The organism is Pseudobacteriovorax antillogorgiicola, from assembly GCF_900177345.1.
Classification (GTDB): domain Bacteria; phylum Bdellovibrionota_B; class Oligoflexia; order Oligoflexales; family Oligoflexaceae; genus Pseudobacteriovorax; species Pseudobacteriovorax antillogorgiicola.
The window spans coordinates 1-57671 of sequence record NZ_FWZT01000017.1 but is presented as its reverse complement, the minus strand read 5'-3'; the positions used below and the strand labels follow the sequence as shown (position 1 = coordinate 57671).

At 45.1% G+C, this 57671-nt stretch carries 53 protein-coding genes; 37 read left to right on the top strand and 16 right to left on the bottom strand.

Features of this window, described 5'->3' with window-relative positions; all coding sequences use genetic code 11:
* Positions 1–366 precede the first annotated feature (366 nt).
* Positions 367–1254 (top strand): MBL fold metallo-hydrolase, encoded by an 888-nt coding sequence (locus tag B9N89_RS20315; protein ID WP_200820752.1) that lies wholly within the window; start codon positions 367–369, stop codon positions 1252–1254.
* A 66-nt stretch (positions 1255–1320) separates the two neighbouring features.
* Complete coding sequence (locus B9N89_RS20310) at positions 1321–1575, top strand: helix-turn-helix transcriptional regulator (protein WP_132322120.1); 255 nt, start codon at positions 1321–1323, stop codon at positions 1573–1575.
* Between the two features lie 10 nt (positions 1576–1585).
* On the opposite strand, the gene B9N89_RS20305 is transcribed toward B9N89_RS20310, so the two are convergent.
* Both B9N89_RS20305 and B9N89_RS20300 read right to left on the bottom strand, forming a co-directional pair.
* The gene (locus B9N89_RS20305) at positions 1586–3565 is read right to left on the bottom strand and encodes a biosynthetic peptidoglycan transglycosylase (RefSeq protein WP_159455517.1); all 1980 of its coding nucleotides are present in this window, start codon (positions 3563–3565) and stop codon (positions 1586–1588) included.
* 284 nt (positions 3566–3849) lie between these two features.
* A complete protein-coding gene (locus B9N89_RS20300) occupies positions 3850–4644 on the bottom strand; it encodes an MlaE family ABC transporter permease (protein WP_159455516.1) in 795 nt (264 codons plus the stop codon).
* A gap of 130 nt (positions 4645–4774) precedes the next feature.
* Between B9N89_RS20300 and B9N89_RS20295 the strand changes: the two genes are divergently transcribed.
* Positions 4775–5776 carry a hypothetical protein gene (locus tag B9N89_RS20295; RefSeq protein ID WP_132322126.1) on the top strand — a complete coding sequence of 334 codons (1002 nt, stop codon included), beginning with the start codon at positions 4775–4777 and terminating at the stop codon, positions 5774–5776.
* Here the strand turns inward: B9N89_RS20295 and rdgB are convergent.
* Complete coding sequence (gene rdgB / locus B9N89_RS20290; protein WP_132322128.1) at positions 5760–6359, bottom strand: RdgB/HAM1 family non-canonical purine NTP pyrophosphatase; 600 nt, start codon at positions 6357–6359, stop codon at positions 5760–5762. The two genes, B9N89_RS20295 and rdgB, sit on opposite strands and share 17 nt — an antisense overlap.
* A gap of 134 nt (positions 6360–6493) precedes the next feature.
* Here rdgB and B9N89_RS20285 point away from each other — a divergent pair, with 134 nt between their 5' ends.
* A complete protein-coding gene (locus tag B9N89_RS20285) occupies positions 6494–6718 on the top strand; it encodes a BolA/IbaG family iron-sulfur metabolism protein (RefSeq protein WP_200820751.1) in 225 nt (74 codons plus the stop codon).
* Between the two features lie 181 nt (positions 6719–6899).
* Here B9N89_RS20285 and B9N89_RS20280 read toward each other — a convergent pair whose 3' ends face one another.
* A complete protein-coding gene (locus tag B9N89_RS20280; protein WP_132322130.1) occupies positions 6900–7403 on the bottom strand; it encodes a hypothetical protein in 504 nt (167 codons plus the stop codon).
* Between the two features lie 213 nt (positions 7404–7616).
* Positions 7617–8417 (bottom strand): hypothetical protein, encoded by an 801-nt coding sequence (locus tag B9N89_RS20275; protein WP_132322132.1) that lies wholly within the window; start codon positions 8415–8417, stop codon positions 7617–7619.
* Between the two features lie 101 nt (positions 8418–8518).
* Between B9N89_RS20275 and B9N89_RS20270 the strand changes: the two genes are divergently transcribed.
* Positions 8519–8758: a hypothetical protein gene (locus B9N89_RS20270; RefSeq protein WP_132322134.1), complete on the top strand. Its 240-nt coding sequence runs from the start codon at positions 8519–8521 to the stop codon at positions 8756–8758.
* Here B9N89_RS20270 and B9N89_RS20265 read toward each other — a convergent pair whose 3' ends face one another.
* Positions 8759–9133: a response regulator gene (locus B9N89_RS20265; protein ID WP_132322136.1), complete on the bottom strand. Its 375-nt coding sequence runs from the start codon at positions 9131–9133 to the stop codon at positions 8759–8761.
* A 230-nt stretch (positions 9134–9363) separates the two neighbouring features.
* Between B9N89_RS20265 and B9N89_RS20260 the strand changes: the two genes are divergently transcribed.
* Positions 9364–10551 carry a tetratricopeptide repeat protein gene (locus B9N89_RS20260; protein WP_159455515.1) on the top strand — a complete coding sequence of 396 codons (1188 nt, stop codon included), beginning with the start codon at positions 9364–9366 and terminating at the stop codon, positions 10549–10551.
* Between the two features lie 12 nt (positions 10552–10563).
* Positions 10564–11964, top strand: coding sequence for a response regulator (locus B9N89_RS20255; RefSeq protein WP_132322140.1), 1401 nt, complete (start codon positions 10564–10566; stop codon positions 11962–11964).
* 44 nt (positions 11965–12008) lie between these two features.
* Here the strand turns inward: B9N89_RS20255 and B9N89_RS20250 are convergent, their stop codons facing one another.
* Entirely contained in the window at positions 12009–13127 is a 1119-nt protein-coding gene (locus B9N89_RS20250; protein WP_132322142.1) for a bifunctional chorismate mutase/prephenate dehydrogenase, read from the bottom strand.
* 157 nt (positions 13128–13284) lie between these two features.
* Between B9N89_RS20250 and B9N89_RS20245 the strand changes: the two genes are divergently transcribed.
* Complete coding sequence (locus B9N89_RS20245; protein ID WP_132322144.1) at positions 13285–13860, top strand: hypothetical protein; 576 nt, start codon at positions 13285–13287, stop codon at positions 13858–13860.
* On the opposite strand, the gene B9N89_RS20240 is transcribed toward B9N89_RS20245, so the two are convergent.
* Positions 13834–15369 (bottom strand): YifB family Mg chelatase-like AAA ATPase, encoded by a 1536-nt coding sequence (locus B9N89_RS20240; protein ID WP_132322146.1) that lies wholly within the window; start codon positions 15367–15369, stop codon positions 13834–13836. The genes B9N89_RS20245 and B9N89_RS20240 overlap by 27 nt on opposite strands.
* A gap of 156 nt (positions 15370–15525) precedes the next feature.
* Here B9N89_RS20240 and argS point away from each other — a divergent pair, with 156 nt between their 5' ends.
* Genes argS through B9N89_RS20225 form a run of 3 tightly spaced genes read left to right on the top strand, consistent with a single transcriptional unit; the run spans position 15526 to position 20304 of the window.
* Positions 15526–17295, top strand: coding sequence for an arginine--tRNA ligase (gene argS, locus B9N89_RS20235; RefSeq protein ID WP_132322148.1), 1770 nt, complete (start codon positions 15526–15528; stop codon positions 17293–17295).
* Between the two features lies 1 nt (position 17296).
* Complete coding sequence (gene nadE / locus B9N89_RS20230) at positions 17297–19252, top strand: NAD(+) synthase (protein ID WP_132322150.1); 1956 nt, start codon at positions 17297–17299, stop codon at positions 19250–19252.
* A 29-nt stretch (positions 19253–19281) separates the two neighbouring features.
* A complete protein-coding gene (locus B9N89_RS20225) occupies positions 19282–20304 on the top strand; it encodes a threonine aldolase family protein (protein WP_132322152.1) in 1023 nt (340 codons plus the stop codon).
* 42 nt (positions 20305–20346) lie between these two features.
* Here the strand turns inward: B9N89_RS20225 and B9N89_RS20220 are convergent, their stop codons facing one another.
* Complete coding sequence (locus tag B9N89_RS20220) at positions 20347–21018, bottom strand: PAP/fibrillin family protein (protein WP_132322154.1); 672 nt, start codon at positions 21016–21018, stop codon at positions 20347–20349.
* Between the two features lie 388 nt (positions 21019–21406).
* Between B9N89_RS20220 and B9N89_RS20215 the strand changes: the two genes are divergently transcribed.
* The 3 genes from B9N89_RS20215 to B9N89_RS20205 all read left to right on the top strand — a co-directional run bounded on the left by B9N89_RS20215 (position 21407) and on the right by B9N89_RS20205 (position 23565).
* The gene (locus tag B9N89_RS20215; RefSeq protein WP_132322156.1) at positions 21407–21913 is read left to right on the top strand and encodes a type IV pilin protein; all 507 of its coding nucleotides are present in this window, start codon (positions 21407–21409) and stop codon (positions 21911–21913) included.
* A gap of 157 nt (positions 21914–22070) precedes the next feature.
* Positions 22071–23108, top strand: coding sequence for a class II fructose-bisphosphate aldolase (gene fba, locus B9N89_RS20210; protein WP_132322158.1), 1038 nt, complete (start codon positions 22071–22073; stop codon positions 23106–23108).
* A gap of 79 nt (positions 23109–23187) precedes the next feature.
* Entirely contained in the window at positions 23188–23565 is a 378-nt protein-coding gene (locus B9N89_RS20205) for a DUF423 domain-containing protein (protein ID WP_132322160.1), read from the top strand.
* 38 nt (positions 23566–23603) lie between these two features.
* On the opposite strand, the gene B9N89_RS20200 is transcribed toward B9N89_RS20205, so the two are convergent.
* Positions 23604–24533 (bottom strand): hypothetical protein, encoded by a 930-nt coding sequence (locus tag B9N89_RS20200; RefSeq protein WP_132322162.1) that lies wholly within the window; start codon positions 24531–24533, stop codon positions 23604–23606.
* Between the two features lie 541 nt (positions 24534–25074).
* Between B9N89_RS20200 and B9N89_RS20195 the strand changes: the two genes are divergently transcribed.
* The 19 genes from B9N89_RS20195 (at position 25075) to B9N89_RS20105 (ending at position 48127) form a co-directional block, all read left to right on the top strand.
* The gene (locus tag B9N89_RS20195; RefSeq protein WP_132322164.1) at positions 25075–26142 is read left to right on the top strand and encodes a hypothetical protein; all 1068 of its coding nucleotides are present in this window, start codon (positions 25075–25077) and stop codon (positions 26140–26142) included.
* Between the two features lie 2 nt (positions 26143–26144).
* On the top strand, positions 26145–27122 hold the full coding sequence (locus B9N89_RS20190; RefSeq protein WP_132322166.1) for a GSCFA domain-containing protein: 978 nt from the start codon (positions 26145–26147) through the stop codon (positions 27120–27122).
* A 98-nt stretch (positions 27123–27220) separates the two neighbouring features.
* Positions 27221–27775: a hypothetical protein gene (locus B9N89_RS20185; RefSeq protein ID WP_132322168.1), complete on the top strand. Its 555-nt coding sequence runs from the start codon at positions 27221–27223 to the stop codon at positions 27773–27775.
* Between the two features lie 536 nt (positions 27776–28311).
* Positions 28312–29586 carry a hypothetical protein gene (locus tag B9N89_RS20180; protein ID WP_132322170.1) on the top strand — a complete coding sequence of 425 codons (1275 nt, stop codon included), beginning with the start codon at positions 28312–28314 and terminating at the stop codon, positions 29584–29586.
* A 204-nt stretch (positions 29587–29790) separates the two neighbouring features.
* Positions 29791–30588 (top strand): ankyrin repeat domain-containing protein, encoded by a 798-nt coding sequence (locus B9N89_RS20175; RefSeq protein ID WP_132322172.1) that lies wholly within the window; start codon positions 29791–29793, stop codon positions 30586–30588.
* A gap of 60 nt (positions 30589–30648) precedes the next feature.
* Complete coding sequence (locus B9N89_RS20170; RefSeq protein WP_132322174.1) at positions 30649–31383, top strand: DUF3450 family protein; 735 nt, start codon at positions 30649–30651, stop codon at positions 31381–31383.
* A 12-nt stretch (positions 31384–31395) separates the two neighbouring features.
* Positions 31396–32745 carry a MotA/TolQ/ExbB proton channel family protein gene (locus B9N89_RS20165; protein WP_132322176.1) on the top strand — a complete coding sequence of 450 codons (1350 nt, stop codon included), beginning with the start codon at positions 31396–31398 and terminating at the stop codon, positions 32743–32745.
* An 18-nt stretch (positions 32746–32763) separates the two neighbouring features.
* Complete coding sequence (locus B9N89_RS20160; protein ID WP_132322178.1) at positions 32764–33348, top strand: MotA/TolQ/ExbB proton channel family protein; 585 nt, start codon at positions 32764–32766, stop codon at positions 33346–33348.
* A 9-nt stretch (positions 33349–33357) separates the two neighbouring features.
* Positions 33358–33765, top strand: a complete 408-nt coding sequence (locus B9N89_RS20155) for an ExbD/TolR family protein (protein WP_132322180.1) — start codon at positions 33358–33360, stop codon at positions 33763–33765.
* 1 nt (position 33766) lies between these two features.
* Positions 33767–34402 carry an energy transducer TonB gene (locus tag B9N89_RS20150; RefSeq protein ID WP_159455514.1) on the top strand — a complete coding sequence of 212 codons (636 nt, stop codon included), beginning with the start codon at positions 33767–33769 and terminating at the stop codon, positions 34400–34402.
* Positions 34403–34411: 9 nt separating this feature from the next.
* The gene (locus tag B9N89_RS20145; RefSeq protein ID WP_132322184.1) at positions 34412–35551 is read left to right on the top strand and encodes a tetratricopeptide repeat protein; all 1140 of its coding nucleotides are present in this window, start codon (positions 34412–34414) and stop codon (positions 35549–35551) included.
* A gap of 12 nt (positions 35552–35563) precedes the next feature.
* Positions 35564–38638 carry a TonB-dependent receptor domain-containing protein gene (locus B9N89_RS20140; protein ID WP_132322186.1) on the top strand — a complete coding sequence of 1025 codons (3075 nt, stop codon included), beginning with the start codon at positions 35564–35566 and terminating at the stop codon, positions 38636–38638.
* Between the two features lie 589 nt (positions 38639–39227).
* Positions 39228–39851 (top strand): hypothetical protein, encoded by a 624-nt coding sequence (locus B9N89_RS20135; RefSeq protein WP_132322188.1) that lies wholly within the window; start codon positions 39228–39230, stop codon positions 39849–39851.
* A 156-nt stretch (positions 39852–40007) separates the two neighbouring features.
* Positions 40008–41129, top strand: coding sequence for a hypothetical protein (locus B9N89_RS20130; RefSeq protein WP_132322190.1), 1122 nt, complete (start codon positions 40008–40010; stop codon positions 41127–41129).
* Positions 41116–41889: a substrate-binding periplasmic protein gene (locus tag B9N89_RS20125; RefSeq protein ID WP_132322192.1), complete on the top strand. Its 774-nt coding sequence runs from the start codon at positions 41116–41118 to the stop codon at positions 41887–41889. Before B9N89_RS20130 ends, B9N89_RS20125 begins: the two co-directional genes overlap by 14 nt.
* Positions 41890–42017: 128 nt before the next feature.
* The gene (locus tag B9N89_RS20120; protein WP_132322194.1) at positions 42018–43973 is read left to right on the top strand and encodes a SpoIIE family protein phosphatase; all 1956 of its coding nucleotides are present in this window, start codon (positions 42018–42020) and stop codon (positions 43971–43973) included.
* A gap of 140 nt (positions 43974–44113) precedes the next feature.
* Positions 44114–44800 carry a (2Fe-2S)-binding protein gene (locus tag B9N89_RS20115; RefSeq protein ID WP_132322196.1) on the top strand — a complete coding sequence of 229 codons (687 nt, stop codon included), beginning with the start codon at positions 44114–44116 and terminating at the stop codon, positions 44798–44800.
* A 4-nt stretch (positions 44801–44804) separates the two neighbouring features.
* The gene (locus tag B9N89_RS20110; RefSeq protein WP_132322198.1) at positions 44805–45884 is read left to right on the top strand and encodes an FAD binding domain-containing protein; all 1080 of its coding nucleotides are present in this window, start codon (positions 44805–44807) and stop codon (positions 45882–45884) included.
* Entirely contained in the window at positions 45881–48127 is a 2247-nt protein-coding gene (locus B9N89_RS20105) for a xanthine dehydrogenase family protein molybdopterin-binding subunit (RefSeq protein WP_132322200.1), read from the top strand. The genes B9N89_RS20110 and B9N89_RS20105 overlap by 4 nt, the downstream gene beginning before the upstream one ends.
* A gap of 108 nt (positions 48128–48235) precedes the next feature.
* Here the strand turns inward: B9N89_RS20105 and B9N89_RS20100 are convergent, their stop codons facing one another.
* The 4 genes from B9N89_RS20100 to B9N89_RS20085 all read right to left on the bottom strand — a co-directional run bounded on the left by B9N89_RS20100 (position 48236) and on the right by B9N89_RS20085 (position 51913).
* On the bottom strand, positions 48236–49534 hold the full coding sequence (locus tag B9N89_RS20100; protein ID WP_132322202.1) for a sensor histidine kinase: 1299 nt from the start codon (positions 49532–49534) through the stop codon (positions 48236–48238).
* Between the two features lie 147 nt (positions 49535–49681).
* Positions 49682–50167: a hypothetical protein gene (locus tag B9N89_RS20095; RefSeq protein ID WP_132322204.1), complete on the bottom strand. Its 486-nt coding sequence runs from the start codon at positions 50165–50167 to the stop codon at positions 49682–49684.
* Between the two features lie 343 nt (positions 50168–50510).
* The gene (locus B9N89_RS20090; protein WP_132322206.1) at positions 50511–51533 is read right to left on the bottom strand and encodes an SGNH/GDSL hydrolase family protein; all 1023 of its coding nucleotides are present in this window, start codon (positions 51531–51533) and stop codon (positions 50511–50513) included.
* 23 nt (positions 51534–51556) lie between these two features.
* Positions 51557–51913, bottom strand: a complete 357-nt coding sequence (locus B9N89_RS20085) for a response regulator (protein WP_132322208.1) — start codon at positions 51911–51913, stop codon at positions 51557–51559.
* Positions 51914–52286: 373 nt separating this feature from the next.
* Between B9N89_RS20085 and B9N89_RS20080 the strand changes: the two genes are divergently transcribed.
* The 3 genes from B9N89_RS20080 to B9N89_RS20070 are packed head-to-tail and all read left to right on the top strand — an operon-like array spanning position 52287 to position 54859.
* Positions 52287–52676, top strand: coding sequence for a response regulator (locus B9N89_RS20080; RefSeq protein WP_132322210.1), 390 nt, complete (start codon positions 52287–52289; stop codon positions 52674–52676).
* Complete coding sequence (locus B9N89_RS20075) at positions 52666–53277, top strand: hypothetical protein (protein ID WP_234996135.1); 612 nt, start codon at positions 52666–52668, stop codon at positions 53275–53277. The genes B9N89_RS20080 and B9N89_RS20075 overlap by 11 nt, the downstream gene beginning before the upstream one ends.
* The gene (locus tag B9N89_RS20070; RefSeq protein ID WP_132322214.1) at positions 53270–54859 is read left to right on the top strand and encodes an ATP-binding protein; all 1590 of its coding nucleotides are present in this window, start codon (positions 53270–53272) and stop codon (positions 54857–54859) included. The genes B9N89_RS20075 and B9N89_RS20070 overlap by 8 nt, the downstream gene beginning before the upstream one ends.
* A gap of 9 nt (positions 54860–54868) precedes the next feature.
* Here the strand turns inward: B9N89_RS20070 and B9N89_RS20065 are convergent, their stop codons facing one another.
* Both B9N89_RS20065 and B9N89_RS20060 read right to left on the bottom strand, forming a co-directional pair.
* On the bottom strand, positions 54869–55228 hold the full coding sequence (locus B9N89_RS20065; RefSeq protein ID WP_132322216.1) for a response regulator: 360 nt from the start codon (positions 55226–55228) through the stop codon (positions 54869–54871).
* Positions 55229–55322: 94 nt separating this feature from the next.
* A complete protein-coding gene (locus tag B9N89_RS20060; RefSeq protein ID WP_132322218.1) occupies positions 55323–56702 on the bottom strand; it encodes a hypothetical protein in 1380 nt (459 codons plus the stop codon).
* Between the two features lie 658 nt (positions 56703–57360).
* Between B9N89_RS20060 and B9N89_RS31465 the strand changes: the two genes are divergently transcribed.
* Complete coding sequence (locus B9N89_RS31465) at positions 57361–57534, top strand: hypothetical protein (RefSeq protein ID WP_159455513.1); 174 nt, start codon at positions 57361–57363, stop codon at positions 57532–57534.
* Positions 57535–57671 lie beyond the last annotated feature (137 nt).

The following is a 57671-nucleotide window of genomic DNA, read 5'->3' as shown; positions in this document are numbered from 1 at the left end:
TAGAGTAAGAATTAACGATCGAGTTGACAGCGGTTTCTTGGCTCTACCCATAATGATACAAGACAACGGGACTGTGCGACACAAGAGTTAGGGTAAATCTCCCAGAACTCACTGAAAATCAGGGGAAAATTTGACAAAATAACCTAGAAAAACCACCCAAGGATAAAACTTATCCACAAGATTTGTGAATAACTGAGGAAAAAGAAACACACGAGCCAAGAGCCGCGAGGCATTGCTGGTTTCGATTAAGAAATAGGCATACTAGAACTAATTGATTTTCATGGTCTTCGTCAATTATTTTGTGAAGATAAAAAATGTCGGACCCACCGCTACGAAGGTGGTCAACTAGATCTGGGAGGTATACCTATGACGAAAGGGAAGAAGATGCGCATGTGGTCAGTGGAAGGAAATGGACAATGGCTCGATGGTGGCTCGATGTTCGGGAATGCTCCAAAAGCACTTTGGAGCCGTTGGTGTGAGCCTGATGAGCAAGGGCGAATCCGCTTATCTTGTCGCTCGATGCTACTCGAAACAAGACATGGCACAATACTATGTGAAACTGGAATCGGCGATTATATGGAACCTAAAATGTCGGAACGATTCGGTGTTGAGCCAGGAGGCCATCGGCTTCTAGAAAATCTGTCTGCTTTAGGGAAATCCGAGGATGATATCGATTATGTAATTCTTTCTCATTTGCACTTCGATCATGCTGGAGGTCTTTTACCTTCTTACCAAGAGAGTCGCGGGGGGGATTACGATCTTCTGTTTAAAAACGCACGTTACATAGTTGGTGAAGAGGCCTTCGCGAGGGCGGAAACCCCTCACTTTCGAGATCGTGCTTCCTTCATTCCACACCTGACTGAGAAGCTTAAAGCATCAGGTAGACTCAAGATAGTCCCGAAGGGCAAAAACTTGCCTGAACTAGCTCCAGAAATTGATTTCATGGAATCCCATGGGCATACACCAGGCCAGCTACTTACCATTGTGCGAGGAGATTCGGAAACGGTGATATTCGCAGGTGATCTGATTCCTGGTGTGCCATGGGTCAATCTTCCTATAACCATGGGCTACGACCGATTTCCTGAACTCTTAATCAATGAAAAAGAGAGTCTCTACAAAACTCTGGTTCCAGAGCAGTGGAGAATTTTTTTCACACACGATTCTAATGTCGCTGTAGCCGGGGTTAGACTCAATGAAAAAGGCAAATACGAAGCCACTGATCCTAAAAAGAATGTTGCTGAGTTTGCCCTCTGAAAGCATGAAAATATGCTCCGGATTTGCGATAATAGTTCATACTGCAAATCGGGATGGGAGAAAGCTATGGATTGGGATATTGGCAGCTTTGTGCGGAATGAAAGAAAGCGTCGAGGGCTAACTCAAAAAGAGCTAGCAGATATGTCCGGAGTGGGGCTTAACTTTGTCTATCAACTCGAAAAGAACAAGCGGACGGTTCAGCTCGACTCTACGAACTTGGTTTTAAACGCCCTTGGTTATCGGGTGGGAGTGATCCGAGATTTTCAGCCCTGGGCAAGCTCCAGTACCCCAAAAATCAAGGCAGCCAATACTCAGGTATAGTGCCTTCAGCTTAGAGTTCTGCCTTTGATAGCACCATGGGGCAGTGCTCGGACATCACTTTTTGATCTCTATAGAAGTGGAGAGGTTGTCGCAATGCACCTTGGTATTGAATTGTTGTGATGTGACCACTGCTGTGCAGCCTCTCTAAGGTTCTGTAAAGGTTTTGACGAGTATCACCGTTGAGGGAGCCGTGGCAGTAATTGTCGAAATAGTGGCGCGGAGATGGTAGTATGGTGCCTAAGTATGCAGCTTCAATGATACTGAGATTATCTTCTTTCTTGCCAAACATGATGCGACTTGCTTCGTGAATGCCGTAGATATCAGGTCCGAATTCAATAATGTTTGCATAGATATCGATTATTTGAGTCTTAGACAGAATTTGCTCTAGGTATAAGCTAATGATAATCTCCTGGAGTTTTCGACTAATTGTCTTGTTCTGGTGAAAGTAGAGGTTCTTAACCATTTGCATTGTAATGGTTGAAGCTCCGAGACGAAAGTAGCCTTCTGCAAGATTCACCTTTATAGCTTCGATCAATGCTCGAAAATTTACTCCTTGATGCTGCCAAAAACTCGAATCTTCGTTGGCAACAAAGCTATGGATTAGAAATCTGCTATAAGTTTGGCTAAAATCGCTTCTGAAAAAAGCGTATTGTTGGGGGCTGAGAATGTAGTTGTGAAGCTGTGGAATGAACTTTCGTTCCTTTAAAAATTCAGTCTGAAACAAGGGGTCTTGACTTCGGAATTGACAATTACCCCAAACATCGGCGCTGTTAATATCCGTTTTAGATATTTCGTAAAGTGGAAGAGTCACATCTAGCGAGAAGCCCCAAGTTCCAGCAGCATCTAGGGATGCTAGCCGTGGCCCGAGACCATCGGGGAGTGAGGCTAGGCTACGGGAACAGGATTGCTGGGGATTTCTAATCGAAAAGCTCAGGACCGCCCGTTGTGAAAGTAGCTCAGAAATGCGACCTGCAAAATTGAATTGAAGGGATTGAGTCTTATCCTTAATATGAAAAATTTTAAATGATCCATTTGATATCTCAAGATCTCCAGATGCTAAATCAAAGCTTCCCATAGCCCGAACTTTACTAGGTATAGGGCCAATGACTTGATCAGCCAACTGAGGGTGTTGGAGTGATATATTGGTACTAGCCGCATGGTAGGAGAACAAGAGCTTTTCTTGAAAGTCTACCTTCAAACTCATGGCGTAGTTGATCGTTTCAGGGTTAGGAATAAGTCCGCCAACAAGGTCCCGAAGTTCTTGCGGAATGCCAGAGTTTTTCAGGTAGAGATAGGCTTTCGTAAGATCCTTCTTAATCTTACCTTTTGCTTGCCAGTTCTGCTGACTCAGATTCTTATTGGAAACTAGAAAGGGGTAGTAGGGTCCTTGAGAATCCAAGATCATGCGGCCCGATACAGACTTCAATATTGAGTTGCCCTGATAATTTAGTCGAGCTAAAGAAAACCATAAATGCCCTTCACTTCTGAGTAGCTTAAAATCGAGGTGGGCTTTTATTTTATAGGCATTTTCATCCCGAACTATGATTTGTGCGGCTTTGGCTAAAATATCTGTTTCTAATTGATTGAGTCTTTTGATGACAGATCGCTTGGGAGATCTGCTCTTCCTACGCTGATGCAGAGCGACTTTATGTTTGCGTTGGATAAGTATTTTGGGCCTAAATAGCTTGATTTTTTTGGGATAGATGATTGGGTCCTTACGAATATCAAATCCAAGATCGATCTCTATTCTAGGAATCGTGATATTGTAGCTACCACTGGCTTTGAAGTTAAAAACACGAATACTCTGCAGCCCAATATCAATTCTGTCATATTCGGCTCGATCAAACTTAAGCTTGGTGATCAAGGTACTAGTGATTTCTGCTTTTTGACTACTAATAAATAAGTGGAGACCGCTAGAAAAACCCAGGGCTAGCACAAGAAAAATTGATGTTAAGATAAGCAAAACTTTTTGCTTAACGAAGAAACTCAACCAAGACTCCTGATCCATATTGATTGGCCTTCCCTATGGATGACAGGATTAGGGCCAAAATGCTTGGGATTGCCTTATAAATGCAAGGATAGCAGCGACTAGGCTAATTATACCAGCTATTGGTAGTATGGATCTATAGTTTGGCCTCAGAGCAGTTTTTAAGTTTCAACCTCTGCGTTACGCCTTGATTAAAAAACCAAAGTTAAGGGATTAAGCTAAGATTTTTTGATCTGTGGCAATCCTTGACCTTGGCCCTATTAAAGCAGGTTCTCAGAACTTCAAATCTAGAAGAGGAAAATATCGAAACCCTTAAACTGAGAGTATGTGATAAAAAAGTCGAGAACTAAGATCGTAACATAGCTACTTACCACCGCGTTTGTTGTTGCTTTGCCAACCCCCTTGGCACCACCTCTGGTGATGAAGCCTTGGTAACAGCCGATTGTTGCAAAAACAAAGCCGAATAATGCCGATTTCTGCATTCCCATCCAGATATCACTCGCCTGCATCATCCATTCAATTTTTGAGAAGAAATCTGCAGTATCAACCTTATAAAATACGCTTCCAATAATGAAGGATGCAAAGACACCTGAAACCACAAAAATTACAGATAGAAGAGGCATCATTAGCACAGCACCAGTGATTCGAGGCGCGACTAAGTATGAGTAGGGGTTCACCGCCATCACTCGCATAGCATCGATCTGCTCATTAACCTTCATCGTTGCTAGTTCAGCAGACATGGCTGAACCAGCTCGGGCTGTAACCAAAAAGGAGCCAACGATTGGCGCAAGCTCTCGGGATAGGGCAAAGCCCGTGGAGGCTCCTATTAGGGATTCCGCTCCAAAGAGCCCGAAAATCTCACCTAGCTGAAAACCAAAGATCCCCCCGACCATGAAGCCAGCCATTATGATTATGCCTAGAGAGCGATTGCCTACGAACTCCATCTGTTGGATGACAAGGCGCAGGTTCATGAGCGGTAGGAAGCAGCGCCGTGTGCCCTCGAAGCAAAATATGGTGTATTTGCCAAGTCCCTCTAGATAGCTAATGATTCCACTACCTAACCAGGCTAGATTGAAACTCACTGAGATCTCCTATGTGCATCGAATCAAGACGAACTTCCGAGCAGCCCCCAGCATAGACTATAATATATGAGAAAGTGAACGCTTAACCCGGATTTTCCTCGTCTTGTGACAAGGTGGGAGCTGGAAGCCCATGAAAACACCGTGGCAATCTAATATACGAGCGACGTTAAAGTTTCTCCTGGTTGGGATCAGTGTATCATTGTTCTTAAATCAGGTTGCTTTTGGGTTATGCGCATCGTTGATAAAGGGAACCATGGCTTTCAATGTTACCAAGTGTGGTCGCTTATCTCCTGAGAAGACCTTCAACAATAGCCGTTTAGAGAAGCTCCAGTTTATCAAGGATCTCACCATGGAAGATCGCAAGACCTTCTTCGATAGCTATCGTGGTCTTGTGATTGAGGGTCTTGTGGTTCGATCTCTAGCCGTTAGAAGCGGGTTGACGCCAGAAAAAGGGGCTCTTAATGGGCAGAATATTACAGTCTACATTCCTCCCGGTCCCGTATCTTGCCAGCAGATTCTAAACAAGCGGATTAAAACCTTGCTTGATGAAGCTTGTTGCGAAGGTGGAGGGGAGGCCCCGTGCTTGCTTAATACGACTTATGTATTTAAGAATATTAGTGTCCTTGGCCCTGCTCAAGGGGGAGCCGGCAACGCTAAGAGAATGAAGCTGGCCGTAAACAAGACGTTTCTGAAAGCTAACAACCATCTTAAAAGAAAGCAGTTCAGCGAGGCTGTCACGCTTTATGAACAGCTTCGGAGTCAAAAGCTGCTCGACACCAGAGGCCACTACTTCCTCTCGTATTCCTACCGGATGCTTGATCAATGCCCGAAGGCGATTCCAGTATTAGAAATCGTTCACAAGAAATCAGAGGCGAATTCATATTGGGCAAATGAAGAGGGAGTCATAAAAAAAGCGATTCTACTCTACGCACGATGTCTATCAAAAACGGGGAGAAGCGGTGAGTCGGTTCTTGTTCTTCAAGGCTTCCTAGCAAACCCTAAACGTTTCAAAGAGGAGATTAAGGCTTCTTTGGTTCATGGCGATTTTGGGCGTAGTCGTACTACCAAAGAGTTTCAGCAGTATATGCAAGACGCCCAGAAAGCCTTGAGTCGTGCTATGAATCCCCAATAAATTCGATAAACTTGTGCAATGCCTGGGCGCGATGGCTTTTTTTATTTTTTTCCTCTGGAGAGTATTCCGCCAAACTGCGGGCGTCGTTGTCTGGAAAAAACAAGGGATCGTACCCAAAGCCGAACTCACCTTTTGGTGATTCGCCAATTCTACCTTCAAAAGTACCTCTGAAGAAATGGACTTGGCGAGTTTCATCTAGAAAGCACAGGCAGCATACAAATCGCGCGCTTCGTTGTGGCTCAGGTATGCCTTGAAGCTCTGTCAGAAGCTTAGTGTTGTTAGCAGCATCATTACCCTCCAGACCACTGTAGCGGCTTGAGTAGACTCCTGGAGCGCCATCCAAAGCATCAACTTCAAGGCCAGAGTCATCCGCCAGAATGCATGCATCCGTGTAGGGTTTGACGGCCTCAGCTTTAATTTGCGCGTTCGTCTCAAAGGTCGTGCCTGTCTCTTGCCAAGAAATTTCTTGATCTAAGCTAGCTAGGGATCGGACATCCCACATTGATCCAAGAACCGCTTGCAACTCAATAATCTTCTTAGGGTTCTGTGTGGCAAGGTAAATTACTCTCTTTTCCGACCGCATGTCTTGATCCTTTGTTGGTTGGTGTGCCTGTCCACAAGGGCTAAGATCTTGGAAAACAAATCTTACCGATGTAAACTCCTGAGCCGAACTTAATCTGGTTGTTTTTCAAAGTCACTATAACAAAAGAGATCATTATGACAGCAGAAGATATCGTAGCAAGAATCCAAGAGCAACTGCCTGGGGCCGTTGTCAAAGCACAAGACCTGACAGGTGGTGGGGATCACTGGCGGTTGGAAGTAGTCGCAACCGAATTTTCGGGGCTTAACATGGTGGAACAACATCAACTGGTTTACAAGGCCTTGGGCGAATGGATGAGTGGTCCTATTCACGCACTTAGTTTGGATACCAAAGCGCCTTAGTTTTTTGTGCTTGTTTTTTTTAGGCATGGATGGTTTTTTGATGACCTAGCTTTTATGCCTAAAAATTAAGCATATATGTCTTTTCGAGTGCGTTTATTTGGTATGGGTTTATCATACCACGTCTATACATCTTGCTTCTTGACTTGGGAAGTCCTCAAGCGTTCGTTGGGAAAAGGTTGACTTAGTGTGACAAAGAAATCAAGTTTGAGTTGGTTGCGAGCAGCATTCCATGCAGGCTGTTGCGATCACGAAATGGAGCTTCTTCAATAAGCTCTTGATATCGTTTTCGTAGAAGCTGCTCAAGGTTCTCGCACAGCTTGAGAGCCGTGGCACAGCCGATCGTGTGTCCAAGCTGTGATCCGAGGCGTTGGGCTAAGATGCAAAGCTCAGTTGGAATGGAAGAGGTTTCGCAATCTGGGATACCACGATTGGCGATGATGAGGAGCCGCAACTGCTGGCCGTTATCCCTGTGATTTTCTAGGCATTTTGTGATTTTTTGCCGTTCGGGCAGGTGAAGACACCTTTGGTATAGATCGAGGGTACCAAGTTCCAACGATAAGAGACTGTTGAGCTTTCGAATGTACCGAGAATCGCGGAATAGGGTTACTTGAGGCCGTACGCGACGTGCAGACAAGCGAAGTACGTATTCCTGATGTGAGTTGGAAACTGATTGCCAGGCTTCCATAGTTCCTCCGAAAGTGACAGGATGTCGTTTTTACATGATTCTCGTAAAAATCGCAATAAAAACTAGGGTCGGTTGACGTTTCGAACGCAAGCATCTGATATGCCTTGATAAACACAATACGTTGTCGCTCGTTGTCACCATATTCCCTCTATGCCTCTTGCCTCGCTCCTAGGCTCGAATAGAGTGTCTTCGGAACGTCAACAGCCCTAAGAATCAGATGTACATTCCGATGCTTATCCCTAGGATAGGGGCTTCAAAGTCCTTGACCTTGTCCACGTCATCCCGTGTTTGATCTTCTAAGTCAGCTTCAAAGGTTCTTTCAGCCTCCTCGATTGTTTGGTTACTGATATCCTCGATTGCTGACGGATTGGCAATGTTGCCCTTCATTTCAAGCTGTGATTGGCCTCCCTCTGGAAATGTGTAGCCCAAATTGAAGCTTAAGTAAATGGAGCCGATTGGTACCTTCCAGCCGAGACTGATGCGATTCACCGTCTGCACAACTCGGGCTCGGGCCTCAATGGAAATTACCGAGTTGGTATTGATCGAGCCTGCGGAGGAGCTAAGGATCAAATTCGAGTCGATGCGACCCTCAAGGCTCAGGGCCCTCCGGGACCAGCCAAAGCCAATATATAAGGATTCTTGAAACGGGAATATCAAGAATTCAAGCCCCCACTGCGGCCCATAAACTCCATCAAAGTCTATGGTTAAGTCGGGGTTTTCGATGGCTAGGCCATCCTGATTTGCAAGGACACCCCGACTGTATTCAACTTTGACATCAAATGGTAAAGATGGAACAAAGAAGCCACGAAACGCGAACAAGCCATCGTAGCGAACCATTCCCTCCAAGGGAATGATATCGGGGACGTTTAGGCCTAATCCTAAGCTCCATACCAATCGATCAGCTATGGTTTCAAGCCAAGGCTCAGGTACAGAGATAGGCTCATTTTTTTCCTGAGACTTGCCTTCATAGGAGAATGTGAATAACAATAAAAGAGGAGGCCAAACTCTTGTCATTGGGAACCTACTGAAAATTCTAAAGGGTATCCTTTTGATAGTATAACGGTAAATTAGCCATTTTCTCATCACCCAAAAATCGAAAAAGTGGATTCAATTTTATGAGTGCGAAGGACGAACGAAAATTTATGCACGACCTTTCTAATCCTATTGCGATTGCTCAAGGTAATATTAAACTAACTTTGCGAAAGCTCAAGAAAGATCCTAACTCGCTGACGATTGAGCAAATTGTAGAGCGTTTAGGTAAGGCTTCGGAAGCTTTTGATCGAGTTTCTGAGATGATGAGTAGCCGTCGTCAAATTCTTCTTGACCAAGAGGAACCTGAAAGCCAAGCAAGTTAGTCATGCGGCATCTGGGATGTATTTATGAATGACATTCATTAGGGTTTCGAAGTTTACTGGTTTGGTTTCGTATTCATCGCATCCTGCTTTCATAGCCCGCTCGCGATCTCCTTCCATAGCATTCGCACTTAGGCCAATAACGGGTACTTTTTCGGTGGCTGGGTTGGATTTTATGGCATTGGTAGCCGTCCAACCATCCATCACGGGCATCCTCATGTCCATAAGAATCAGATCTGGATGCGACTCTGTCTCCAGGTAATCAACCGCTAGCTGACCATTTTCAACACAGTCGACTTCAAAGCCTCGACGGGCCAGTCGGCGCGAAAGCATGTCGCGATTCATTTCATTGTCTTCTACGATGAGTATCTTAGCCACGTTTGATGCTCCCACTCAGTATAAGCTCCATCGGAGCGAATCCTAGTGCCTTGAATTTCCTGTTCAATCAAGCTGTCAAATAACTAATATAGCTAGTTAATTTACTTGGCAGGTGCAGCCTTGAAACGACTCTATCCGACTCCGAGTGAATATCTGCGAGGCCCCTAAATTTTTTTTTGAGGTTCCCGATACCTTTGATGAGACTTTATATTAGGAATGGCCCGACCTTCATGAATAGTGTTTGTCTACTTGTCGATCTAGATGAAACCGGTTTGCAGGATACCTGGCAAGACGAGGTCTATAAGCACGATCTCTTCTTAGAAGTTAACTACTGCAACCGGGAAGATGTCTATCCCATGCTTACTAGTGGCAACGTGGTGAGTATGGTTGTGTTCGCTCAAGAACCCGATGTAGAAGTATTCAATATCTTAGAGTTATTCAAAAAACACGTAGGTGGAATTCCTAGTTTTCAAGCTATTGTTTGCGATAAGCCAAGCCCAATCTATCTGACTCAAGTTTTTGAGTGGGGGATTGAAAAGTTTTTCACTCAAGAGAGTTGGGCTCCGTTGACTGCATCACTAACTAAGGAAGTTGAAAGCCTTGCTGATGACGGTGAAAGTCCTGAAGCGAAGATCATTCAGCTCAACCGATCTATTTTATCAGGAGATCAAACCCAGATTGCCGAATCTGAGGAGCTGGTGAATGAGTGCGCTGAATATGATTTTCTGGCAGCTTACTCAAAAGGAACTGCCTTGCAAGCCGTTGGGCGCTTCAATGAAGCGATCGATGCGTTCCGAACCTCTCAAGAGATGAATAATCTTTTCAGGCCATCGATATCGGGGATTGGAGAAAACCTCCTCGTCCTAGGAAAAGTTGATGAAGCTATTGAAGTGTTTCAAGAGCTAGAAAAAGTTAATAAGCGCAGCGTCGATCGAAAGGCTAACTTGGCCTCGGCTTATATGGAAAAAGGCGATTTTGAAAAAGCGAAGGCATATCTTAAGGAAGCCCATCGATTGAACCCGAAGCACCCGAGGATAGCAGAAACCAAAGCCCAGTTTCTGATCACTCAAGGGCGTATTGGAGAAGCATTTAAGCTGATGGATCAGCTTCACGATGTAGGCCCATTTTTTGCTGCCAAACTTAATGAAATGGGAATCAGACTTTCCCAAAAAGGCAAAGGTAAAAGTGCTCTAGCTCTATATAAAAAGGCTCATAAAATCGTTAAGGCTGAGTTGCGCTACAAGATAAGCTTGAACGCGGCCTTGGCTTGTTATCGAATGGAAGACTTTAAGCTGTCGATGAAGTACCTGCTTCGCTGCGAGAAGGAGTATGGTAAGAAGTTTGAAAAAGTCGATAAGATAAAGTTAGCTATACAAAAAGCTATGAAGAAACCAAGCCCCACAAAGGCGGCTGGATAGGAGTTGGACTCGATGGAAGTGGTAAGAGGGATTACCATGCATACCATTGTGATAGTAGTCGATAAGCCTGAGAAGAGCGTATCGATGACCACCCTATTGCAGCGGATGGGGTTCAAAACCTATGTTGCACAGTCTCTCTACGAGGGGCTTCGAGTGATCGATCAGGAAATGCCGCACCTTGTAATCTCTGATGCTTTGTTATCTGATGGTACCGTTGGAACCCTCTACGATCGTCTTCAGCAGCAACCCTTACTTTCGAACACTCCAATGCTTGCTCTTGTAGCTAATAAAAGCAAGGAGCAGTTGACTCCTTTGAAAGGACGAAAATTTGCAGGATTCTTGCTTGGTAAGTTTGATGGCAAGACTCTGGTCCAAAAGGTGAAGGAAGTGCTTGCCTCAAATAGCAACGTATCTCCTTACTTTGTGAAGTTTGATAAGACTGATATAGAAAATAAATTGACTCTTTGTGTTCAGGCGACTGTACTTGGCAAATCTGGTGATCAAGTGATCTACTTATCTGAATCGGAAGTCGACCCAGACGCGTCCCTCGTTTGCTTGCCAGATGATTCTTCAAGACATCCAGCCCTTCTTAAAATGGGTACAAATATCATCAAAGGCGAGGATATCTACAATATATTTCCGTTAAGTCGTATCAAAGGCAAAGGGCGGCGCTGGTTGTGCGATCTTCCTGATATCCGAATGATTGGTGATGGCGATGGAAGCGCAAATCGTCGTCTGATGTTTTACGATCCTAACATGAATCGATTTGAACAGTTTAAGGAAGTGTTGTCTGGCTATAATATGGAGTTGATCCATATGGCGTCGATTCAAGCTGCGGCGTCTTTTGTGGCTCGTGACTCTGCCAGCGTGCAGTGCATCTACCTGGATGAACTTCCCTCAGACTCTGGTGGAATTCAGTTCAAGGAGGCATTGAGTCGGGTGAGCCCAGAAATTAGGCCTCCCGTGATAGCTGGAACTGGCTCACTCAACGCGCGATCTACATCTGAAATACGGTTTATCCGAAAACCCTTTGGCCTAGGTGTGCTTGTCGAAATGATTGATGCTGCCTTTAAGTCAAAAGAAAGCTTCACAGGAAAGACGGCGAACCTGGGAGTCACCTATCAGGCTCCAGCTAAGATCCTGGGCTTAGATGAGACTGGTGGCATCATCCAGATTAAGTTTCCCATGCTCAAAGGAACTCAAGTGAGGTTGGAGCATAGCTTATTGCATGATCTTTGGGATGGCGAAAACAAGGTCGATATCATCGAAGTGGCAACTCTACCTGGAAAGCCTGATGTTTGGCAAGCAAAGTTTGTTGCGAACCGTGCCCTTGGTAACAAGGCGAAATACTGGGAGCGAGTTCAGAAAGCTCTGGAAGGGCACCTTGCAGAAGATCCTCAAGAATCAGCTTAGCGTGTGACTCTAGCAACCTTGTTTTTCAATCCCGATCTTTTAAGCTAGTTCTGCCGAAAATAATCTGCAGACTTTTTCATAGCCTCTTTAAAATCACTTCTGCGATTCTGACGAATGCTATTTTCCATTAAATGGATTTGGGATTTGAAACTTTCGAAAAGCTGGTCAGTTTCTAGATTTAGTCGTTGGATATCAAAATATAAGTCCTGATTTTCGAATACCACGTTCTTCGTGACCCCCACTTGATGGGCGAAAGTGGTACCAGCAACATCTTCCAGATCTTGAAATGGAATGCCAGATGACTCCAAAACGTTGGCATAAAGAAGGTTGAGCATGTGGGCCGAACCAAGGACGTAACTCATAAACGTATCATGCTTCTCTAAAGGCATTTTGATAATGTTGGCTGATGTTTGTCGAAACATGGCTTCCACCACATCAACAGACTCAGACCGCTTTGGCCCATCGCAGATGATGATATTGCGACCAGAGAGAATTTTAACATCAGGTCCAAACATGGGGTGAATCGAGACTACGTCTAGGCCTGTTTGATTTGCCAAATTGAGTCCACTCATGATAGGTGATTTCAAAGATGTTAGCTCGATAATAGGAGCCTTGATGGATCGCTTGCATAGATCAAGCAGAATCTCATTGGTACTTTCCATTGGGGTGGCGAGAATGATCATCTCAGCCCAAGCTAAGCCGTCATCTAGGCTTTCAACATAGTTGTATCTGGTTTTTGAAAGCCTAGATCTATCAAAAAGCTGCACATCGTGACCCAAGGCTTCGAAAAAATGGGCCATCCACTGCCCCATGTTACCTGAGCCACCAATGAGAAGAACTTGTTTTACGGCCTTGGAACTTCCCTGAGCCAGCATCATGGACTTGATCTCATCTTGTTCTAAAACTGAGTATTTAATGAGGTTCTTCATGATGGATACAGCTAAGTCGGGTTCGATTCCGGCATCTCGTGCCTGTTGGCGGGTACGATCCAAAATGACTTTTTCCACCTTGTAGTCTTTGACAGGAAGGTTATTGGCTCGTTTGTACTCCCCCACCTGTCGGCATAGGTTCATCCGTTCAGACGTTAGCTCCAAAATTTGAGCATCTATATCTCGGATCGATTGTCTTAGCTGGTTCAAATCATCCACGTTCGCTGCCCTCACCTGGTCATTCCTTAGTCAGCCTATTTATCACATGTTTACCTCTTAGACACAACTAGAAGCTCTGATACAGAAAAAAATCTAAGTTTCAATAGCTTACGACTCAATATTTGGGACTCAGGATTGCACTTTCCATGGCAGCAGCCGTGGAGGTGGTATTATGTTGAAGTTGTTGCTAGCTATTATTGTTTTATCTACGCCCGCATTTGCCTTAGCAAATGAAATTCCTCAAATGTCCTCAGCCTGCGAGAATCCAGCAGCTCTCGCCGACGATGGCCTTGCTCTGATCAAAAGTTTCAGGCACCAGGGAGTTCGACCCCACATGATGGTAGAGGCTAGTCAAGGTCCAGTATGGCATCGAACCCAGGATATTGTCAGCCAGTCGTTCGGTTTTCCTAAGCAAGATCTTTTGATCCATAGTGTCTCAGAACTTAGGTTTTTGCCTTACACACTATCCCATCGAAAGATTCTTTTGATTGTCCAGCGAGACAGGGAGCTCACAGAAGCACGAGCCCTTAAAGTGCTTCAGGTTGCTAAAATGAAAAATATCGTTATTTCAGTGCTATGGATTGGGCCTGGAGAGAGCCCGATACTGTCCGCTCTGAGCGCAAAAACATCCGGCACTTACCTGAGTACGGCTGAAATTGTGAAGAAAACTTGCTTTAACTTAGTCTTGAGCCAAGCTTCTTCTACCAATTCTAGAGGAAGCTCATCTTTGATGGTGCTGAAGTTCTAAAGCGAGCTTTACATCTTCGAGTGTGACGTTTTCTCTTCTTTCCAAATCAGCGATTGTTCGTGCCACTCTTAAGGCTCTCACCTGCGATCTTCTGGTCGGTAGGGCTCGTTGCAGTTTTGTCACCGCTTGCGATTCCTCTCCAGATAAAAAGCGACATTCAGTCAGAATCTGGTGAGCAGGAATCTGACCGTTGGCACGCACACCTAGTCGGTCGTGACGATGTTTGGACCAGGCCCGTGCGCTATCAATTTTCTTTTTCATCTCTAGGGTTTGCCCCTGAAAGCTTGTCGCACCAAGCAGCGATAGCTGATCTTCGTTTGGTTCATCCATCGTAAGGTGGATATCGATTCGATCCATCAAGGGGCCCGATAACTTTTGTTGATAGCGCGTGATAGATTGTTGGAGGCATTGGCAAAGGCGACGACGGCTACCAAGCCAACCACATGGGCAGTTATTGGCGGCGGCAACCAACAAGAACTGGCCAGGCCAAACCTTCTTTTTTTGGGCTCTCGAAACCTGGATTTCACCGGTTTCTAGGGGCTCTCGCAGACCTTCCAAGAGATCACGACGATATTCAGGCAGCTCGTCCAAAAACAGTATTCCGCCATGGGCAAGGCTGATGTCGCCGGGCAAGTCGGGAGTTCCTATGATTCCCTGAGCACTGCCTAAATGGTGGGGAGATCGAAATGGAGCCCGTCCAGCTAGGAGTCGAGAGGGTATGGATCTTTCACTTAAGCTGTGAATCTTGAGAACATCAAGGTGCTGTTTCGGTTCCAACAGAGGCATCAAACTAGGGAGCCTTTGGGAAAGCATCGATTTACCAGTTCCTGGTGTTCCTCGCAAAAAAAGATTATGCATGCCTAGGATGACTGTTGTGATGATTGTTTTTAGTTTTGGTGTCAATTGCATATCATCAAAGCTTACTGTGTCGCTACTGCATATTCCTGCTGGTGGTGTGATCACTTCTTGGGGATCTTGGGACCCGTTTAACCAAGCAATAATCTCAGAAAGATTTTCAAAGTGAAGGATTTTCATGTCTTGATGAGCGCCTGGAATTTGTCGCAAAGCTGCCAGCTCATGTTGATTCTCTTTGGGCAAGATAAGAACTTTGGCCCCCTGAGCTTGAGCTTCAAGGACGAGGGGGACAATGCGCAACACAGGTTTGATTCCACCATTAAGGCTAAGCTCGCCAGCGCAATAAATCTCTTCAAGGTTGGCTCTTATTTTTGATGTGGTGTGCAACGCAAACAAAGCGATGGCAGCAGGTAAGTCGAAGTGGCTATTGAAGTGTGACTCAGCGGGTGAGCAGGACAAAATAATCTTTTTAGCACTCATTTTAAGCTGCGACCGTTCAAGGACTGTGGTGACCTTTTCACGAATACTTTTAACAGTTTCAATGTGGAGACCGAGCCCTTGAATGCCAGCGAAGCCCCTTGCGTGGCAGCACTCGATTGTGACTGATGAGCATTGAGATCCATGGAACGCGATGGAATGAATTTTGGGATTCATTGTTGCCTCCTTTCTGGGGTAAAGATCGAACAGGAGGCTGTTTTTTTCCTGGGACTTTTTCCCTTAAGGACTGACATCTCGTCTTGGGGTATGGTATCAATATGACCACCGAAAGGTGGCTCTAAATAATGACATAGTTAGAAAGTGAGTTAGTTCATGGCACAGGCTTTAGATCATTCCAAATGGCAAATTGCTCTGCAAATCGAAGCAATCATCAATCAAATGATTCCAGAAGGCGGTGATCGTGTTCGGACTGAAGACGTTTATAACACCATTGAAAGGCCAAAAGAGCCTAAGATGGGGGACTATGCGTGTCCGTGCTTTCGATTTGCCAAAGCTGTGCGCAAAAAGCCACCCGAGCTAGCATCAGCCATCTGCGAGGGCTTGCTGGCAGACGGTGGGGCCTGGATTGAGCATGCTGAGACGGTGGGACCATTTCTGAATCTCAAAGTGAAACTGGCCACATTGAGTAAGTACCTTTTTTCTGAAGTGCAATCTGGGGAGTACTTCAAGAAAATAGCAGTTCAAAGCGAAAAGCCTAAAGTTATGATCGAGTATTCACAGCCGAATACTCATAAGGTTTTTCACGTGGGGCATATGAGAAACGTGGCTCTTGGTGATGGCCTGGGTCGGCTTTATGAGTACTGTGGCTATCCAGTGGTTATGGCAAATTATATTGGCGATGAAGGAGCTCATATCGCCAAGTGTCTTTGGTATATTCAAAAGCATAATTTAAAGACTCCCGAACAAGGGCAAGGAGAGTGGCTCGGCGAGATCTACTCTAAAGCTTGCATCCTACTGGAAGATGCCTCTGCTGAAGAAAAAGCTAAATACCAAGAGGAAGTTTCCGAAGTCTTGCGAGCCATTGAATCCAAGAAGGGTGAAACCTTTGATTTTTGGCAAACGTCACGGCAGTGGTCGATAGATGACTTTAAGGATATTTATAGCTGGGTCGGTGCTCGGTTCGATCATTGGTTTAGCGAATCGGAAGTATCCGAAGAAAGTCAGAAGATCGTAGAAGAGTTCTTAGACAAGGGTGTTTTTGTTGAAGACGATGGCGCGATCGGGATCGATCTAAAGGACGATAAGTTAGGCTTTGTGATTTTACGAAAGCGAGATGGTAACACACTTTATGCAACCAAAGACTTAGCCTTAGCCCGTCGCAAGTATAGTGAATTTGAAATTATAAAATCCATCTATGTGGTAGCGTCTGAGCAGAATCTTCATTTTAAGCAAGTTTTCAAAACTTTAGAAAAGATGGGATTTGAACAAGCCAAAGATTGCTATCATCTTAGCTATGGGATGGTTGTCCTACCAGATGGAAAAATGTCGTCACGTAAGGGCAATGTAATCACTTTCAAGGAGCTGAAACAGGCTCTAACAGTTGAGATGGAAAAGAAATTAGAAAAGTATCAGGGTGAATGGACAGCAGAAGAAATCGCTGATACCAATCATAAGCTTTGTGTGGGGGCGATTCGTTACGGAATGATTTGCTCGGATCCTGTCAAAGACATTGTATTTAATATCCAAGATTGGACTTCATTTGAAGGAAATACTGGTCCCTATTTGATGTATGCCTATGCCAGAACGAAATCAATCATGACCAAGGCTCAAGATCAAGGGTTGGAAGCAAATCCTGAGTTTCATCACCTGCTAAAAGAGGATGATGAGCGAGAGCTTCTCAGATTCTTAAATGATTTCAACAATGCTGTCTTGCAGTCTTGTGAAGGCAACCGCCTAAGCAGCTTGGCTCACTTCTTGTTTGATATGTGCAAAACATACAACCGAATGCTGTCGAATGTTTCCATTCTTAAAGCAGATAGTGATGATCTAAAGCGAGCGCGTTTGGCACTGCTCGATACGTTCGCAACGACCTTGAAAACAGGTCTTGAAATACTTGGCATCAACACACCAGAACGGATGTAAAATGGAATTACTAAGAATTGCCGGTGCAACTTTGAATCAGATTCCCATGGATTGGGATGGAAATACCGCGCGGATCGTAGGTTTATTAGAAGAAGCACGGGACAAGAAAGTTGCTGCCCTGTGTTTTCCTGAACTTGCGATTTCTGGATATAACTGTGAGGACATGTTCTTAAGTTTGCATGTAGCGCGCCGGGCTACGGAGTGCTTACTGGAAATCCGGCCTCATACCAAGGACATCGCAGCTATCATCGGACTGCCTGTCTATTATCAAGGAGCGATGTTCAACTGCGTGGCAGTTCTTCAGAATCAAAAAATTCTAGGCATCATTCCGAAGAAAGTTTTGCCCCGAGAAGGAGTTCATTATGAACCTCGGTGGTTTCAAGTCTGGAGTTTCGGTGAGGCCGATACGATAATCATCGACGGCGAAAGAGTCCCGTTTGGTGATCTGAGGTTTCAATTTGGAAAAGTTGGACTTGGTATCGAGATTTGTGAGGAAGCCTGGGGCTCTCAGGGGCCATCGGCCCAGGCTATCTCAGGCACAGAAATCATTATGAATCCTAGTGCCTCTCACTTCGCCATGGGTAAGTACGGAACCCGAGAAACCTTGGTGGCTGATGCCAGTCGTGCCATGCAGGTGCATTACGTGTATTCCAATCTAGTTGGTTTGGAAAACGGCAGAATGATCTATGATGGTGGGGTCCTCATCGGTGAATGTGGCAAGATTGCGGCACGTGGTCCTCGCTTTGGCTTTCAGGAAAGTTCTCTTCTCATTAGAGATGTGGATCTTGATATCGCGCGGGTTGGCAAGCTGAATAACCGCTCTTTCAACCTGGGTATGGGTACGCCTTTGCCACTCACAGTGGATGGCGATGTCTTCCCCATTTACGAGAATATCCCTCTTCAAAAAGATCATCTTGCAGATGTTCGCTTGCCAACCAATCGTGAAGAAGAGTTTCTCCAGGCTGAGATGCTGGCTCTCTTTGACTATCTTCGAAAGACCAAGAGTCAAGGGTATGTTGTTTCATTGAGTGGTGGTTGCGACTCGTCAGCTTGTGTGACACTCATAGCTCATATGGTCGCCGAGGCCCTGAAAGAGCTGGGTCCAGATCGAATGAACCAATACTTTAAAAAGGATATTAAGTCCCAAGATCCGAAAGTTTGGATCAAAAGCCTGCTGACTACTGTTTACCAAAGAACTTCAAACAGCGGCTCGGTTACGTTCGAAGCCGCTCAGAAACTATCGGAAGAAATCGGCTCTGAATTTCATCATCTGAACGTTCAAGGCTTGGTGGATGGCTATGTCGACCATGCTGAGGCGGTCTTAGGTCGTAGTTTGAGCTGGGATAAAGATGACCTATCTCTACAAAACATCCAGGCGAGGGCTCGGGCGCCGATGGTTTGGCTACTGGCGAATATCAAAGGGGCTATCCTAGTTTCCACCAGCAATCGGAGCGAAGCTGCTGTGGGGTACGCGACAATGGATGGTGATTCTGCTGGTGGCATCTCGCCTTTGACTGGCATCGACAAACACTTTTTGAGGCAGTGGTTACGCTGGGCAGAGACGGAATGTGAAAAAGGGCTTGGGCCTATTGCCTCTCTCAAGCTCGTCAACGAGCAGCAGCCCACTGCTGAATTACGGCCACAGGACTCGGGTCAAACAGACGAAGCAGACCTGATGCCTTATGCAGTCCTCGCTCAGATTGAACGTTACTTTATCCGTGACAGAATGGGACCAGACTCAATTTTAGATAAGTTGGAGTCAGACTTCCCGGATCTAACCGAAGCGAAGCTGAAAGACTATTTGATTCGATTCTTGACACTATGGAGCAGGAATCAATGGAAGCGGGAGAGATATGCTCCTAGTTTTCATCTCGATGATGTGAGCCTTGACCCCAAGTCCTGGTGCCGCTTTCCCATTCTGTCATCAGGTTTCGAGCGCGAGATTCGAGACCTATAGTTGAGCCGTACTTTTGAAAGGATTTTTATATGGGATTTGGCAGCGACAATCATTCAGGAGTTCATCCTAGAGTCCTCGACGCCTTGATTGCTGCAAACTCAGGTCACGTCAGCTCGTATGGGGCAGATCCGTTTACTGAAAAAGCACAGGAGATGGTTAAGGAGCAGTTTGGTGACCAGGCACAGGTGTTTTTTGTGCTCACTGGCACAGGTGCCAATGTTCTGTCTGTTCAAGCTTCGTGTCGAAGTTTCGAGGCGGTTATCGCGACTGATGCAGCCCACCTTTACTGTGATGAGTGCGGGGCTGTGGAGCGAATGACAGGATGTCGTGTAGCGACTGTTCCCCATCAGCAGGGAAAACTTAGCCCCGAAGGCCTGTTGTCCCAACTGAAGCGAGTTGGTGATGTTCATTCCTCCCAACCTCGCTTGGTTTCAATCACCCAATCAACAGAGCTGGGTACAGTGTATCAGCCAGATGAAATCAAAGCCTTGGCAGAGATCACAAAATCTCGAAACCTATTCCTTCATGTGGATGGGGCACGGTTGAGCAATGCTGCAGCTGCTTTGGAATGTCGTTTTGCCGATATCACAGCTGCCTGTGGTGTTGACCTTGTTAGCCTTGGAGGAACTAAGAACGGGATGATGGTGGGTGAGGCCGTTGTCGTGCTGAACCCGGCCCTTGGGGAATCGTTCCCCTGGTATCGCAAACAAAGCATGCAGCTGGCGTCTAAGATGAGATATATCTCTGCGCAATTCAGTGCGTGGCTTGAAGATGACCTTTGGCGAAAAAATGCCTTGAATGCCAACCGTATGGCTCAGCGTCTGGCCACCGGCGCATCTCAGCTGGAACAGGTGGAAATCTTATATCCCGTAGAAGCCAATGAAATCTTCGCCCGGCTGCCACGGCAGTGGATCGATCCCCTGGTGGCTAAATATAACTTCTATGAATGGGAGGCTAGCCTCAATCAGGTCCGATGGGTTACTAGCTGGGATACCCAGGAGCAAGATGTGGATGCTTTGCTACATGATATGCAGCTCTTAGCTAGTTCTTGAGACGATGACCAAGGGCCTTTGCCCTTGGTACTAGCCTATATATTATGGAAGAATAGAGTCGACACGCTCCAGGATAAACAAGTCCTGCCCCATCTCACCAGAATTATTACCTGTGACAATCCTTAGCTCATCATCGACATAGGCGTTGATTAAAACGCCGGTGACTCCAATCGGGCCGGGAACAGGTAATGACTTTAGCTGCCCTTCTTCAAAGTCCGTCGCTAGTTGCACTAAATCTGTACCGGGCTCAGGAAAGCCAAAGCGTATGTCATTGTTGGTAAATTCAATAGCGAGAAAGTCCCCTTCATCAGTGTAGGCGCCGCGCAAGAAGCCAGTGAACTTGAGAACACCAAATCTAGATTCCGAGATGTTGTAGTAATAGCCGTCGCGGCTTACAACCTGATAGACTTGTTCGTAGTTGGTACCGGGACCGAAGCCAAGATCAGACCACAGGTTGCGCCAAGCGCCTTCAACTTGATTAATTTTCTCAGCCTCACTGCGGTCGGTGCTGATCGCTAGTAATTCGTCTACGAGTGGCTGCAGTTGCATGCGAACCTGCGAGAAGTTATCCACGCGGCTGGTGTTGGCACTAGCAATGGCGACGATTTCATCCTTTAACTCATCCACTCGAGAGTCTTTGCCGCCATCTGAAGCTTGCAGAGGTAGTCCCATGAGAGCAAAGCCGAGGGCTAGCGTTCCAGTGAGTTGCTTCATTGTAATTCTCCTTTTTGGCAACTTTTGATGGCCTCATGATAAGCAGGACTTTCAATCAGACTCAATGGAAATCAAAGCCTTAAAGGCTTGCCGCATCAATGGCGAACAGCGCTGTTTGTCATGGGTGATTTGGGGGTGGCTTCGTGATCGGTTCGCGATGGCAGATAAATATCGAAAAGTAATAGAGAAAATTTAAAACCATCATTCTTACGCTGAGAGTAAGAGAAATTAAATCCTATTTCCTGGTAAGAGAGACTCTGAAAGTCAGCTTTTTTTAGCTGCTTAAATCTCCCCTGAAAAAAAAATAGGATTTGAGTAAAGGCTGCAGACGGAGATCCCGAAAAAATAGTTATACCAACCGTGATAGCGTTTTGAGAAGGGGAGATTCATGAAATTTAGCATCAAGGGACAGCAAGAAGGTTTCAGCTTAGTTGAGCTCATGATTGTTGTCGGGATTATCGGAATTCTTGCAACACTAGCAATGCCTCGTTTCCGTCAGTTCCAAGCGAAAGCAAAAATGGGAGAGGCGAAAAATAACCTTACACACATTTACACACTAGAGCAGTCGTATCAGTTAGACAACAACACCTTCATTGATTTTGCTCGCTACGGCCGCCAGGCTGATGGCAGTGTGAACTGCAACAACGTACCAACAGGTGCTCAAGACATCGGTTTTGAAATTTCACCTTGTACCGATGCAGCCGCACCAGTGCCTCGCTATGGATACTTGGTTCAGAACTCAACTCGTTCAGTATTCGACGCCCAAGCTATTTCATCTGCCAACGACAACAACCTTGTATGCCCAGGTAAAGCAGCGCATGGTTTCCAGGTAGACGAAAACAAGGAGTTCACGGATGACGTTGGTGGTACACCAGCTCTAAGGATGTGCTTCTAAGCTCGGCTTCGATATCCAATTAAAAATTTACACCTAGCGCCTCGACAACTTTGTCAGGCGCTTTTTCAATTCTTCTGAAAATGCATCTCCTTGTCTTTTCTCCGGGGTCACGGTATAGCTTTTATGTTGAAAACAATAGCTTATGGGAGCAACCGTCATGGCTTTAATTCCACTTCGCGTACTGCTGGACCATGCCGCAGAAAATAATTATGGCGTAGCAGCCTTCAATGTTAACAATATGGAGCAAATTCAATCCATTATGGAAGCTGCTGACGAGACGGATAGCCCGGTCATCATCCAGGCCTCGCGCGGCGCGCGGGCTTACTCTCAGGATCGCTACCTAGTCGGTTTGATGCAGGCTGCGGTAGAGCTTTATCCACACATTCCGGTGGTGATGCACCAGGATCATGGCAACAGCCCTGAGACTTGCTTTTCAGCCATCCGAAACAACTTTACATCCGTCATGATGGATGGGTCCTTGAAGGAAGATGGAAAAACTCCAGCGGACTTCGAATATAACGCCGAAGTCACTCGAAAGGTTGTGGATGTCGCTCATGCCTTCGGTGTCTCTGTTGAAGGTGAGCTCGGCTGCCTTGGGTCTTTGGAAACGGGCCAAGGTGAGAAGGAAGACGGTCATGGATTTGAAGGAACTCTTAGTAAAGAAGAGCTTCTCACAGACCCTGATGAGGCTGAGCGCTTTGTTGAGCTAACTAAAGTAGATGCTTTAGCGATTGCTATTGGCACAAGCCATGGGGCTTATAAATTCACCCGTAAGCCAGATGGTGCGATCCTAGCCATGGAGCAGGTTAAAGCGATCCATAAGCGCCTGCCCAATACACACCTTGTGATGCACGGCTCATCATCAGTTCCACAGGATCTTCAGGATATTGTGAACAAGTTTGGTGGCGATATCAAACAAACTTGGGGTGTTCCTGTTGAAGAGATTCAAGAAGGCATCAAACACGGCGTTCGCAAGATCAATGTGGATACGGACAACCGTCTAGCTATTACAGGGGCAATTCGCCAAGCTCTTATGGAAAAACCAGGAGAGTTTGACCCCCGCTACTACTTGAAGCCAGCCCGAGCGGCTATGAAAGAAGTCTGTAAGCAGCGTATGACGCAATTTGGCCAAGCAGGACAGGCGCAAAAGATTCGCCAAGTCTCACTAGAGCAGATGGCTAAGACTTACTGTTAGAACCGATACTATTGAGGTATGGTAAACCAGCTTTCGAGAAGAAAGCTGGTTTTTTGTTATGAAGCGGGGAGTAGTGTCGATGACTTGGTTGAATTCGGTAGGAATTGGAGCGATTTTTGGTGCCTTGGGAGTTGGTCTAGGGGCCTTTGCGGCCCATGGCTTAAAAGCACGGCTTTCGGATTATGCGTTGGGAGTTTTCGAAACGGCGGTGCGCTACCAGATGTATCACGCCCTGGCGTTGATAGCTGTGGGTCTCTTAGCAAGTCGGATCGAATCCAATCTTGTTCGGATTGCATCCTACTCATTTATTATTGGCACGATCATATTCTCCGGCAGTTTATATACCCTTGCTTTGACCGGAATTAAATGGTTGGGAGCAATCACACCCATCGGTGGGCTTGCATTTATTGTGGGCTGGATTTGTTTTGCGCTTGCAGCGTTTCGCGTTTCCCCTTGATGATGAGGGAGCATAGAGGCTCCCTTTTTGCTATCCATCTATAGAGCAAGTCCGCAGCTTGCTTGCAATAGAAAACCAGCACGGCGGTTGATACTTATCCCATGTTGCAGAGCTTCTTGATCTAGTTCAAAAATGTCTTGATTCAAACATTCCTCGATCATCCCTACTAAATCGAGTGTTTCAGCAAGTTGCTCTTGATAGATACGATCCCAAGTTTGATTCCAGTATTGGCAAATCTCGTGAAGCCCAAGCCGTGAATCGTTTTTAGAAAGGATAGGTTCAATATCCTTGACTGGATCGAGGCTAAGAAAGCACCACATTCCCTTTACTAAGAGATAGGACATGCGCAAAACTCTATGGGCTAAAATGGTGGGTGCCTGGCGTTGGTAGAACTGCCAATCAAATATAATTTGCATCCTTCTGGGGTCAAGTATCAAGGTTTCGCCCAATTCAGAACATGCTCTTAACTCTAAACCAAGCTGCTTAAAACGGCGATTATAGAGGCCGATCAGTGAGTCCCAACAAGCCAGTGGCGCTGGAAGTGAGGCCTCAATAAGATGCTCAACAGGGCTTAGGATTTTATTTTGATACCTTTCCTCCAGCTCCACTTGGTGTTTTCGCAGAGCCGCTTCCACTCTAACATTGATTTGCAAGCGGTGTGCAGGAGGTATCCTTTGATCAGCTGACAATGAATACATGATTGAGTACGGTTTGCGCCACGGACATAACTGCCAGTTCAATAGTGGATTAATGGAACCAATACTAAGGCTAGTGGCTTGCAGAGCAATGTGTTTTTCAAGTTGTGAAGCAAATACGCGTTCCAGAGTTTCTTGAGCCAAATCTTTGAACTGCCATTGGTGCCGCACAGCCTGGCGCCAACTTCCATACTTTTGACATTGGGTTTTGTGTTCCCTGCGAAACGTGCTGAAGAATTGGTCTAGATCATGATTTTGCTTTGATGCTGGCATTCCTGCTCCCTTGTAAATTACAGGGAGCGCCCATCGAGGAAAAACATAGGAAACGATTCGGGTTTTGCTTTGCAAACCTGAATAATATAGAATTATTCAATAAATACATATTCTTATTACTTCCGGCTCTCCTCCGGAAGTTTAACTCAGATAGGCAAAGCTTCGATTTTAAGTATGTGATGCCTTTTTAGATCAATGATATTCAGAATTTTTACGAAAGCTGTGGAGCAATCCTTAGTTTGAATAGGTGTTAAGAAACCGACAGACCTAGTTTTCCAAATGAATTGAGTATCTAGAAAGAAGTCACCGAAAAACTTACCTTTTTGGAATATGCTATTGGCAAAGAGCTGAAACTTATCTTACAGGCATTGCTCCGCTGAGCCTTCAACATCATAGAGAATTCCGAATGTGGGTGGTGTGGAACAGAGCTTGTATCGAAGTGATTTGGGACCAAGGGTGAGTGCTCAGTACGAGGAAAAACACACTTTGCCTAATGGGAGATACCCTGTATTCTAGACTAAATGATCTAGGATGTATGGTTTTGACCAAACCCAAGTCACAAAGCTTCAGCGTTCTTCTTGAGCTTGGCCAGGAGTCAGGTTTCCAAGAATTGCGCGACTTCGTCTTGAGTAGCATAGATCAAGCCGATAGGCAGTCCTATGAGGAAAGGCTCCGCTCGGCTTTGCTATACCTCAACTATTTGTCTCAGATGAGTCAACTAAGCGCGGAAGGTGAGTTCAAATCGTGCTTAGATATGGCAGCAGCCTTGATTAATCTGCTAGGCATTCACCAGAAACACCACCGCTTGGCACCGCTGCAACAAGAATACTATCGCTTGCGTTCGCTTCTTGCGCGGCACGACTCGAATATTTGGGCGTCCCGCTGGAATCTCGGGATGGCTTGCCACACCAATCAAGAAATCGCGCATCCAGAAATCATTTTGGATATGGCGGAAAGCAGTTGGCGTGTTCAGGATGTAACGGGCTTTTATGATTGGCTTGCCAAGGGGCAAGCTTCGAATGACCCGGTTCTACTGAAAAGACTACAGCATCTAAAATGGCAGGCTCAAAGAATTCTAGGCGATTCCACCTGGGCTGAATCGGCTCAGGACGATCCGTTCTGGGTTTGGCAGCATGGCTTACTAGCCGCGCAGGTTCACGAGGATTTTGGTGAACTTCATCGCCTTGTTAAGAAGGGCGGTGATTTCTATAACAGTGAGAAAATCATAGAGTTTAATCTTTGGGTCTTGAGCGGACGGAGTAGAGCTTGGCTGAAGAGACAACTCAACGTAAAAAATTTGAAGCGCCGCAAGGGCCTTTCAGATCAGTCTCACACTCGTATCTATGAACTTGTAGCGTGCTTACAGGACTGTTATGACTACGAGCGCCCATTGCTAAAAAGAATTGAAGCTTTGGGAGATCTGTTGCCGAGCCTGCCTTCTTTAGGCTCCCTTGAGTGGGAGATGCTGGCTTGGTGTGCTGCGGGACGTTGGCTTGTACGAAGCAAGGCCCAGCAGCTGGCGGACCTTTGCTTCCACGAGTATAAAAAGCTCAGCCTAGCACTGAGTCTTAATAAAGATCCCGACTTACTCAACCGGCTAGGAGTTTAAGCTTGAACAACCTTCGCACAGAACTTGTCCCAAAAATCAAAGTCACCCATTGGGATCATAGCAAATCCTTCTTTTCCATGGGTTCTTGTTTTGCGCAGGAGATAGGGCAACGTTTGAAACGCTTCAAATTCAATTGTCAGTTGAGCCCACTTGGAATTGTATTCAACCCTATCAGCATGATTCAGCAAATTGAAGGCTGTCTTGAAGGCCAGGTCTTTAACGAGTTGCATTGCGTCTTACGCGACGAGCTTTACTACCAATTGGATGTCCATTCAGATATCTATAGTTTGAGTCAGGAAAAACTAAACAGTCTCCTCACTGACGCTCAAAATGCTATGGAAAAGCATTTCCTAGCTTCCGAAGTGATTCTTCTCACCTGGGGAACTGCCTTCGCTTATCGTTATAAGGAAACTGGTGCGGTGATTGCCAACTGTCATAAGCAGGAGCCAAACTTATTTGAAAAAATTTTGCTTGAGCCTGATTCGATCGTGGCGCGATTCGAAAACCTCTTTGCTCAATTTCCAGAAAAGCAGTTTATTCTGACGGTTAGCCCTATTCGCCATGTGAAGGACACCCTCGAGCTCAACGGAGTGAGTAAGGCCATTCTCAGGTTGGCAAGTCACAGGCTTAGCGAGAGTCTTGCCAATGTCCATTACTTCCCAAGCTATGAGATTCTCATCGATGATCTGCGAGACTATCGATTCTATGAAGATGACATGCTGCATCCCAGTCGTCTAGCCATCGATTATATATGGCAGCGCTTTACGGAGAGCTGTATTAGTACTCCGACTCTTGAGCTGTGTGAGCGATGGGATAAGGTCCTACGTTCGTTGGAGCACCGGCCTACCAATGCTCAAAGCCAACAGTACCGAAACTTTCTTCTCAAACTAAAAAAGCAAATTCTGACTTTTATCGATTTTGATACCCATCCTGAAATCAAGAAGATCGATCGTGTTTTAGCCATGATTCCTCCGCCCTAAACTATCAATGCCATAGTTGGCAAACGGCAAAGTTTTCCTAGTGCGAGTCCCTTTTATAACCGATCGATGCCCTGTAAAAACTTCGTCAGGAGTCTGTAATGAGTCGAGCGATCCCGTATCTCATAGGGTTGTGCATATGCCTAAGCACCGTGGTGGGTGGGCAAATTCTCCCGAATTCACCCCTGGCCTACAAGACTATGATGAAGGCTAAGAAGACCAATATGTGTTACGTCATCAAAAGCAAGGTGGAGTCTGGTGAGATTCAGGATACTCTCATATTTAATTTCAAGGACTTCATCTATCACTTTCAGACAGATGATCAAGAGCTTGTGACTGTGGAACTGACTAAAATTCTGAAGAATTATGCGGATTGCAACGGTCGAGGAGGCTTAAGAATCGACTTCAAGGTCAAAGATAAGCAATTTCGGGATGAAAAGTACTGTGTACACCCCTCAAAAGAGATCGGTAAGGACGATATCTATACTTGTTTCTTCATCGAAAAAAAGGCTCTCGCAAAATCAAAGGCCAATCAGGCTAGTAAGTCATGTTACAGAATTGAGTTTTTTAAGAAAGCAAGAGCCAGTCTCGATAAAGTGACAAGCCTTAAGCGATCTGATCTCAAAATTCTCGAAAGAAAAGATGTGTGCTTGTGACCAACTATTTACCGAAAATGATAGAAATATTCGTCAAATATGAATCCCCTTTAGGTTTATGCTTGGCGAAAGGGGTGTGACGCTGTGATCCCTATAAAAATTGGCTATCCTAGAAGTTCCCCGGTAATATTGACAAGGAGATGAAAGGGGTATTTTTACAGAAATGTAAGGGTATTTTTATGTCTTGTATGCTATCTAAAAGGCCACCTTTAATGACATTAGAAGTCAATAATAGGCGTTGGGTCTAAACAATTAAAACCCCTTTTCTTGCGATCTCTTTCGCCAGATTGTTTATTTGTGTCGTCAGCACAGTTTATTTATATTTCCTTTATTTTATCTCCATATAGAATTCACAAATCTAAATCTTAGAGCTAAAAAATGGCTATTCAGTCAACTTATAGCTTCTTAACAGAAACCTGCTACGGATCTTCTTTTAACTCAGATTCATATTATCTTTATTTGTCTAAGGGGGCTCCCTGATATACATCTGGCGTCAAACCCAGACGGTGTATCTATTAAAATTTTAGGAGTCCATTATGAAAGTAAAGAGTATCCTAGCTTTAACTGCGGGTCTTACTGCGACTGGTTCTGTTTATGCTGCATGCCCAGCTGGAACAAAGGCTGAGTCCTTTAAGATCGACAACAAGGAAGTTTGTGCCCTTCAAGGAACCTACAAGAGCGACTTGGTTCTAGGTGCAGATAAAGTATGGGTTCTAGAAGGTGGTGTTTTCATCGGTGGTGATAACACTGAGAGTGCCTCTATCACTTTTCAGCCTGGCGCAAAGATCGTTGGTAAGTCAGGTTCTGACTTCCTAGTGGTCAATCGTGGATCGCAGATCTTCGCTGAAGGGACTGCGCAAGCTCCCATCGTTTTCACCTCATCAAAAGCTGTTGGCGAGCGTCGACGAGGAGACTGGGGCGGTCTCATCATCAATGGTAATGCTCCAATCAACGGCTGCGGCAACGTAGCGCTTTGTGAAGCAGAAGGCGAAGGTAGCACTGGTCTATACGGTGGTAACGATGCCTTTGATAACAGTGGTGTTCTAAAGTACGTTCGAGTTGAATTTGCAGGAAACGAAATCACTCCAGAAAACGAGCTGAACGGCATCGCTTTCCAAGGTGTGGGTGCTGGAACAACTGTTGACTACATTCAAGTACACATGAACGCTGACGATGGCGTTGAGTTCTTCGGTGGTACAGTTAACGCTAAGCATATCCATCTTACTGGAAACCGTGATGACTCACTTGATTGGGTGAATGGTTGGACAGGAAAAGTTCAGTATGTAGTTGTTGAGCAATATGGCGACGAAGCTAACAATGGTATCGAAGCTGATAACCTAAGCTCTCCTCAAAACGCTCAGCCTCGTTCTAATCCTGCTCTTTCTAATATGACGTTCATTGGTACAACTAGCGAAGCTGCTAAAGGTGGAGCTGGAATGCTTCTTCGCCGTGGTACTGGTGCCGACATCATGAACACAGTTGTTACTGGATTCAAAGATTCTTGTATCGATATCGATGATACGGAGACTTTCGGACAAGTTAAGATTTCAAGCACAGTGGTTAGCTGTGCTAAGAACTTCGAACTAGAAGCTGGCGACGTATTCAACATCCAAGACTGGTTCCTAGGAAATGCAACTAACAAAGTTGCCAATCCTCAACTAAATGGATACGTACCTGCTGCTGGTTCACCTCTTCTAGGTGCTGGTGTAACACCTTTCGACTTCTACTTCGACGAAGTTGATTACATTGGTGCAATTAAAGACGCTGCAAGTGATTGGACGGTTGGTTGGACAACCAGTGCTCGTAACTAAGGGGATAGGCTGGATTTAATCCAGCCTTCTCCATTTTGGAGTGAACGTAACTAGTGCTTAGTCACATTGAATTCTCGGCTAGGCGTCGAGGAATGATTGAGGAGATAGTACTCCCGTACAGCGACGATTGAGAGACGAAGACAACAACGCCGAGAATTCAATGTGACTAAGCAATAGCTTGTAAAATCTAAGAAGGGTAACGAAATGAATGTGATCAAGCGTATCTTGCTAGTGGCTATTACACTAGCTCTGTTCACAGGGTGCGAAGACAGTGCTGACGATGATGTTCCAGATGACTTTTTTGAACGAGATAAAGCTGGTGGGGACAACCAAGGTGACAATAGCACCGATGGTGGCGATACGAATCTAGGTGGCGGTGATGGTATTGACAATGATGATGTTGTCATTGAAAAAACACCAGAACAAGAGTTTGTTGAAGCTGTCAAAAAGGGTGAAATAGAACTTGTACAAAAGACTCTTGCTGACAAAACTGAATATCTAGATTTGAAAAGCGATAATGGTGAAAATCTCCTTATTATTGCGACTCAATTTAATCACTGGGCCCTGGTAAAGTATTTTTTCGACGCGGGAATATCTCCGTATGATACGGATAAACGCGGCAAAGGAGCAATCGACTATGCGACTGAAAAGGGGCAAGACCTAATTGTGGAGCTTTTCAATAAAGGCTCGATTGAGCAAGCAAAGCTCGATCAGGAGTTTCTCAATGCGGTCGATACAGCCAAGCTTGATCAAATTCAGTTCTTTATTGATATCGGGGCAAATAAAGATGCGAAGAGAGGGCGAAACACAGCTTTTACCATAGCTGTGCCTAAGGGACAAAAGCCGGTCATCGAGCTCCTTATCAGACTGGATGTCAGTTTGATTGTTCAAGGGACCCTAAGAGTCTCAGACTGGACCAAACAATATCATCCTTCGGTGCCTGAAGAGATCGTGAAAATGCTCGAGGATGCTGAGACTGCTCAGCTCGGGGCTGGAAGCTAGCGAAGTTTATTTCATGGAAGAGAATTATCTCTTCCATTTTTTACGTAAAGGGTTCGAAAAATGTTACGATTAGCACTTATGTCCAGTATCCTGATTCCTAGTTTAAGTTATGGTAATAACTTAAACAATCTTGCCGAGGAGCTGCTAGAGCTTCGTAGTCAGGTGGAGTCGTTGCACGATCAACTTGAACAGCAAAAGCAAAGCCACCAAGCCAAGCTCCAGTCGCTGAACGTCATGAAGGCAGACTTGGCAGCGACCAATCAGCGTGAATCTCTTCAGCTCCAGCAGTTGAATCAAAAAATCTCGGATATGCGGGAAGACCTAGGTACTAAGTTTAGTGGTGAGACTGATCTAACGTCATTTACCGAAACAGCATTAGCTGACCTACGATCCTATGTGAGCCAATCACTGCCGTTTAAGGGTGATGAGCGGCTTGCCACTCTCAATGATATTGACGCCAAACTCAGAGATAAAAGCCTTTCGCCATATAAAGCAGCAAATATGCTTTGGGCCTTTGTGGAAGATGAATTACGTCTCCAGAAGGATGTTGGCCTCTATAAGCAGGTATTAACAATCGATGGTGACGAGCAGCTTTGTGAAGTCGCAAAAATCGGCATGCTTGGAATGCTTGTCAAGAGCCCAGACGGAAAATTTGGCAAGTACATAAGAAACAATGAGCAATGGTCATTTGTTACTGTCGAAGGGCAAGCCCAGCAAAAACAAATTGAAGACTTCTTTGTTTCTCTTAAAAAGCAAATTCGCGTTGGTTCATTCACACTCCCCAAGTTCATATAAGGATCAAACATAATGTTACGAGCAATCACACTAAGCCTATTAATGACAGCCATGGCCAGCAACTCCTTTGGCCAAGAAAATCAGGCGGGCCGAGAAACTAAGAAACCAGAGTTACAAGTTTCAAGCCTGGAAGAAGCTTATCAAAAAGAATTTATCTTTCTTCGCAAGCAAAAAAGTCTGTTAGAAGAACGGCTTCGCAGGCAAGAACAAAACGCGAAGAAGACTATCGACGAGGTCAATCAAAGTATCGGCTCGTTGCAGAGACGACATTTCGAACTGAAAACACAGGTTGAACAGAAGAATAGAGAGTTGACTCGTTTGGAAGGAGAGCTGATCGACTTTGATGAGCAAAAAGCAAACTTAGAAAATACCCTTCTTCAATCGAACACAAGTTTAGAAAAGCTTGGTTACGAAGTCGCTGATGACGGTAAGGGGTTTGTCGAGAAGTTAAGCTTCAATTTTCAGCAAGGAACTAGAGCTCTAAGTGATCTTAACCAAGTGAGACAGGAAACAGGAGAGTTCTTTCTTGCTGATGGTCGTAAGGTTACCGGAGATATTCAATACATTGGTCAGGTGGCAGCTTTTGGAAAAAGTGATTCAGGATCAGGCGCTCTTGCCCCAGCGGGATTAGGTAAGCTAAAAGTCTGGATCTCTCCAGAAGGAAATAGAATCCCGGTACCAGATAATCAAAACCAAAGCGATAGCATCTCGCTATTCGTATTTGACTCCTTAGAAAAAGACTATGAGAGCCGCAAGGCTAAGGAAATTATGGACACGCTCCAAGCTGGTGGAATGATCGGTTGGGTTATCACCGGACTGGGCTTCGTGGCCTTATTGACGATCGCGATTCGAGCATTGATCCTACGTAAGGCGCAGTCTTCACAAAAAACCGTAGAAGGGAACTTAGAGCAATACCTTGCCCAGAACGACTTTTCAGGTGCTGAAGAAATGTGTCAGAAAGCTGGTGGGTCGACGGCTAGCCTTGTAAGCTTGGCACTACGAAATCTTGGTAGTCCAAAATTCGAAGATATCGTGTCCGAAGGATATATAGAGCAAAGTAATAAGATTGATCGCTTCAGTACATTCATCCTCGTAGTTTCCGCGGTAGCACCTCTTCTAGGTCTTTTGGGAACAGTCACGGGAATGATTGCGACCTTCGATATCATCACAGAAATCGGTACGGGCGATCCCAAGCTGCTTTCAAGTGGTATCTCCGAAGCACTCGTGACGACGATGTTGGGTCTTATCGTAGCAATTCCAGCACTCTTACTAGGAAACATGCTGACATCTTGGGGTGAAAACCTAAAGGGTGATATGGAAAAGCTTGTTCTTCGTGTGAGCAATGCTTTTAGCAAGGCCTAGGAAGAGGAGATCAGTGCCATGGATCTAATAAACCAAAGCCTTGACCTCCTGCAAATGGGAGGCTGGGTGACTATCCCATTGCTTCTTTCAAGTGCCCTAATGTGGTATGCCATCGCTCATCGATGGATGAATCTAAATCGTGGCTATCAGGGCACGATTCGAAAACTTGTCAAAGATGCTTTAGCCGACAAGCTTCAGGGCGACTCAGTTGTGATTCGTGCTGCTAGAAACGCGGCAGAGACGTATTTCATGTTCAAGTCTCATACTAGCCTCAAGTCGGTGCTAGCAGAAGAGTCCAAAGTATTTGAGAGGGAGCTGGCTCGACACCGCCCCCTTCTTGAAACTTTAGTGATGACTGCTCCGTTGATGGGGCTTTTAGGAACGGTTATTGGCATGATTGAAACATTTGAATCTCTGGGAGATATGACTTTATTCACTCAGTCGGGTGGCATAGCAGGAGGAATCTCTCAGGCTTTAATCACAACGCAGATGGGCTTGATCATTGCAATTCCTGGCTTGTTGTGTGACCGATTCCTAAAACGCCGGGAAGAGCTTCTGCGGGATGAAATCTACCAAATGCAAGAAGTTGTTTGCCAAATATAGAGGACCAACATGAAACTCAGACGAAAAAAAGAACAGATGCAGGGTATCGATATTTCGCCCCTCATAGATATGGTTTTCATTCTACTTATTTTCTTCATGGTGAGTACCACCTTTAATAAGGACATGAAGTTAGACCTCAACCGCCCTGGGGCATCGACAGCCACGGCAGCGTCGACAAAGTCAGTTCGTATCTATATTGATGCTAATAGCGACATCTATGTAGATGAACAGCTTACCAAGCCTTGGGTATTGCAAAGTAAGGTGAGAGAAATCTTGTCGTCCAATAAAGAGAAGCCCATTCTTGTTGTAACAGACAAGGGAGTTCCATCAGAGAAACTAATCGAAGTTGTCGATCAGTGTCGGATGGGAGGCGCTAAAGATGTTGGCGTCGCAACTGAGAAGGAGGCAGGGGCATAATATGAGTCAGCGTACCACTTTTTCTAAGAAGTTAGTCGCTGGATGTTTCTTTGTATTAGGTCCCCTGTTCGTTGTATTTGCAATCTTGAGTTTAAATCGCCTGCTTGTGGAGCTAGATCTAGCTCCCAAAACGGAAAGCACTCACTTTGCAGTGAACAAGACTCCCAAAAAGACATCTCAGAACGAAGTGAAGCCGAAGCCTAAGCCTAAGCCTAGAAAACGGCCCGACAATATTAATCCTAATCTTGACAGCATTCTTGCTGGTTCTAGTTTTGGTTTAGAGTCATATGAATGGTTGGATGGCGATGCTCTCGGTGGTGATCTGCTCGACGATATTAAGAATGCCGCTATGACAGCAGACACTGTAGAACAGCCACCTGTGGTAACGAAAACCGCGTCCCTCGAATATCCTGAGTTTGCAAGGAAGAAGGGGATCAAGGGTTATGTAACCATCAACCTGCTGGTAACCGCGGCAGGTCAGGTTGAGAAGACTCAGGTAATTGAGTCCGTTCCCGATGGAATTTTCGATCAGGTTGCACTTGCAGCGGTCAAACAGTGGAATTTCCAACCAGGAATGAATAAAGGTCGTCGTGTTGCGGTCTGGGTCGAGCAAACCATAAAGTTTTCTCTTAATTAGGAGCCAGCTATGAGTATTTTGAAGAAGGTCTTAATGGCTCTCATGATGGCTTGCTTAGCTGTGCCAACATTCGCCCAAGACCAAGAAGGTGTAGACTATCTCAGCCTTGCCGGGCGCTTGATGCGTGATGGTGACTATCAACGAGCTGAAGAGATTCTGAAGAAAGTTCCACCGAATGAGGTTGAGACCGAAAAGTACAAAACCATTCGAGGTCTTTTATGGTTGTACCAGGAAGACTATGATGCAGCTTTGGAGAGCTTCGATCATATCATTGAAGGCGGAACCGAAGATCGCTATGTCTATATCTACAAGGGACAGGCGCTCTATGGACTGAAGATGTATGAAAAGGCTCTCAAAGTATTTGCAAGAGTTGATGACCTGAGTGCTTCCATACCATCGATCTATCTTATTCGCGGGCGGGCTCATTGGAGCCTTAATCAGAAACCCCAGGCCTGGCAAATGATGGCGCGGGGTGAAGAACGCTTTCAGGATGATTTTAGGTTTATGAGGCTGCGTCTGACTTGGATGATCGAAGAGGGATTATTGGAACAAGCCTACCAGTTGGGAGCCCAGATCATCGGGAAGAACCTTTTTGCCATGGATGATCAGATGGCGATTGCAGCTGGTCTTAGAAACGCAGGGGCTCATGAGCAGGCTATCAAGCTTTTAGAAATACTAAGGCTTCGTTATCCATCTTCCCCCAATGTACTGATTCAACTCGCATACAGTTACATGAAACGAGATAAGCTTTTAACAGCAGCACAGATGTTTGAAAAGGCCTCATACTTCAACGAAAAGTACATTTTCGAAGCGGCAGAACTCTATCGTCGTGCAGGGACCTATGGGCTGGCCATGTCACTAAATCATAAGATCAAAGATCAAAAACAAAAGTTTCGCCAACGTCTCGCGATTCTCATTGCCATGGGTGACTATGAATCCGCAACATTCACGGAGCCGGAACTTGATCGACTTGGTCTATTGCAGCAAGAAGAGCTGCGATATGCCTTGGCTTATGCTTACTTTAAGACAGGAGCACTGGATAAGGTGGAAGAGCATCTGGCTAGAATCACCGAGCCGGGCTTGTTCAAGAAGGCTGTGGCATTGCGTAAAGAAATTGCAAACTGTCAGAGTTCACTCAACTGCGTTTAAGGGAAACGAGCAATGAATTTTAGTCGAGTATTCGCGCTGCTACTATTGCTAGCAGTGCCCCGTGCCCTTGCAAGCGTTGGAGAGCATGGTTTTTTAGATGTAACAGTTTTTGAAGGCGGTGGTCCGAAGCAAGGCTTCGCTATTGTCATTGATAATGAAACGAAGATTAAAACAAGCGATTTGGGTGCAAGCTTAACCAGCCTTCCAGTTGGTGACCATATCTTGCAAATCGAATTCAACGATCAATCCTACCGGCAAGCCTTTAAGATCGTTAAAGATCAACCAACTGTGATACTAATTAATCTGGAAGACGGATTCCAGCCAGATTTTTCGGTGGAGCAGCCTGCGGAACCTAAGGAGGAGCAAGATAGTCTCCGGATATCTCTAGACGGACCCAAAACGGAGTTTCAGGGTCGCATACTGTCCTCGGTCGATCGGCAGCCTATCAAAGGTGTGCGAGTTTACATACGAGGCCTGCAAGAGTCGTCTGTCACCGATGATGAGGGACGATTTAAGCTGGATCTACCGCAGGGGGAGTTGAGCTTTTCTATGGTCCATCCTCGCTTTAATACCCTTTCTATGGATCGGGTCGCAGTGAATGGTCAAAGCGATGTTCAAACCTTCGCCATGTCTCCCACTGGTATCAAGCTTGAAGAATTTGTTGTCACCGCTCCTCATATCAAGGGGTCCATGTCCTCCCTGATGGATGACCGTCGCGAATCATCTGAAGTTGTTGATGTGATCGGTGCTGAGCAGATGAAGAAGGCTGGAGACAGTGATGCAGCCTCGGCAATTCGAAGAGTTACGGGTCTTACGCTTGTTGATAGCAAGTATCCCTACATTCGAGGAACGGGGGGGCGTTATGTTTCCACATTCCTTAATGGTTTCAATTTACCCTCTCCAGATCCTTCGAAACGAGTCGTCCCGCTCGATATGTTTCCTACGGGAATTCTAGAAAGTATTAATGTAGTGAAAACCAGCTCTTCCGAATACTCGGGAGAATTTGGGGGTGGGCATATCCAGTTGAAGACAACATCGTTGCCAGAAGAATTCTTTGTCAAGTATTCTATGTCGGTATCAGCGGCACCTGGTAGCAATGATGGTCTGAGCTATGATGGAGGAGATCGTGACTGGCTTGGCTACGATGATGGCACCCGCCGTCTCCCTGGTCTTTTGAGGGTGGCAACTAAGAATGACCAGAAGCTAACGGAACGGAGCCTTGCCAATGTAGATGGCTTTAGTCCTGAGGAAATGCAACTGATTGGACGTTCCTTACCGAATAACTATAACGTTCAAGAGATTGAACTCCCAGTTAGTCGCGGAATGTCTCTATCGATGGGAGACGGCTATAATCTCGGTGGCAAATGGCGATTTGGTTGGCTTGCCAGTGGAATCTATGGCGACGAATGGGAAACAAATGTGCAACGCAAGGCTGAATATCAAGCTCCTGAGTACAAGAAAGATCCCTACTACGAATCTAATCAAACCGAGCGACTGGTTAAAATCGGTGCTACTGGTAGTCTTGGTTTTGACCTAGGCGAGCATCATCAGCTGCGTATGTTCACATCCCTATTACGTAGAACCTCGGACGAAACCTATTTCTCTGAAGGTAACAATGAAAACTGGGATGGAGAGTTCCGATCATACTTCCTGAAGTGGCAGGAACGAGAAATGATTCTTCGGCAGTATTGGGGATCTCATACGATGCCATTCCTAGGAGATCTGAAACTCGACTGGAGGTACGGAGTCGCTGATGCAGAGCTTTATCAGCCGGATACTCGGGAGTACCGCTACCAGATCAACAATGACCGTTGGGAGTTTAACACGCGAAAGGGTGGCAATAAGCGGAATTTCAGTGAGATGAAAGACGATAATGATGAGATGGGGGTTGATCTCACATTTCCTCAGAAATTTGGCGGCTTTGGTCTGACCTTAAAGACTGGCTATCACAAGATCGAGAGGAAACGAAATGGTAAGACAAGGCGCTATGGCTACGACTTAGCTGGCACTGTGTCGCCTCAGCTATTGCAGCAGGATCTGGAAACAATTTTTGCCGAAGACAACATTGGTCGAGATGGCTTTGTTATTAAAGAGTTGACCTTGGGAACGGATAGCTACCGAGGCCAGCAAGAGGTGAAAGCAACCTATGGACAGTTGGAGTTTGATTTTTTTGATACTGTCATTATAAGCGGTGGTCTCCGCCAAGAGGAGTCTAGCCAGTTTGTTAAGACTTTCGACTTGCACGCCCCGAATAATCAACCAGCATTAGCAGCATTGGTGAACGATCATAGTTTGCCATCGTTCAATACCACTTGGAAGTTCAGCACCGATATGCAGCTTAGATTCGCCTATAGCAAGTCTCTTGCGAGACCAGACTTTAGGGAACTTTCGCCTGCTCCTTACATCGATGACGAAACCGGAGATTCTATCCAAGGGAACGAAGAATTAGAAACAACTGTGATCGATGCTTACGATACTCGCTGGGAGTGGTATGGTCTTGCAAATGAAAGTGTTTCGTTTGCTGTCTTCTATAAAAATCTTGAAAAGCCTATCGAGGTGAGTATTGTTAATGGCTCAGAATACTTGAAATATAACAATGCAGAGGCAGCAACAACCTACGGTGCTGAAGTCGAGTGGCATAAGAACCTTGGGTTTATGGGGTCTTGGGCGAACAATTTCAAAACTGGTGGGAATATTGCCTACATGTATTCGCGAGTGAGGTTAAGCGAGGATCAGCAAGGGATTCAGACCAATGATGACAGGCCACTTCAAGGTCAGTCACCTTATGCAGTCAATCTCTATCTTTTCTACGACAACCTTAAGACTGACACAGAGCTAGGCCTTCTATTTAACCAAATGGGGCCCAGGATTGCGACTGTAGGTCAGAAACCCTTTGACGATGTTTATGAGCAGCCGCTACCTCAGCTAGATTTCACCGTGGGTCAGGCCTTCGCTGAAAACTATAAGCTCAGCTTTAAGGTCAAAAATATTCTTGATGCTGACTCGAAATATAAGCAAGAGGGTCGTGAGACAGCTTTTAAAGAAAAGAGCCGCGAGTACAGCTTGGGGCTCTCTGCAAAGTTCTAGTACTAGATTCATTTACAATAAGGGCCGGCGTCCAGCCGGCTTCTTTGCTCTCCCACGATTGCCCTGCCTAAACGAAGTCACATGTGGTCTTCAGATCCGCTTCAAACCTTAGAACTGTAGGGAAGCCTTTAGGCAAACGATAGGAATCTTGCCCAGATCCTGCTAGATGCAAAAATATTTGCTAATAACTTACTGATAATATGTATGTTTGCAGGATCGACTAAGAGAGGGAATCGCGACATTTAGCGAAAATCTAGACGAGTAGCTAAGCTAGAACGCAGCCAAAATGTGATGGAAATTCATGGCTCATATTCCCCTGTTAATCCATAGTATATTGATAATATTGAGTAAAAATTCTTGGGCATCCTACCAAAACAGAATAGCAATCAAATTTCTGTGCCCTCCAAGTTTCGTTAAGAACCTAATTCAAGCGAATAAAGTCAATTATTACTGGGGTATATAGCAAAATCAGAGACTGGTATCCCCCTGGTATCGTCCTTGCTCTTAGGGAAGTACCAGCTTTCGAAGCTGAGCTCTGAAATGTGTCGTTGCTAATTCTGTTTTGATTCTGTTGCTGCTAGAGGTTCTTATGCTGAAGTCGATTTATTGTATGGCTGCAATTTTTGTTTTGTCTGCGTGTGGAAGTAACGTACCGGTTGAGGTACAAGAGTTTAAGTTTATGATCCAAAGTGATGATCCAGCTATTCAAGAAACAGCAATCGCCCTGATGGATCAATATAACGAAGATGTTGGTCAAGAAGTTTTACTTCTGACTGAGTATGATGATGAGGCAAATTCCTTTATCCGTTTTGAGAATGATCTTGAGGCTCAGAGAAATATCCTTGCTTATGGTACCTCCATTCAAGAGATGAAGGTGAGCCAGTATCCCGAGACCCAGTCTAAAATTGTGTATTCTATGGATCTACTTTTTGATACCGAGAACTTTGCATCACGAACTGGCTCAGAAACTGATCAGGGGTCGGGAGCTTGGAAGCACCTATATCATCTTTTTTGCCACGAAGTAGGCCATGGTTTGATGATGAATCATGCTCAGAGCAAGGAAAGTGTTATGTACTATTCTATACCAGAAAATTCCCGTGAAACGGTTAATTATAAGACCTATTTCGAAGGAGTTCGACAATTCTTCAATATCCAAAGTCATGACTCAGGATATCAGCCTGGCGATGATAGCCGGCTTGGAGAAGAAAAGTAAGTCGGATTGAATTTATCGAACAACGTAGGAGCCCGATGGGCTCTTTTCTTTTACCAAAGAATGTTTCTGCCTCACTAGGTCGTGCATCCCACCGCTGTATAAGTTAGAATATCAGTACAATCCTAAGATGAATTTGACTTATTCGAGAGGGGTGCGATGAAGTACCTAGCCGTGGCCCTGCTGTGCCTGCATACACAGATGCTTATGGCCACAGAGTTTTCATTCTTTGGCAGAAGTACTGGTGGTTTGACTCAGTCAACATACGAGCCTGAAACGGGAAAAAAAGAATCATATATTCGAGTCTTTCCTGATAGTTGGTTTGCTCAAAGTATCGGTACTAAGTTTGTCATCAATGAAGCTGTAAAAGGGGTATTTGAGCTTACGGTATATCGGGATACCGATTCTGGTACAAGCGAGCCTCTCGTCAAAAATTTCTACTTCGACATCAAACTTGGGGACGGTCTGCTTCGACTAGGTACTCAGCCAACTCTGCATACAGAGGTGGCATTTTACCATGATATTATTGTGGGCGGGCATGATGGGTTTCGCCCCTGGATTGCTGGTCCTGCCTACTCAGGTCAGTTGAATGCTATCACATTTAAGTATCCTGTCAGTATTTTGACTCTAGGCTTATCATTCGTAGAAGCTAAGAGTCCTGGTGATGCTGATGCTGTGACAACAGATGATGGCTCAGGAAATACAGAAATTACGACACCAAGACAAACGGATACTCCAGCGATTGAAGCGCTAATTGCTGCATCTGGTGAAATAGGCAGTTTAAAGATTCATGGTTCCATTGCTTATCATCATGAAAAGCTTGGAATTGAGGTGGCTACAGATCCTCAAAGCCCTTCGCAGCTCGAAGAGGCGTCGGTTCTAACTGCTGCCACGGGGCTTAGCTATATGGGAGCCTACCTGGGGGCAACATATTCCGATGGAGATCCATTGGTCTATTGGTTTGGGCGTAGAATGTTCGCCTTTTCAGCCACTGAGTCAAACATTAAGATCAGAGAAGGCCTAAAGGATCGATACACAGCCTATGCCTTGCAGCTAAGCTATAGTTGGGACCCGATTAGCATTGAGATCTATAATGGCAAGGAAACGGGTGAAGTTGATGGTGCAAATTCTGACATTGGAGAAACGACCGGTGTTCAATTTAAATATCCGTGGCAAGGGATCACATGGTTCCTTTCCAATGTGACAACGAAGCTGCAGATTCAAGAGCAAGACTATGTTACGGCTACTACCAATATGATGGGTATGGATGTTAAGTTTTAGAGCAAGCCGAACTAAGTTCCAATTTACGATCCTAGTGTTGATGCTATGGACATCGATGATGGCTCATTCAGAGACCATTACCCTGGGCAATGGAGAGTGGGACCCCTATCAGTCAAGCACTATGGATGGGTTTGGGTATGCTTCGAAAATTGTTACCGAAGCCTTTAAGAAGGAGGGAATCGATGTAAAATATAATTTCTATCCTTGGGCTCGTGCTCTAGATAGCGCCAGCAAAGGCAAAGTAGCTGGGACTTTCTTATGGGGTTATAAAAAAGAAAGGGAAAAGCACTTTCTTTACTCAGAACCAATCCTTGATGTTTCCTACGTATTCTTCTACTTGGCAGAAAGGAAATTTGATTGGAAAAAAATTGATGACTTGAAGGATAAAAGGATCGGGACAACTATCAAATATTCTTATGGTGAAGCTTTTGATAAAGCGAGGGCTAAAGGGATATTTGAAGCCGATGATTCAAACAGTGATGAAACCAATTTTAAGAAGTTACTGGCAGGTCGGGTCGATATTATTCCTAATGATCTAGACGCAGGCTTGAGCATTCTTCGTAGAAATCACAAGGATGAGATCAAGCGAGTTTCCTATCATGAGAAACCAGTTCGAAATACTCCACACTATCTCCTTATATCAAGAAAGCACCCAAGAGCTGAATACTTACTTGCAGCCTTCAACAAAGGCTTGGCTGCTCTAAAAAAATCAGGTCGATATCAAGAGATTATCAAGGCTTCTCGAAACCTTAAAGAGTAATTTTCCCCTCCCATAATATCGACTGATCTCAAACATGAAGAATGCTTCTTGCTCGGCAAGGAATGATCGTCATAAATTCATGGGATGAGCCGAACTTCCTATCTGAAAAAACTTATCTGGGGTAGGATTTGAGCTTTTTGATCCAAAACATGATTTTTATCATGAGTCTCGCTACTTGCCTTTCTGAGAAGGTGCGAGGTGAAGCGATCCTTTTAGATCAGGCTGAGCAAGTCTATGTTGGTAATCGCGGTGTCTACCTGTTCGATGAGACTGGAACTTTAGCGATTGAAGACATTGTTGGTATTCAGGACTTTGAGGTTCCACCAAACCCTATGGCAAACTACGGGATAAAGGCGGGAGTGTCTTGGGGTAAGTTTGTGTTTGAGAATAGTAGCCAAGTCTCCGAAAAACGAATACTCAATTATCGTTTCCCCGTTACGGATCGTGTCACACTCTATGTCCCCAATCAACTTGGTTCCTATAAAGAAATTAGCCAAGGCGACCAGGTTTCTTTTCTTGAGTATCGCCGCGACTATCGTAGCCCGTACTTCATTGTTGATTTTCCTCCTGGTTTAACTGAGGTCTACCTTAGAATTGAAAGTACTGACATTCTAAAGTGGCCACTATTTCTTTGGAGCGAGGCGCGTTTTCATGAGTTTAAGATTCGAGAATATTTTTTAATTGCGACAACACTAGGTATCATCATATTCGTAGTTATTGCTTCCTTGATCTTCTATTTCACACTCAGGGATCGCACCTTTCTACATATTGCTCTATATAATATTTTCTTTATCAACTTCGAACTTAGCTATCTGGGTCTTCTCGATCAGCTCTTCAGTTTCCATCCCGCCTGGCTGAAGTATATCAATCAATGGTTGATTGTTAACGGTCTCCTGACATGTATATTTGTAACAAACTTCACTGTTAGATTTCTAAAGTTTTGGAGCTACTCAAAAGCGTTTTTTTGGACAGCGCGATTGTTCGTAGGCATGATGACGGTCTTTATCTTAGTTTCGCTCATCGCTGGCTATGGTGCAGGGGCAGTGCTATTACTCTTGAGCAACGGGATGATGCTTACCGTGATTATAGGTGGTGGCTTGATTAGTATTCAAAAAGGCTATCAGCCAGCTCGATTATATTTTCTGGCTTGGTCATTCATGGTATTCGGCAACCTTGCGATGATGGCCAACTTATGGGGGCTTTTCCCTCTGATCACGTCCCTTGAATTAGGGGTGATTTTCGGCGTCATATTAAAGGAATCATTGCTATGTTGGGTTTTGGGTAAGCTGAAGTTTAGCCAGGATCGCAAGATTCGTGATGACTCTATCAAGTCTAAACAGATACGGGAGTCATTGGCGGTAGCTAGGAAGATCCAAGAATCTCTGATCCCAAGTATCAAGCCCATAAAAGGCTTAAATTTTCATACTTTTTATCAACCAGCGCAGAGTATCGGAGGAGATTGGTATGGAGTCTATAACTTTCCAGAGAAAAATGTGAGTCTAATATTAGTTGGTGATGTTACAGGGCATGGTATCCCTTCGGCGCTGATGTCAGGGTCGGTGGCGAGCGTAGCGAGTGCCGTCATAGAACCTATGATGATCGAGTCACAATCACCTAAGACCTTTTTGAAGGACTTGTTTATGACCTTAAACCATACAGTTATGGAGCGTGATGTTGGGGAGCATCAGTTGATGACCATGGTTGGGCTTCTGATCGATCTCTCCCACAGGGTGATCTATTATATCAATGCAGGACATACAGGGGTGATTTTGAAAACAGGCGACACTATGAAGTCTCTTTTGGTTGGTGGGACACCTTTAGGCTTTACCCTGGAGCCAGAACTTGGGGAGACAAGCTATCAATATAATGATGACACTATAGTACTTGTCTATTCAGATGGCTTGATTGAGAACGAAGATGTTGAGATTAGGCCGCTTCGTATTCGTGAAGTTTCAAAGATGATGAAGATAAGCGCGACAGCAGATCAGGCTTATCAAAAAATATCAAGCCGCTATAAGATGCAGTATGAAAGTGCGCAACAGCAAGACGACTGCACGATTTTAGTGATGGATATTGCAAGCTGAGCGTGTGATGACATCACACTCCTTACCAATCTGTTCTCTCGATCATAGATCAAATTTTTTAAATCTACTTGCCACATCATCCTAGACAACGTTAGCTATAGGGAACATTTAGACTAAAACTTAAGTTCTAGGAGTCATGTATGGCTAAAGAAGAAGAGCGTCGGCCAGTGGTTGGCCACGTCAATCGCCGGAATTTATTACTTGGACTCGGTGCAGCGGTGGGTTCATCCGCTGTACCCAGTGCCTATAAGGCCAGTGCACAGAGCGAAAATGATCGTAGCGAAGAGAAATCAAAAACACCCAAAGACTACGTTCTTAGGTGTGAAATTAATGGCCAAAAAATTGAGGCCATGATTGATGCACGAACAACCTTACTGGATTTCCTAAGGGAAAATCTAAAGTTGACAGGTACAAAAAAGGGCTGTGATCAAGGGGCTTGTGGAGCCTGCACGATCCATATAGATGGCCAGCGAGTTCTTGGGTGCCTCACTCTTGCTGTCACAACACAGGGCAAGAAAATCACAACCATCGAAGGGATTGGTGATGAGGTGGATTTGCACCCGATGCAAGAGGCGTTTCTTCGGTGCGACGCCTATCAATGCGGGTATTGCACCCCTGGTCAGATCATGTCAGGAATCGCATGTATCGAGGAAGGACACGGTAGTGAAAGCGTCGAGTCGGTTCGAGAATGGATGAGTGGCAATCTTTGTCGCTGCTCAGCCTACCCCAATATTACAGAAGCAGTGCGCCAGTGCGCAGGTGTCGTGCCTCCCAGTGATCCAGCTAGGACTGTTCGGGTCATCACAGCTAAAGAGAAGAGGAGTTAGTTCCATGCTACCATTTGAATATGTCGAGGCCGACTCATTTCAGAGCGCGTGTTCCCTTATTGACCATCGGAGCACTATGGCATTGGGAGGAGGTACGACGCTCATTGATTTGATGAAGCTAAATGTACTGAAGCCATCATCGCTAGTTTCCATTAAGCCTTTGCTAAGCAACTACATTATTAAGGGTAAAGCTCATCTCAAGATTGGCGCTGCTTGTACTATGGCTCAGCTAGCAGAGAACGGATTTGTGAAGAACGATTTTCCCGCCTTAAGGCAGTCTTTGATACTTGCTGCATCACCTCAGATTCGGAATATGGCGACAATCGCGGGCAATATCTTGCAAAGGAGTCGATCTCCCTACTATCGCCACCCAGACTTTCCTGATCCTAATGCAGGGACCAAAGATCCGTTTGAACTGGAAGTCGACGCAAGCCATCTTGCCATCTTAGGTCATGGAGATCGGCTTATGGGCACCTATCCTGGAGACTTGGCGGTGGTACTATTGGCTTTCGACGCGTCTGTAGTCTTAGCAAGCGATAGAGAAACTAGGGTCGTTGCTTTAAGAGACTTTCTAAACATACCTCAGAATGGTCAGAATCAATACGATGTCGATTTACTACCAGGTGAATTAATAACTGAAGTTCTTATTCCAACCCATAAACGTAGGTCCCTATTCAAACGTAGTATCTACTACAAAGTCCGTGAACGAAGTAGCTATGCTTTTGCCCTTGCAAGTGCTGGCATTGGTCTTCAGTTACAAGGAATTGGTCCGAAGACGAGTTATATCGAGGATGTTCATATTGCCCTTGGTGGCGTTGCTCCGATTCCGTGGCGTGCAAAGGACGCCGAGACCTTTCTGAAGGGTAAAAGACCAAGTGATGAAGCCTTTATGGCAGCCGCAGAAATTGCCCTACGAGACGCACGGGCTCCCATGGGTGGCGATTACAAGATCACTCTAGCGAAGAGAACCCTTGTACGAGCCCTCAAAATAGCAAGAGATCGCGGGGCTCTTAGTGATGATCAAGTTTGGGAGTTGCAACATGGGCGAGGATCAGCCGGAACAACTGAGGAGGCGAAGATATGAAGGATACAGTCTATGAGCCGATCAAGCTTGATGGGCCAGCAGGAAAGTCTATAACCAGACGTAGTGGTCGCGAAAAGGTCACTGGAAAGGCAACTTTCAGCGCTGAGTGGCCAATGGACGGCCTGCTATATGCGACACCGGTAGTCTCCCAGATCAGCAGAGGGCGAATTATTCGGATCGATAGCTCGCTCGCGGAGGCCCTACCTGGAGTTTATAAAGTCCTTACACCAGAAAATTTACCATCATTTACTAGACTACCAGCTTCTGGAGAAGGAAATTTCAGTTCAATTGTCGCCTCAAAAGTTTACCCCGTGGCTGAACGTGACATTTACTATGCGGGGCAGTACATAGCTGCAGTGATCGCAGATAGCTTTGAAACAGCAAGGGACGCCGCATTACTGGTGCAAGTTGAATATGAATCTATGCCATCGGAAACGAATATTCGTAGGGCTGAAGGATCCGAGCAGCCAGGGTCGGTTTCTGGAGCACCCCCCACAGTTGACGAGCAAAATGCTGAGCAAGTCTTGTCTGCTGCAGCTGTTCAGGTTGATCAGGAATACTTTACCGAAGGCAACTATCATAACCCGCTGGAACCTCATGCAACGATTGCACATTGGACCATTAAAGGTGGGAAGCCCTATCTTCTAGTCTACGATTCCAGCCAAAGCCTCGCTTTAGCTCGGCAAACCTATGCACAGCTCTTCAACCTGGATGCTAGTCAAATCCGCGTTGTATGTCAGTATATGGGTGGGGCATTCGGTTCGAAAGGGTTGATGTGGCCCCACTCGATTCTAGCTGTTCTATGCAGTAAAGCAGTGAATCGTCCTGTAAAGCTAGTGGTAAGTCGAAATCAACTATATGGGGGAACAGGATATCGGACACCATTGATCCAACGAGTCGCTTTGGGGGCCAGTCAAGACGGGCTCATTGAGGCCATCATCCACGCAGGTTCTGCGAGTACCTCCGAAGTAGATCAATACACTGAGTCGTTCACTCTCGTCACTCGGATGATGTACCAGCGGAAAGCACTTAAGCTAGAGCAGTTTCAGTGTCGGTTGAATACTCAAGTTCCTACCTTCATGCGTGCTCCTGCGGAAGCAGGTGGAGTCTTTGCTCTTGAAACTGCTATTGATGAACTGGCAGTTAAACTTGAAGTTGACCCAGTGGCTCTTAGAATCAAAAATGAGCCCGTGAAAGATTTGTTTTCGAGTAAGCCTTTTAGCTCACGACACTTAACAACAGCTCTCCAAGAAGGGGCGAAGGCTTTTGGTTGGCATCGACGCCGAAAGACCCCGAGAGAGCTTCGCGATGGTTCTTGGCTAGTAGGCTTTGGCGTCTCAGCAGCGACTTACCCTTCCCTAGGATTTCCTACGCAGGTGACCTTGCGTATTGGTTCTGATGGAACGGCTAAAATACTTTGCTGCTCGCAAGAAATGGGAACGGGAACAGCAACAGTTCAAGCACAGCTGCTTGCTGACTTGCTAGGCATTCCGCAAGGTCGGGTCCAGATGAAGTTAGGAGACACAGACTTACCAGCTGGTGGCATCTCTGGCGGTAGTGCAACGACTGGCAGCGTTGGTGGCGCAGTTCGCCAAGCCTACGACAAACTCAAAGAGAGGCTCTTCGAATTGCTGGCCAGCGATTCGAAATTGAGAAAGGTGCCAATCGATCAAGTGCAGTTTATTGATGGGGCTTTGGTCTATAAAAATGAGATGGCTCGATTTGAAGACATTCTCATGGATGCAAATCGTGATTTTATTGACGTCGATGGCTCCTTTTCTCCTAGCTTTCAAACTAGCACCTCTAATCATTCCTTCGGCTCCCAGTTTGTGGAAGTTGGTGTTGACGAAGACCTTGGTCTGATCCGAGTGCGGCGTATGTTAGGTTGTTTTGCTTGTGGAACCATCCTAAATGCTAGAACCGCCCGCAGCCAATTTCTAGGTGGTATGATCATGGGAGTAGGCCAAGCCTTGCAGGAGTCGATTCGCTGGGATCATCGATTGGGACGAATCACCAACGATGACTTTGCTGAGTACCATGTTCCTGTGAATGCTGATATTCCAGAAATTGACGTATTGTGGATCGATAATCCCGATTTCAATGCCACGCCCATTGGTGCCAAAGGGATCGGTGAGATTGGGATAACTGGAGTTGCAGCTGCAATCGGTAATGCGGTCTATAATGCAACTGGGAAGCGTTTGAGAACATTACCTATGACACCCAAAGAGTTTCTTTCCAGTTAAGGTTCTTTCTATACAGACTGTCTAGAAGGCTTTGTGTCTTCTAGGCAGTCTTTGATGATTTTAGCGAATGCAAATCGTGACCTTAGAGTTCGGAGTTTTGGAAGTTTTTTAGCCAGCAAGGTGGTAGCTGTCAGACTTTTGATTGACTTCGAATCGATTGATCACGATCAAGAAGCTAGTCCTTCCTTCTTCGCTCTTGAAACTGATTTTCCAACTCAATCTTTGGGCGATGCCATAGGCTAACGCTAAACCGATTCCACTTCCTTGACCTACTTCTTTGGTGGTGAAAAAGGGATCTAGTATTCGGTCTTGTAGTTGAACCGGTATTCCAGGGCCGTTATCAGTAATCGAGATTACTAGGTGATTGTCACTGATTCTAGTCTCGAACGTAATCTTAGGATGAAGTGACTTCTTGTCCCCCAGCGCATCGATAGCATTATCAATGATTATTCTCATGACAGTGAAAAGGTGATAGGAGTTGCCTCCAACCATATAGTCTTTCTCTGCGTGAAGGTTTTTAATGACAATACCATTTTGTGAGATCTTAGTATCAAGTGCAGCGAGACACTCACAGAAACTATCCTGTACTGATACATCGAGATTGTCATCGATTTGAGCCTTATAACTATCGTTAGCTAGGTACATCAGTGAGTCAATAACATCTGATATTCGTAAGCTGTTTTTTTGAGCCTTTTGTAACCATTTTGTGAAAGATGCTTCATTTAGCTTATCGGCCTTTCCGAGGCGCTTCAAAACGTCTATGGATCCTGAAATAATGCCAAGTGGGTTGCGTATCTCATGAGCGATACCAGCAGCGAATACACCTAAGGTTGAAAGCTTTTCTCCCTGCTTAATCTGAGCTTGCTGGTTCTCTGAAACTTCTAAAGAAGCGAGCAAGGTTTTTTCTGCTACAGAAACTACATAGAAGATAAATGTTGGTGCGATAGCTCGATCGAGGAAGGTTGAAAACTCTAGATCCAGGCCAGGTGCTACATGTTGTCCGTGGAGGACGTAGCCGAGGGCTAAGGTGAAGTAGAAGAATATTAGGAAGCCAAAACCAACCCGTCGTCCGCATAAGAATGAACTAGTTATAATTATGACTCCAAAGTAATAATAGCCACCAGTTAAATTTGGATGTTGAGCGCTAAGGTTTGCAAAGGCTACCGCGAGAGATCCGATAATGTTGAGGGCCAAGGCACCGTTGGTATAGTTTTCAGGCAAGCTATATCGTGTTGCGACTAATCCGAAGGACATGCCAGCAACTGCAAGAATAGCTGCAAGAATGTACATTGGGCGTTGGTCAAGAAGTTCCGCTACGATTAAAAAGCAGCACAAAACCGATCCAGCAATACTGATATTGCGTGTTAGAGCACTTTTATATAGGTGGTGAAGTTTAACTAGTTCCATCCATAGCTCCTCATTAGAGCAATTCGGATGAATTCATTAAACCTTGAGGATGATTCGCTTGAAATCTTTGCTCTTTAGCATGGAGTGTGTGACGAAGAAACACACTCCCGATACGGCGATCAAAGGTCTTCGCGACCAGGGCTCACCCTAGTTTGAGCATGTGATGTAGGTAAAGCTATCGCAGGGATAACCATTACAAACCATACGATCATCTTGCAATAGGCGGGTGTACCCTACATCAGCAGCACGCTCTAGATCTACAGCCATGCGGTGCCCCATCTCTTCACAGTAGGCGTTTGCAGCTTCTTGGCCACAGTGATTAGCCCAGGTTAGGCACCAGTCAAGACGGTCACCTGCAGGGTGCTTAGGCTCTAGATACTTGTAAACACCTGGCTTCTGTTGAATTGGTGACTGGCCATTGTCTACAATAGGCGGTTGAGGAGGCTGTTGACCCTGGTCGACGGGATCCTGCTGTTGTTGACCTTGGTCCACAGGATCTTGCTGCTGCTGACCCTGATCAACGGGGTCTTGCTGCTGTTGACCTTGATCAACCGGTGGTGTTTGTTCTCCCTTGTTGGCAAAACTTGGTGTGGATAGTAGAGCTAGCATAGACATGATAACTGTAACTTTCATAATCACTCTCCTTCTAAGTTAATTTGGATTCACTGCTGGAGACGCTATCATGACTTCGAAATTAGTCAATTGTTGAGAGAGTGCATGATTAATTTTTAATCAGTTTAGATGCAGGGTATAGAACTTTCGGGATTCTCTAGAATGACTGATACCGTGTGGCTCTAGAGCCTAGCTGAAGAAAATATGTAGACTTTCGTGTATTGCCGAACGGAAGCATTTCTGTCCTTGTTGGTAAATGAATCGTTTAGAGGATTTTTTGTTTCAAAAGACAAAAATTAATGAACAATGAGAGTTCTCGCCTAGTCGTTTTTCCGATCAAAATCTTAACCTTACGGGGGCGCTCCTATCTCTCCGAAAGCCTGCGGCACATAATCTTAGCCTGGTTATAGTTGAACGTGATGTAACTCAGTTCTGAACCAAGATCGGCAAGAAATTTTGTTGCATAGTAGCAGTGCATCATTGTGTTCGGGTGAGTATAATCCCAGTGTCTGGTTCCCATGAGATCCACACAAAATGATTTGTCGTCTTGCTTGAACTCTCCGTAAAGATCACCAGGATAGCAAGCGGTATCCAAGTCTCTAAAGCCAAACTTTATCGGATTTCTGGTCGCCTGATGATAGATATCATAGGCATCCCACAGGACGATATTCTTTCGCGGCCAAGTTTTCTGAAGTTGGCTCACTAGTTTTCTGCATAAGGTATTATGACTTCGAGTTATTTTCTTAAACTCCCTATCCGGTCGACGTTTGGACTGGTTTGGTGGCACGGGCAATCCAGCTAGCTCTGGCATCGTTCCTATGACCAAAGTTTGAAGACCCCGCTGGAGCAGAAGTTGAGCCTGTTTAGAGATATCCTCAATTACCTGCCTCGGGTCGTCATTGATCTTGGCGAAATAGTTATTAGCGCCAATCCATATCACACCCAGGTGCTTCTTACGCTCGCTCTGGGTGGTATCGTTTAGGTAGTCATCAATCTGCTCATGGAGGCTACTCACAAAGAATCCTGAATAGCCCTTCGTCTCTTGAGTTTCAGCTCCGCCTACTGCATAGCTTACCAGTCGCAATTGTAAGCCACGGCTCGCGTAGTCTAGCCAGATAGGTCCATTTGAGAAGCGACCCTCCCAGTAGAGATGGGCTGGTAATACGATACCCCATGTATTGGCTTTGAGATTCGCTGTATCTGAGAGTGAGTCACCAAATACGATCATGCTTTCAAAGGGGTTTTGATAGGGTATTGATACAGATTTTGCAATCCAATTCTTCTGGTTAGGAACCACCAAATCTCGCACATCGGGTTCGTCGGATGGGCTTGTACAAGAGGTAAGAAGGCCTAGAATGCTTATAAATAAAGTTGTCAGGCAATTCAAAAGAAGCTTCTCCTAACACTCCGCTAGGAAGCTTTTTTTATCGTGGTCTTGATCTCATCAGAAATTCTCTTGATGGCATTAGGCTTGAAAAATACCTTTGTTGCTCCAGCGGAGAGTAAGTCTTCTTCCGAAATGGAAACTCCCGTCAATACATATAGAGGGGTGTTACCAATAGCATTGCGGTATTTGCTGATCAACTCAAGGCCTCCTCTTGGAGGAAAATCATAGTCAGTAATGATAAGGTCAAATAGGTTTGATGATGCTTGATTGAGAGCATCCTCGCTGTTCATGGCTCGGTAGAAGGTAACTTTTGAGTTTTCCAAAAATAGTTCAATGACTGATGCAATTTCAGGATTATCGTCTGCTATGAGAACCTTCATAACCACCTTTCCTTAGAGTTGAGCAGCCGTTGGAAGAATGCAGATCAAAAATACTCTACTATAGTTTATCAGATCTCGATTGATTTGATGTCTTCGGGCGATTGAAGCAAGCTGGAGTGTACAGGTACGGTGAAATATTTTGAGTTTGTATATATCTGATAATTGACGAAATATATGAATGAATATGAGATAGGAGGCAAAAGTATTTGGGCACAAAAATATCTTGCACCCGAGACATATAATGAAAGTATTTCCATAGCCTATCTATTCCCTTAGCTTCACTCTGCCAGAGAATGACTCAATGGTAACAAGATCTTGCTTGGTGGAACCGCAAGTAGCTCCGATGAATTGAAAGCAAGAGGAGGAAAATAAGATGTCACTCAAAGTAATATTGGTGGATGATTCTCACTTTCAATTGAATCAAATTGAACGTCTGTTGCAGGATCTTGGGTGTGAAGTAAAGCCCTTCCTTTCAGGTCTTGAGGTCTTAGAGGAGCTGAAAAAGGGTAACTTCGATTGTGTCTTTACCGACCTATTGATGCCGGAGCTTGATGGGTTCGAGCTGAGTGCGATGATTCATGAAAAGTATCCCGATATTGATATCGTTGTGCTGACTGCGAATGTTCAGAAGAGTTCGGAGGAACAGTGTCACGATAATGGAGTTAAGTATTTCCTCAACAAGCCAGTACAAAAGGAAACTCTCGAAACTGTCGTGAATCAGCTACGTCAAGATCGGAAGAAAAATGAAAAACATGTCTCATGAACTAGATAGTTACGAGCTTGAGGTGTTAAGGGATCGCCTGTCGCAGGGAGTGACTCGTGCATCTCAGGCTATCCAGGCGATAGTTTCAAAGCAGATCAACCTAAGTTTGCCAGAAATCAAGCTTGTTCGCTGCCAGGATGATTCGTCAGAAGTTGGAGAACCTCAGGAACTGATGTCCTATGTTAGCCTGGGATTCGAAGGAGGACTCAGCGGAACGGCCACAATCGAATTCACTCGGAAGAGTGCGATGCAGTTGGTTCGCAAGCTAGTGCCAAATGCTGGTGATGGGTCTCAGGATCTTGATGTGATGGGAGAATCAACGATCACAGAAATCGGAAACATTGTGCTGAACGCTGTCATGGGAACTACTGCAAACTTTTTTTCCCTCGACTTAAAGTACTTTGTTCCCCAGTATCACCACGACCAAGAATCAATACTAAAAGGTAAGGATGGCACGGAAACTATGCTTCTCTTTATTGAAACATTTCTGATCGTAGAAGACAAGGAGATCGAAGGCAGAATTCTCGTTCGATTTAGGGTTGATGGAGTCAGGGAACTTTTAGAAAACTGGTTCCCCGATAAGGGTCTAAAATATGCCTAGCATCTTGGGCTACCTTGATCATATTCCCCAAGGCTACTGCGTATTCGATAGCAGTAGAGTGGTCATATTCTGGAATCAAGCTCTGGAAATGTGGACGTCAATCAATCGGGACAAGGTTCTCGGTCGCAAGTTAGAGGATGTCTGCCCGAAAATTGCTACAGAACCCTACAGTGGAGTCATCGAGGATGCTATTCAAAGCCAAGCACCGGTATTTTTTTCAGCAACCTTACACAACCACCTGATGCCACTAAACTGCAAGGATCCCGACAAACGGCAGGTTCATCAAACTTACATGGTGACCTTAGAAAGAGGTATCTATGCGTTAATAGTAGAAAATGTGACTAGTATCTTTCATATCGTGCAGGATCATCGTAATACTATCACAAAACTAAAAATAGCTGAAAGTGATGCAAGAAATGCCGAACAGGCCAAAACCTCATTTCTCGCTAATATGAGCCACGAGATTCGAACACCTCTCAATGCAATCATTGGTTTCTGTGAAGAGGTGATGGATGATGAAGATTTGAAGTCATCACATCGAGATATGTTGCAACTTGTATCCGAATCAGGAAAAAATCTGAGCCGAATAGTGGGCGATGTCCTCGAATACTCACGTATTGAGGCACATAGAATTGATTTGGACCCTCAGCCTACTAACTTAACTCGATTTATTCAATCAATTGTAAAACTTTACGGAAAGTGTATTGATACCGGAAGGGTTCAGCTAAAAACTGAATTGGCAGTTGATAGTAGGCTATGGGTTGAAGTCGATGAAACGCGTTTAGGGCAGATCATCAGCAACTTACTATCCAATGCGATTAAGTTCACGAAGGAAGGCACCATTTGGGTCAAGGTTGAACTCAAAACTAATCAATCAGAAAGCCATATCGTGATAGCGATCGAGGATACGGGAATTGGCATCGACCTTTCAAAAATTGAGCGACTTCTAATGCCTTTTGAGCAGGGAGATCTGTCCACTACGAAGACTTACGGAGGCACAGGTCTGGGTTTGAGTATCGTGAAAGGCCTTATTGAGCAGATGAGTGGTGTGTTCGATGTGGAAAGCAAACTAGGAGAGGGGGCTAGAGTTACTGTTTCCATACCAACTCAAGTAATTGACGCTCCTGAAAGCGTGCCGATTCCAATTCAACAGGCTAAGCTACTTCATCGTCTGAGAGTTTTGGTCGCCGAGGATCGTGCGACCGAGCGTCGCTTGATCGCGAAACAATTGAGCCATTTCAATACCTCTGTAGATTTTGTAGAAAATGGCAAGGAGCTTCTTCAGATATCTGACTTGTCCTCTTATGAGCTGATCTTGATGGATTGTAAGATGCCCGTTATGAACGGCTACCATACTACGGCCTTGCTGAGAGAGAGGTATGGCAAAGGCCTTAGGATAGTTGCCCTTACAGCAAGTGTTTCGGAGGCCGAAATAGATCGTGCTTTCGAAGCTGGGATGGATCAAGTCCTCGCCAAGCCAGTTAGTAAGGATCAGCTCAGGGAGCTACTTTCATCGATTCGAGACAATACCTTCAAACGCCACGAAACTGATTTCTTAGAGAAAAAGGTCAAAGCTATCTGATTAGTGAAGCTAGTCATCGGCAATAGCTGATCTGATCAGTCTTTCTAGATTGGGAATGTCGAAAGGCTTGTGGATGACCTCCTCGATCCGAGAGCTGGGGCAAGCGAATGTGTGGTCTCCTGTCATTATCACAATTTTAGTTTGCGAATCCAAAGAATCTAAGAATTCAGAAATCTTGTGAGAGCCAAGTCCGGGTAAGTTCAAATCGAGCAATAGAATATCAAAAGGTAGCGAGTCCTGACTCACATGGAAAACATCGAGGCGATTAAATGTCTCGATGGATATAGGAATACCCAAGTGATCAAGCACAAAAGCTAGGGTGTCAGCTATCGATGTTTCATCGTCGACTATGGCAGCTCGTTTCACCATAAAAACCACTTATTCTTTGAATTCACTAGTAACCTCTATCAGTTATCGGAACTCTTTTGAAAAAACCTGATGCCTTTGCCTAAGGTAAGATTGCCTAAAAGAGCATGACATCGCCGGGGCTTTTCGATTCTTTTTTTTGCTCACCCTGAGCATGGGGCAAGTAGAAACCCTTTGAGAACTTTTCTTGATCTGTGACCAGAGAAGACTCAATCATTGTATACAATTCAGTTGCAAAATATGCCCATTCCACTCTAGCTTGTTTCTTGTCAGTGATGAGAGTTAGCTCTTTTAGTCGATGCTCTATAATCTGCCTTAGAAGATCGAATCCCTGCAAAGTTCCGCTCAAGTTAAAAAGTGTTTGACTCCAATTCTGAAGTTCTTTGCAAATGATATTTTGAGTTTTCTTCCACGATTTCATGGATAGAACGTCCATGATACCCATGATGTCGCGAATTGCTCCAAGGGCTACGGTATCCAGTTCAGAAATTTCTTGAAAGTCTTTTTCGAATCGATCGAAGTAGTCCAAAAGCTCGAATATTAACGATCCGGCGTTGACCCCAAGATCTTCGATCTTGCTGAGCATGTTTGTGAGTTTCTGAACTTCCTGGACATAGCTATCAATACCTTGATGGAGAGACGAGTCTTTTATGAAATATTCATTTTGGCTAAGAACTTCGATCTTGAGAATCTGCATATGAGATCCCTGTTTTATCTCTTTCATCGAGCTATAGATCTTAGAGCAATTGCTTTCGACATTCTGGATACGAGACAAAATATCATCAGAGTTATCGCGATATGTATTATAGTTTTCTGTCTTTAGATGCTCGAAACTCGAAAGTACTGAGTTCCATATCATCATTGTTTCTTTGAGATTGCGTTTTAAAACAAAATCAAGTGACTCCAAGAGGTCCAATGATAAGCTAAGAGTTGATTGACAAAATGAGATGTAGTCATGCCAGAATTTGAACTCATCCTGATTGATCTTCAACCAAGGACTTCGTTCAAGCCCTTTGGGTAAACCCTCTTGAAGGAAGTACCGTTGATTGCCTACAAATTGATAGCCCTTGAACCAACGGATAAAGTAATTGGGGCTGTGCTTAGCGAATTGCTTTAGCTCATTTTTGGTAATTTCAATAGATTTCATTTCAAAGTCTTGATTGATGAGCTGCATTTCGAGGCTTACAATTTCGTAAGTGTCATAGAACCGTGGCAGGAGCTTGATATAGTCGAAAATTCGATTCGGTACTTTTTTCAGTTTTATGGATTCTAGACCTTTTTCGGCGAGAAATTTATCTAGGTGAAGTAACGCATTCCAAGAACACGCGACAACATCAGATAGGTCGAGGGATATGGTTTGCTTTTTCCCTATGTGCTCATCAACTGTTGCAAAGTTAATGGTTTCATCGATAATACCAAGCAACTTTATATCGCCTTCAGAGGTGAGGACTCTAAATCGTTGCTGGTTAGTACTCATAAGGCTCCAAACTTAGCCACAACTCATGAAATGACAGCGGGCAAGATCTTTTATACAAGCATATATCTGAGATTTCGGTCGAAGTTTATAAGGACTTAAGCGCGGGCGAGGGTTAATCAAGACTTTGATGCCTTCAAACTACCATCAATCGTAATCACTCGATATTTTGTCGAATAATTCTTTGATAGTCTATTGCGATGGTTCGAACGCATTTGGGATGGGACTCGATCGGATGACTGACCCTCTTAAGACGGGCAAACATTGTAATTCTAATGAATTTGTTCTAAATGTCGCTAGCTATATCGAGTCGAGTCAGAAATTTGACTCCGGGTACCAGCTGGACGAAGTGTAAGGGAGGTCGTTCCTAGTCCACCTATGCCGGAATAGCCGTGGCTAACTCAGCCTGTCGGTAGATGGTGCAACACTCTCGGAAGAGAGTTGGGCGAACCTCCTCGGCTCGGTGGGCTGTCGAGAGGTGAGTTTTTGCCTATAATTGTTTAAGAACTTTATGAAAATGCTCTTAACCAGGGCCTGTTGCCACTCGAACCTTTAGCAGTGTGAGAACTATCTTTGCTAAATAGCCTTGAGGCTTCGCAATAAACCTTGTACGAACTCATCTTGTTCAAGGTTTTTTGCATGCATTATCATAGGCGTCATCATGTTACGAATCTTCAAGCTACTCAGCTTACTGCTGATAAGCCTCCTAGGCCATTCTGCCTTTTCTAAAACTCTCGACTCCAAGCTTTTGAAAAAAATTCCATTTGGAGTTGTCGAAGTGGTTCTTCCTCAAACCTGGGATCTACCAAGTCGCTGGCAAGTGCTCCAGCCATAGCTGAAGGCTTGGCTGGTGGTGAAAGCCAGCTATTGTGATCCCGAGTAAAGAGCGATAGCTGCTTTGAGCAGGTGAGCAATCCTTCATTGGATTTCACCTTGGTTCTCAATGTACTGTTTTAGAACTGACAAAGGCGC

Bases quoted from the DNA above. Each gene is read 5' to 3' on its own strand.
- B9N89_RS20315 (WP_200820752.1), top strand. From the start codon at position 367: ATGACGAAAGGGAAGAAGATGCGCATGTGGTCAGTGGAAGGAAATGGA.
- B9N89_RS20310 (WP_132322120.1), top strand. From the start codon at position 1,321: ATGGATTGGGATATTGGCAGCTTTGTGCGGAATGAAAGAAAGCGTCGA.
- B9N89_RS20295 (WP_132322126.1), top strand. From the start codon at position 4,775: ATGAAAACACCGTGGCAATCTAATATACGAGCGACGTTAAAGTTTCTC.
- rdgB (WP_132322128.1), bottom strand. From the start codon at position 6,359: ATGCGGTCGGAAAAGAGAGTAATTTACCTTGCCACACAGAACCCTAAG.
- B9N89_RS20285 (WP_200820751.1), top strand. From the start codon at position 6,494: ATGACAGCAGAAGATATCGTAGCAAGAATCCAAGAGCAACTGCCTGGG.
- B9N89_RS20280 (WP_132322130.1), bottom strand. From the start codon at position 7,403: ATGGAAGCCTGGCAATCAGTTTCCAACTCACATCAGGAATACGTACTT.
- B9N89_RS20275 (WP_132322132.1), bottom strand. From the start codon at position 8,417: ATGACAAGAGTTTGGCCTCCTCTTTTATTGTTATTCACATTCTCCTAT.
- B9N89_RS20270 (WP_132322134.1), top strand. From the start codon at position 8,519: ATGAGTGCGAAGGACGAACGAAAATTTATGCACGACCTTTCTAATCCT.
- B9N89_RS20260 (WP_159455515.1), top strand. From the start codon at position 9,364: ATGAATAGTGTTTGTCTACTTGTCGATCTAGATGAAACCGGTTTGCAG.
- B9N89_RS20255 (WP_132322140.1), top strand. From the start codon at position 10,564: ATGGAAGTGGTAAGAGGGATTACCATGCATACCATTGTGATAGTAGTC.
- B9N89_RS20245 (WP_132322144.1), top strand. From the start codon at position 13,285: ATGTTGAAGTTGTTGCTAGCTATTATTGTTTTATCTACGCCCGCATTT.
- B9N89_RS20240 (WP_132322146.1), bottom strand. From the start codon at position 15,369: ATGAATCCCAAAATTCATTCCATCGCGTTCCATGGATCTCAATGCTCA.
- argS (WP_132322148.1), top strand. From the start codon at position 15,526: ATGGCACAGGCTTTAGATCATTCCAAATGGCAAATTGCTCTGCAAATC.
- nadE (WP_132322150.1), top strand. From the start codon at position 17,297: ATGGAATTACTAAGAATTGCCGGTGCAACTTTGAATCAGATTCCCATG.
- B9N89_RS20225 (WP_132322152.1), top strand. From the start codon at position 19,282: ATGGGATTTGGCAGCGACAATCATTCAGGAGTTCATCCTAGAGTCCTC.
- B9N89_RS20220 (WP_132322154.1), bottom strand. From the start codon at position 21,018: ATGAAGCAACTCACTGGAACGCTAGCCCTCGGCTTTGCTCTCATGGGA.
- B9N89_RS20215 (WP_132322156.1), top strand. From the start codon at position 21,407: ATGAAATTTAGCATCAAGGGACAGCAAGAAGGTTTCAGCTTAGTTGAG.
- fba (WP_132322158.1), top strand. From the start codon at position 22,071: ATGGCTTTAATTCCACTTCGCGTACTGCTGGACCATGCCGCAGAAAAT.
- B9N89_RS20205 (WP_132322160.1), top strand. From the start codon at position 23,188: ATGACTTGGTTGAATTCGGTAGGAATTGGAGCGATTTTTGGTGCCTTG.
- B9N89_RS20200 (WP_132322162.1), bottom strand. From the start codon at position 24,533: ATGCCAGCATCAAAGCAAAATCATGATCTAGACCAATTCTTCAGCACG.
- B9N89_RS20185 (WP_132322168.1), top strand. From the start codon at position 27,221: ATGAGTCGAGCGATCCCGTATCTCATAGGGTTGTGCATATGCCTAAGC.
- B9N89_RS20180 (WP_132322170.1), top strand. From the start codon at position 28,312: ATGAAAGTAAAGAGTATCCTAGCTTTAACTGCGGGTCTTACTGCGACT.
- B9N89_RS20175 (WP_132322172.1), top strand. From the start codon at position 29,791: ATGAATGTGATCAAGCGTATCTTGCTAGTGGCTATTACACTAGCTCTG.
- B9N89_RS20170 (WP_132322174.1), top strand. From the start codon at position 30,649: ATGTTACGATTAGCACTTATGTCCAGTATCCTGATTCCTAGTTTAAGT.
- B9N89_RS20165 (WP_132322176.1), top strand. From the start codon at position 31,396: ATGTTACGAGCAATCACACTAAGCCTATTAATGACAGCCATGGCCAGC.
- B9N89_RS20160 (WP_132322178.1), top strand. From the start codon at position 32,764: ATGGATCTAATAAACCAAAGCCTTGACCTCCTGCAAATGGGAGGCTGG.
- B9N89_RS20155 (WP_132322180.1), top strand. From the start codon at position 33,358: ATGAAACTCAGACGAAAAAAAGAACAGATGCAGGGTATCGATATTTCG.
- B9N89_RS20150 (WP_159455514.1), top strand. From the start codon at position 33,767: ATGAGTCAGCGTACCACTTTTTCTAAGAAGTTAGTCGCTGGATGTTTC.
- B9N89_RS20145 (WP_132322184.1), top strand. From the start codon at position 34,412: ATGAGTATTTTGAAGAAGGTCTTAATGGCTCTCATGATGGCTTGCTTA.
- B9N89_RS20140 (WP_132322186.1), top strand. From the start codon at position 35,564: ATGAATTTTAGTCGAGTATTCGCGCTGCTACTATTGCTAGCAGTGCCC.
- B9N89_RS20135 (WP_132322188.1), top strand. From the start codon at position 39,228: ATGCTGAAGTCGATTTATTGTATGGCTGCAATTTTTGTTTTGTCTGCG.
- B9N89_RS20130 (WP_132322190.1), top strand. From the start codon at position 40,008: ATGAAGTACCTAGCCGTGGCCCTGCTGTGCCTGCATACACAGATGCTT.
- B9N89_RS20125 (WP_132322192.1), top strand. From the start codon at position 41,116: ATGTTAAGTTTTAGAGCAAGCCGAACTAAGTTCCAATTTACGATCCTA.
- B9N89_RS20115 (WP_132322196.1), top strand. From the start codon at position 44,114: ATGGCTAAAGAAGAAGAGCGTCGGCCAGTGGTTGGCCACGTCAATCGC.
- B9N89_RS20110 (WP_132322198.1), top strand. From the start codon at position 44,805: ATGCTACCATTTGAATATGTCGAGGCCGACTCATTTCAGAGCGCGTGT.
- B9N89_RS20105 (WP_132322200.1), top strand. From the start codon at position 45,881: ATGAAGGATACAGTCTATGAGCCGATCAAGCTTGATGGGCCAGCAGGA.
- B9N89_RS20100 (WP_132322202.1), bottom strand. From the start codon at position 49,534: ATGGAACTAGTTAAACTTCACCACCTATATAAAAGTGCTCTAACACGC.
- B9N89_RS20095 (WP_132322204.1), bottom strand. From the start codon at position 50,167: ATGAAAGTTACAGTTATCATGTCTATGCTAGCTCTACTATCCACACCA.
- B9N89_RS20085 (WP_132322208.1), bottom strand. From the start codon at position 51,913: ATGAAGGTTCTCATAGCAGACGATAATCCTGAAATTGCATCAGTCATT.
- B9N89_RS20080 (WP_132322210.1), top strand. From the start codon at position 52,287: ATGTCACTCAAAGTAATATTGGTGGATGATTCTCACTTTCAATTGAAT.
- B9N89_RS20075 (WP_234996135.1), top strand. From the start codon at position 52,666: ATGTCTCATGAACTAGATAGTTACGAGCTTGAGGTGTTAAGGGATCGC.
- B9N89_RS20070 (WP_132322214.1), top strand. From the start codon at position 53,270: ATGCCTAGCATCTTGGGCTACCTTGATCATATTCCCCAAGGCTACTGC.
- B9N89_RS20065 (WP_132322216.1), bottom strand. From the start codon at position 55,228: ATGGTGAAACGAGCTGCCATAGTCGACGATGAAACATCGATAGCTGAC.
- B9N89_RS20060 (WP_132322218.1), bottom strand. From the start codon at position 56,702: ATGAGTACTAACCAGCAACGATTTAGAGTCCTCACCTCTGAAGGCGAT.
- B9N89_RS31465 (WP_159455513.1), top strand. From the start codon at position 57,361: ATGTTACGAATCTTCAAGCTACTCAGCTTACTGCTGATAAGCCTCCTA.